The sequence below is a fragment of the Candidatus Cloacimonadota bacterium genome (assembly GCA_020532355.1).
Lineage (GTDB): Bacteria > Cloacimonadota > Cloacimonadia > Cloacimonadales > Cloacimonadaceae > UBA5456.
Map to the genome: position 1 here is coordinate 1 of JAJBBD010000239.1, position 41,252 is coordinate 41,252.

Sequence of the window (41,252 nt, forward strand, 5' to 3'; positions counted from 1 at the left end):
GGGTGCTTCCTCTTTGCAGGCAAAAAAGTAGCTTTGGTGGGTGGTGCGATAGCTGCCGATCAAGCTTTAACCATAGCCCAGGCAGGAGCTGCTCACGTGGAAATGATTACATTGGAAACCTTTGCAGAGATGCCGCTAACAGAGCGAGAAAAAGAGATACTAGTAGAAAACGGTGTACTTTTTAGTCATCGGAGTCGCATTGCCGAGATTGTGAATGAAGGCGAACGTACAGTGGGGATTAAGCTACGCAGAGTGGTTTTACCACAAGGCGAAAGCTTCCACCCCTCTCGCATCAAAGATGAAGATGGTTCTACCGATCAATTCCGCAACTTCGACTTGGTAATTATCGCCGTAGGCAACCGTCCAGCATTCAAGATTGAAGGCGAAGGCATCTACAGTACAGGCGATATGGTGAATGGACCCAGCACAGTGGTGGAAGCAGTTGCTTCCGGCAAAAACACAGCTTTCAAGCTTGATGCCGATTTGCGTAAGATCAACACTTATCGCAAACCAGAAAAGACAACCAAGAGTACAAACAGAGTACCGGGTTGGAATAGACTGCCAGTATCTTTACACACAGACTTCTTCGGGCGTAAGCTGCGCTCGCCCTTCATCCTCTCTGCTGCGCCACCATCAGACGGTTACGAGCAGATGAAAACCGCTTATGAAGCAGGGTGGGCAGGGGGAATTATGAAGACCAGTTTCGACAATCTGGATATTCATATCCCCAGTGAATATATGTTTGTTTGGGGCGATAAGGGCAAAACCTTCGCCAATTGTGACAATGTGTCTGAACACCCTATCGACAGAGTTTGTGCAGAAGTAGCCCGCCTCATCAAAGAATACCCTGATCGCCTTACTATGGCATCCACCGGTGGTCCCGTCACGGGAGATGACACCAGTGACAAAGTGGGCTGGCAATCAAACACCAAAAAGCTGGAAGCAGCAGGTGCCATGGGTATCGAATATTCTCTTTCTTGCCCTCAGGGTGGAGATGGCACAAATGGCGACATCGTAGCACAAGATCCTGCCCTTACAGCCAAAATTATCGATTGGGTGATGCAGATTTCCGATCCTGAGATTCCTAAATTGTTCAAACTAACCGGAGCCGTAACTGCCATTTATCCAATTATCAGTGCCGTAAAAGAGGTTTTTGATCGCTATCCGAATAAAAAAGCAGGCGTGACTCTTGCCAATACATTCCCTACTTTGGGCTTTCGGCAAGCAGAGGGCAAATGGGATAAAGGCATCATTGTAGGCATGAGTGGTGAAGGCGTATTACCCATCAGCTATCTCAGCCTCGCTCGTGCCGGTAGTATGGGAGTATTCATTTCTGGAAATGGCGGTGCTATGAACCATCATGATGCAGCTAATTTCCTCGCCTTAGGAGCGGGAAACGTACAGTTTTGCACTCTGCCAGAACGTTATGGTTACGGCATAATTGATGAATTGGAGAGCGGATTGAGTCACTTGCTGCAAGAGCGCGGCATAAATAGCGTGAGCGAACTTATTGGAATTGCCCAGCCTCATCCGGTTACGGACTTTATGGATTTGAAGCCCAAACATAAACGCAGTTCCCTTATCAAAGATCTATGCGTAAAGTGTGGTAATTGTACCCGCTGTCCATATTTGGCAATAGAACTGGATAGTGAAGGATACCCAAGCATAGATGAGGATAAGTGCATGGGTTGTAGCCTGTGTGTTCAATTATGCTGGACAAACGCACTGGAAATGGTAGAAAGAAAATAAGGCAAAAAATATCGATAACTGAAAACCCCGCCCTTGCAGACGGGGTTTTTTAATACAGTTGTTCTAGAAGCTAACGGAGTTGTTCCGAATACTGTAGAGACGGTTTATCTCTATTGCTGAACAGCTATTTGAGGGTACAATCGCAGTATTCAGAGAAGCCGTATCGATCCCGCCAAAGCTCTGTGGTTTATGATGCTGGAGCTCTGCAATTAGTTCTTCTGCGAGGTTGTTCCAATATGGAATATCCGCCGTTGCAGGAGAAATGAGTCCCACGCTGTAAAACAGACGGGAGAGCTCGCCAAACAGGGTGGATTTTAGCGGATTATGAAAGCGGGAAAGCTTTCCATTATCCCCAATAGCATGAGCTTCCAATTCTAGATAGTTGGGTCCAGGAAGGATTAGTGGACAGTCACAATCCTCAGGGATATTTGTAGATACACAAACTCTAAATCTTGCTTTCGCAGAGGGTGCAACACCGAAACCGATGGCAAAATCACACTCTTCTTCATTAACCACTTCCGGATTTAGCGCCACAAAAGCGCTGTGATTCATATAATCCGTAGTATGCATTACATTTTCTGTTCCGGCAAGATTCCATAAGGCTCCGGCAAGCTTCTCAGAAATTCGGTTCTGATTGTAGATATACAGACGGCCATCTTTGGCTTGCATATTGCTAAGATCGGGATAGCTTTCATCGGCAAAGCGTGTGTAGGCTTCGTCTTCGGGCATCGCTACCAAGATCAGCTTTTTGCCTTTCATCTGCTCAAGACGAATTATGCTAAGCAAAGTGCGGTTAAGCACTCCCACTATCACATATTCATTAAATTCTGTAAGGCGCAGGAAGGGGTTTTCCTTTGGACTGATATCCAGATACTGGTCACTAAAAGCCCTATAACCGGAAGCAGCACTTAGCTCACAATTTAGTGACTTTGCGATTCTATCAGCTACCAGCATTTCTTCAAGGCTGATGTGCGGGCTGATCTCGACACTTTTACTTTGGGCTGATTTCAGTGCAGTACTAAACACATTCAACGCCTCGCTCCAGCTAATTTGCAGATATTCACCATTCTTAAGCATCAGAGGCTTTTGCTGCTTGTGGTTATAGCTTTGCCATCCAAAGCGTCCCATAAAGCAAAGGTTTTTCCCATTGAAACCGGGCTTATCTTGAGGAGTGGTAATTTGTACCACTTCACTGGCTTGTACCCCCACTGAGATGTCGCAGCCAATGCCACATAAACCACAGTTTTGGCGGACACTGTCCTTTTGTGCGGGATTTAGCTTGTAACTCAGATTGCGTTCTACCAAGGCTCCTACCGGGCATACATCAATGCATTTGCCACAGCTCATGCAGCTCGTTTGAGTGAGAGATTCTCCAAACTCCGGTGCCATCACAGTAGCGAAACCCCTGTAAATAAAGCCCAATACGTTTGCTCCCTGAACCTCAGCACAAGTGCGGATGCAGCGTGCACAATTGATGCATTTATTGGCGTCGCGAACGATGAAAGGATGGCTGTAATCTATGGGATGGCGGGAGATATTGCCAACAAAGCGATCTACCTCAACCTCGTATTCCGAGCAGTAATTCCTCAGAGCGCAATTTGTGTTCACCTGACAACCACATTCTAGGCACCGTGATGCTTCGGCTCGAGCTTGTGCTTCGCTAAATCCTTTTTCTACCTCGGTGAAAGTGTTTCTCGCTTCTACTATAGATATCTCCGGCATAATTTCGCGTGGAATTTGCTTAAATACTTCGTATTCTTTGGCTGAGACTTCGCTTATTTTCTTTGCTTTCTTGGAATTGAATTCAAACTTGGCTTTGGGCAGTGTACCTTTTATCAGATATTCAGCGATAGCTTCGGCAGCTTTACGACCATCTGCGATAGCTTCGATTGCAGTAGCAGCGCCGCGCTGAAAATCGCCTCCGGCAAAGATATTGGCAATTCCGCTATACATGGTGTGTTCATCCACAATAGCGGTCTGCCAGCGCGAAATGGGAAGTTGTTTTCCTTGCACTTCGTTGTGCGGCATGGTAAAAGCGCTTACATCCGGTACTTGTGAGATGGCGGCAATAATGCTATCAAAGCTTTTCATAAAGAACTCTCCGGTTGGTTCCGGTCTTCTTCTGCCGCTTGTATCGGGCTCACCCAAGCGCATTCTTTCGATTTTTACTTCTTTAAGAGTGCCATTTTCGCCCAGATACTCCACCGGATTGCATAAGAAATAGAATTGTACGCCTTCGTGTTCGGCAGCTTCGATCTCGAAAGGCTCGGCGGGCATTTCATCCTTTGTGCGGCGGTAGATTACAGTAACATCGCATCCCAGTCGAATTGCAGTTCTAGCACAATCTATAGCTGTATTGCCACCGCCCACGACCGCGAGCTTTTTGCCTGTTTTGTAAGCTTTGCCTTTGGCATGGGCTTTCAGAAAATCCACGCCTAGATAGCACCCTTCTAGATTGCTGCCCGGTACAGGCATAGGTACGGCGTTTTGAGCGCCTAAAGCCAGATAAACTGCATCGTAGTCACGGCTAAGGCTTTGCAAATCAAGGTCTTTACCTAGAGTCCTACCATAATGAATCTTCATTCCTCCACTGGACATCAGGGCAATTTCTTCATCCAATACTTTCTTAGGCAGGCGATATTCCGGTATTCCATAGCGCAACCAGCCTCCGCAAGTTTCTTCTGCTTCGAAGAGATCCACATTGAAGCCTTCATAGCTAAGATAGTAACCGCAGGTGAGTCCACTGGGACCTCCGCCGATTATTGCCACGAGTTTCCCATTATCGGGTTTACGTTCTGGAGTATATTGCCAAAAGTCTTTTAAGTCTTCATCAGCAGCGAAGCGTTTTAGTTGACGGATGGCAATTGGTTCATCCACTATACTGCGACGACATTCAGTTTCGCAAAATGCTGGGCACACTCTGCCAATTGAGAGGGGCATAGGTAGCGTATCTTTTATTATTTTTACTGCTTCATGGTATTTGCCATTAGCGATAAGCGAAACGTAGGTTTGGATGTCCACATGGTTTGGACAGGCCATTTTACAGGGTGCCTCACAATCCGCATAGTGGTTGCTAATCAAGAGTTCCAATGCCATCTTGCGCGCAGCATGGATCTCTTTGCTATTGGTAGTAATCTGCATGCCGGGAGTAATTTTAGTTCCGCATGAAGTTACAAATCCCTTTCTACCTTCCACTTTTACGGCGCAAACCCAACATGAGCCGTAGGGTTTTAGTTCCTCATCATGACACAGGGTAGGGATGTGGATGCCTTCGCTTTTGGCGAGTTCCAAAATTGTTATTCCTTCAGGGGCTTCAATTGATTTTCCGTTCAATATTACTTGCATCTGTCTCATCCTTTCCTGATCGCATTAAATTTGCAGGCATTAAAACAAGCTCCGCAGTGGATACATTTGCTTTGATCGATAACATGTACTTGTTTTACTTTTCCAGAAATACAAGATACCGGGCATTTACGGGCGCAAGCGGTGCAACCTATACATTTATCGGGGATTATCTCGTAGCGCAGAAGTTCGGTACAAACTCCAGCAGGACAGCGTTTCTCTTCGATGTGTGCCAAGTATTCATCTTTAAAGTAGCGCAAAGTTGTCAGCACAGGATTTGGGGCGGTTTGTCCCAAACCACAGAGTGAACCCTTAATGATATTTGAAGAGAGTTCTTCCAAGCGCTGGATATCTTCAGGTTCGCCTTTGCCTTTGGTAATGCGGGTTAAAATCTCCAGCATGCGTTTGGTTCCGATGCGGCAGAAGGTGCATTTACCACAGGATTCATTTTGCGTAAAGTTCAAAAAGAAGCGTGCCACATCTACCATGCAAGTACCTTCATCCATAACCACCATACCGCCGGAGCCCATGATGGCACCAGTAGCGTTGATGGAGTCGTAATCCACAGTAGTGTCCAGCAGCGAAGCAGGTATGCAACCACCCGAAGGACCTCCCATCTGCACGGCTTTAAAAGGCTTCTCTGTTTTCATGCCCCCACCTACTTTGTAAATGATATCGTGCAGTGTGATCCCCATTGGTACTTCTATCAGGCCGCTTCCGGCAATCTTTCCGGCAAGGGCAAACACTTTAGTACCAGGAGTTTTTTGGGTACCAATCTTACGAAATTCTTCCGCTCCATGATTGATTATCCAAGTAATATTCGCCCAAGTTTCCACATTATTGATATTGGTAGGGCAGCCCCACAAGCCACTTTCTGCGGGGAAAGGAGGGCGAATAGTAGGCATACCGCGCTTACCTTCGATAGATTGCATCAAGGCGGTTTCTTCTCCACAAACAAATGCTCCAGCGCCTTCTTTAATATGCAAATCAAAGCTAAATCCGGTATCCATGATATTTCTACCCAAATAGCCTTTTTGTTCGGCGGCTTCAATGGCAATTTTTAGATGACGAATTGCCATGGGATACTCAGCGCGGCAATAGATATAACCTTCATCTGCTCCCATGGCAAAAGCACCTATAATCATGCCTTCGATCACATTATGCGGATCTCCTTCCAAAATGCTGCGATCCATAAATGCTCCTGGATCACCTTCATCAGCATTGCAAACCACGTATTTTTTGGCACCTTTAGCTTTGGCGGCAAAGCTCCATTTCAATCCGGTAGAAAATCCTGCACCACCTCGGCCGCGCAGCCCTGAATCTTTTACCAAATCAATTATCTGCAATGGTTGCATTTCTAATGCTTTTGTTAGGGCAGTATAGCCTCCGTGTTCGATATAATCGTCGATGGATGTGGGATCGATAACTCCACAATTGCGCAATACAATGCGCGTTTGCCCTTCCAGCAAGCCGTTTCGCGTCCCATCATGGTTGTCGGCAAGGATTATATTGGTTTGAGGCAATTCACCCTTTTGGTATGCCTCTAAGAATTCTATCACCTTGCTTGCATCAACCTTGCCCAAGCTAAGTGTGCCCTGCTTTCCTCCGCTTAGTTCCACGATGGGCTCTTCAAAACACATCCCAATGCAGGCTGTGCGTTTTAGTTCAAAATGTTTTCCAGCAGCTTTATATTGTTGCAATACATTATAAACTTCCATCGCACCCGCAGCTATGCCGCAGCTTGCCATGCCCACTTTTACGGTAATATTGCTCATTTTTCCTCCTCAAAAGCATATCGTTCGAGGATGGGAGGGATTGCCTCAGGGCTTAGTTTGCCATATGTAGTATCGTCTATCATTATCACTGGCGCCAGCGAGCAGCAACCCAAGCAGGCTACTTCCATTAAAGTGAAGTTCATATCTTTGGTTGTACTTTCGTCATCTTCAAGTTTTAGAGCTTGGACTAAAGCTTCTTTGATGCCATCTGCATCGGAAACGTGACACGCCGTGCCCTTGCATACGCGAATAATGTGTTTACCTTGCGGTTCTAGCTTAAACATCGAATAGAATGTAGCGACGCCATATATATCAGCAGCGGGGATGCCGGTTTCTTTGGCAATATATCGCATTGTGTCTTTGTTCAGATGTCCCAGCAAAGCTTGGATTTCCTGAAGAAGCGGAATTAGAATACCCGGTTTTCCCCGATACTTCCCGATGATTGAGTCTAACTGAGAAAAATCTTTATCCATCGCACTTCCTTTGATATTAGCTTTTGGTATAATATACACCCAGTCTTCGGATGATAAATATTACCAATGATGGCAATAAATCTTGAGCTATCCAATCTTGTCAAATAAAAAACGAGATATCCTGAGCTTAGTCTGCAGGTTTTGCTTTTTGCTGGATTTCATGTTGATAGAGTGGGTTATCTTGATTGCTATAGCTTAGAGGTTCTAGGGAGTTGAGAAGAATAGCACCTTGTACAGGGAATTCCGATTATCCGGAAGTATGCATATTGCAATATGAGGCAAATCCAAAATTGTGTTTCTAAAATTATACCGCATTATAAGCTTCATGCTTCAAGCAAGTATGCAGGAAGGTTAAAGCTAATATTATGCATAATTTGCGGGATAATCTCCGCTTAAAGCATAGTTATGTTATGCTTGAGGTACAGACTTGGTAATCATTATGAAGTATCCAATCTCAAAAGATAGAAAAGTGATATCTTAATAGCGTCACATTACCCTCTAACAGATTGTCGTTCTGGAGCTTGAAGATTGGATTAAGGGCTATTTTGTGGTGTTAGCACAAGTCTTATCTTTTTTATATCTATTGGTCGCAACCAGCCTATTTTTCTCATTTGAATATCTTGCCAAGCCAATCTGTAGATAGAAGTGACTATAAATAGCAACAATGCTGCAAAAAGGCAGCTTTTTTTATTGACACAATGTGTACGATACTTGTTATGGATTATATAGGTGGAAAAGTATAGACAATGGAAATCATCAAAACCAACTCTCTGATTAAAGATTACGATCTTGGCAAGGTTAAGGTACGTGCTTTGAATGGTATAGATATCAATATCAAAGCGGGTGAATTTGTGGCGATAATGGGTCCCTCAGGTTCTGGTAAAAGCACTTTGATGCATATAATCGGATGCTTAGACCGTCCCAGCGGGGGGGAATATTATCTGGATTCGGATTTGGTAAGCCAGTTGCCAAAATCTGCTCTGGCGGGAATTCGTAACCGCAAGATAGGATTTGTGTTTCAATCTTTCAATTTGTTACCACATCTAAGCATCGTAAAAAACGTTGAACTACCGTTGATGTATAGCGGGATGTCGGGACGCTTACGCCGGGAGAAAGCTAAGAGCATACTTGCCGGAGTTGGTCTCTCAGACCGCTTTAAGCACAAACCGAATGAGCTTTCAGGGGGGCAGAGGCAGCGAGTAGCCATAGCTCGTGCCATTGTGAACGATCCCTCAATACTTTTAGCAGATGAGCCCACGGGCAATTTGGATTCTCAATCTGGAGGGGATATTTTAGAGATTTTCAGCAAATTGCACGAAGCAGGGAATACGGTGATTATTGTAACTCACGATCCTGCAGTGGCAAGCAGGACAGATCGAATTATCAAGATAAAAGATGGAAAGGTGGATTATGGCGATCTCGCTTAGCGAATCTTTCCACATAGGGATATCCGATATCATGATGCGTAAAGTGCGCAGCCTTGTAACTATTTTGGGAATTGTTCTGGGCGTAATGTGCATCATGGTGGTTTTGGCGATCATCAGTGGAATGAACGAAACTACGCTAAGCTGGATGGAAGAACGCGGGGGAGTTGGAAAAATCGAGATATTTCGCAATTGGGATTATGATTTTAGCAAGGGTGGATATGCATCTTTGAGTATAACGGAGTTTAACCGACTGCGGGATTTGGTGCCCGAAGCAAAAGCGATTAATTCTACCGTACAGATGTGGGATTCTCGATTAAAACATGGAGGACTAACTTATACCGGTGTATGTATGGGCATTTTACCGGATTTCACGATAGCAGAAAACTGGAATGTGGATAGCGGCAGATTCATCAATCAAATAGATGTACGCGAAAACAGTAACGTAGTAGTATTGGGTTCTTCTGTGGCACGGGATCTCTTTAAGGGGGCAGATCCAATTGGGGAAAGTATAAGCATAGCTAATAACACGATGCAAGTGATTGGAGTAATGCAGGAAAAAAAGTGGGAAGGTGAAGGGGGAGGCATGTGGTCGGGCAATGCTTTGGAATATCTAAATCAGCAGAGCTTTATTCCTATTTCTACTTCAATAAGTAAATTCGGTTCGGAAAACATGATATCCAGCATCCAAGTACTGGCTCATACTCCAGAACAAGCTTTGCAATTACAGAAAAAACTCAAGTTGATTCTGCTTAATATAAAGCGTGGTAAGGAAGTTTTTAGGGTGCGCTCTGCTCAGGAAGAATTATTGCAGATGCAACAGAACTCTCGGATATTTAGCATGGTGTTTACGATGATTGCTTCAATTTCACTATTGGTAGGGGGCATTGTGATAATGAACATTATGCTGGCATCCATAAAAGAACGAACCCGAGAGATTGGCGTACGCATAGCCGTAGGAGCGCGCAGATTGGACATCTTTCTCCAGTTTTTGGTGCAAACCGTATTAATTACGGCGTTTGGCGGAGTATTGGGAGTTGTATTGGGTTTCACAATTTTAGACTTGGTGAGCGGATTTCTTGAGATGCCAATGAAAGCAGATCCGGGCATGATAATAACTGCGCTAATTGTATCTGTGGGAGTGGGTTTGGTATTTGGAATTGTCCCAGCTATTAAAGCCGGGAATCTGGATCCGGTAATAGCATTGAGGGAGGAATAAGATGGGAAAAAAGAAAGCCAATATGAGCAATACCTTTCATAAGCTGTTCAATCCGATTATTCAAGCCATAAGTATCAAGTTTTATAAAATCTGGTTAAACCTTTTAAGCCCCAAACGAAGAAATAAGCTGTTTATGAAAGCAAAAGATTTTGTGTCGCTTCTAGTAAATAGAATCATCAAAGAGCGCATTCCGCGGGAAGCGGGCAGTTTAGCGTATGTTACAATCCTAGGCTTTATCCCATTTATAACTTTTATCGTGATGATTGTACCAGATTTACCTTTCTTAAATCTGAAAGATAGAATTGCTGATGTGGTGGCAAAGAACTTTATTCCTGGCTCTGCGGATGCTGTAATGGACATGATAAACGAAATGATAACTCGGAGGATGGGTCTCAACATTATGGTGTTTGCTATTCTGTTGGTATCCTCGTATCTGCTGTTTAACAATATCCGCGTAACTTTCGATCGCATTCTAAGTACACACGCACCGGAAAATCCAGATATTCTAACTCAGTTTGTAAAGTTCTTTGGCACTCTGGTATTTGGATTCATCATCTTGGTGCTTCTCTTTTCCAGTTCTTCATTGCCCATTATATCGCGTTTAGTAAAGTTAAAAATCTTCACTTGGCTTACCTATATTCTTCCTTTTATAACACAGTTCTTTGCCCTCTTTTTTATGTATATGCTATTACCAACGGTACGCATCAAGCGGCGGAGCTTGTTTTTAGGAACATTTTGGACAACTGTGATTTGGATTTTGGTGAAGAGTGGATTTGACGTATATATCTACAATCTTACAAGTTATCAGGCTGTATATGGAGTTTTGGCAGCTTTGCCCATCTTCCTGTTCTGGATATACATCAACTGGCTTATTATTCTGGGAGGCATTGTGATGGTAAGCGTTATCGATAAAGATGTTCGCGAAGAAGTAATCCAGAAAACTCCTGAACAGGTGGTAAAGATTACCTTGGAGATGTTTAGCGATAGCAAACTGAACAATCGGTTGGAAAGCTTTGTGAATAAAAAAGATATTAAGGATTTTGTCGGCAATATCGACGAGGAAGGTAATAAATGAATAAGTACGCTCTAATTAGCGTTTCCGATAAAACTGGCATAGAAACTTTAGCAATGGAGCTGGAAAAACTCGGCTATAAGATTATTTCTACGGCAAGAACAGCTAAACATCTGAGACAGTTTTGCACATCTTTGATGGAAGTTAGCGATTATACCGGTTTTCCAGAAATCTTGGACGGTAGGGTTAAAACCTTGCATCCCAAGATTCACGGAGCTATTTTAGCAGATAGAAGCAAAGAAAGCCACTTGCGTAACCTAAAAGAACATTCAATTGGACAAATAGATGTTGTGGTTGTGAATCTATATCCCTTTGCCGATGTGCGTATGAAAGAGAATAGCACTCATGATGAAATTATCGAGAATATCGATATTGGTGGACCCAGCTTGATTCGGGCAGCGGCAAAAAACTATCGTAACGTTACCGTATTGTGCGATCCTCGAGATTACATCCCCACATTGGAACACCTTAAGCAAGATCAACAAATCCCGGAGTGCTGGAGTAGCTATTTGGCACAAAAAGCTTTCTTCCTAGTAAGTAATTACGATGCCATTATAGCCGATTACTTGGAAGATTTTCGAAGCGAATGTGAGCCGGATATACAAATGCCCCCCTTTATGGATGTAAGCGCCAATATGAATAGACCGCTTCGTTACGGAGAAAACCCCCATCAGAAGGGTGCTTTTTATACTAACCATCCGAATGGATGGCGGGTGCTGCATGGCAAAGAACTCTCGTTTAACAATATTTTGGATATAGATGCTTCATTAAGGGCTATACGTTTGTTCGCAGAGCCTAGCGTCATTATAGTTAAGCACTGTAATCCTTGTGGAATCGGTAGCGGAGACTGTCTATCCGAAGCGTATCGCAAAGCATTTGCTACAGATACCGTTGCACCTTATGGTGGAATAGTGGTGGTAAATCGCAAGCTGGATCTTGAAACCGCAGTAATGATCAATCGCATCTTTACCGAAATTATTATTGCTCCTGGGTATGAGGATGGAGTTTTGGACGTTCTAATGAAAAAGAAAAGCCGCAGACTCATCCACTTTGATCCCACTTTCCTAATTAAACCCAGCAATCACTATGAAGTAAAAACCATGCTTTGGGGATACTTGGCACAGGATTGGGATCTGGTGAATGAAGATATTGAAGAATGGAGAGTGGTAACCCGTAAACAGCCATCTAAAGATGAGTTTGATGCTATGCTCTATGGATGGAAAGCGGTTTCGCTGGTGAAGTCGAATGCCATAGCGCTGGCATACCCTCAACAAATTGTGGGTTTTGGCATTGGGCAAACAAGCCGCATCGACAGTACCTCAATTGCAATTTGGAAGGCAAAGAAGTTTAAGCACGATCTCAGTAGGGCTATTTGTGCATCAGATGGTTTTTTCCCTTATCGTGACAGCATCGATGAATTGTATCAAGCCGGTGTGAAGGCAGTTGTTCAACCAGGTGGTTCAAAAGGTGATGAAGAATGCATTCAAGCCTGTGATGAATTGGATATGACAATGATATTCACCGGATACCGCCACTTTAGGCATTAAAATGTTTGACAGAATGCCGCCACCGAAAAGATTGGCAATTGCGCTTGCGGAGATGTGTCCGAGTTGGCTGAAGGAGCACGATTGGAAATCGTGTAAACGTGTGAGCGTTTCTAGGGTTCGAATCCCTACATCTCCGCCACAATCTATACACGGGCTAAATTCTGTTTACACACACAATTTTTCGCAGTCTTACTTTGGGCTGCACCCAATTATACAAGTACATTTTTTTAGAAGGAGGCTCAAATGAGCACCAAAAAAGTCATTTTAATCGTGTTTATCGTCCTTGTTATCCTGATAGCGTTATCATTTTGGACCGGCAAGCAGATGAGCAAATTGTCTCTTAATGCTCCCGGCTCAACTCCAATTAGTTCGGGTAGCTGGCTTCATCTGGATCCGGGAGCATACATCCCGGAGTATAGTGAATTACTGCCTTTTAATCTGTTTGGCACAAAAGAATTGAGCAGCATGCAAAACTTAGTAGCAAAAATCCGCAGTGCCAAAGACGACAAGCGCATAGATGGCATATTTATTGAACCGATGGGTATGCAGATCTCTATGGCAAGTATGAATGAGCTGGGTTTAGCTATTCAGGATTTTAAAAGTAGCGGAAAGCCAGTGCTTGCTTTTGGCGATATGATGAGTCAGGCAGATTATCTTTTGGCCAGTTATGCCGATGAGATCTATATGGATCCATCTGCATCAGCAGGCTTGTTACTAACCGGAGCAGCAGCTAATATAACTTTTTTTAAAGAGTTATTCGATAAAATTGGCATAAAAATGCATGTGGTTCAATCCGGTGAATACAAAGGAGCCGGTGAACCCTATACTCAAACCTCTTTATCGGAGGGAACGCGTGCTAATATTGCCGAAGCCATTTCCGATAGATTTGATCTTATTATCGATGCCATCGCCCAAAGGCGTGAGCTAACTCGCGATGATGTATTGGCAGTATATCAGGGTAGGACAGATCTGTTTATCTCGGCGCAGCAGGCTTTGGAGCTTAAGCTTATTGAAGCGGCAGGCTCTCGTAAAGAACTCTGCCAGAAACACAACATCGATGAGGATAAGCTAGTAAGGGTATCTGCGTATTCGGCAAAAGAAAACACTCATAGCGGCGATATTGTTGCCGTAGTATATCTGGAAGGGCAAATCATGGGCGGAAACGCTTCGATGGGGCAGGCGCTTATTTCGCATAATAAAGTGCAGAAAGTAGTGGAAGATATTCAGAATGATTCTTCGGTAAAAGCTGCTGTTATTCGTGTAAACAGCCCCGGCGGAAGCGCTCTGGAAAGTGAATACATCTACCGTGAATTATCGCAGTTAAATGCAAAAATCCCTGTAGTAATATCGATGGGCGGTACAGCTGCATCTGGCGGGTACTATATTTCTTGTGCTGGAAGGTATGTAGTAGCAGATTCCAGTACTATAACCGGATCCATCGGAGTTGTTATGATGATACCGGAAGCCACCGGACTAAGCCGCAAAATTGGTGTACGCTCGCAAACGATTAGATATGGTAAGTATGCAGGAGTATTAAACCCCTTAGAACCTTACTCCGCCGAGCTTATAGCTTCTCTAAGACGCAATTCGGAGGATACTTACAACGAATTCAAGTCCAGAGTGATGACGGCACGGAACATTAGTCCCGATAAAATCAACAGTTTGGCAGAAGGCAGAATCTTTAGTGCCGAAGATGCGCTTGCTCTCAATTTGATAGATGAAGTGGGTACGTTGGACAATGCCATCGCAAAAGCCGCTGAGTTGGCAAGTATTACCAGCTACTCAGCCAAAAATTTCCCGCGCAAGAAGAGTGTGTTGGAGTTTCTTAGAGAACTGGATATCACCAATCTTCAGGCACTTTCTTTATTAAAAGGAAAGCAGTTCAACCTTCAGAAGCTTACAGAAACCATGCTAACCGATATTGAACCATACAAATGGCTATATCTGATGCCGGTAGGAATCGATTAATATGCGCAAAGACAGTGTTAATACAGAGATAATTGTAAACGTTCACCCCCTCGAAAAGAGGGTGGCGGTTTTGGAAGATAATCGCTTAGTAGAGCTGTTTGTAGAGCGCAAAGATCACCAAAACCCCGTGGGCAATATATACAAAGGCATCGTGAAAGATGTGCTTCCAGGAATGGGTGCGGCGTTCATTGAAATTGGCTTGGAGCGTACCGCCTTTCTGCATTACAGCGATATTGTGTTGGATTTCTTGGAGATTTATGAGGATGACAAACCGCACAAACGCCTTAATCCCGATGATAGTTCGCAGATTGGTAAGCTGTTAAAATCCGGTCAGGAAATAGTGGTGCAAGTTCACAAAGGTCCCATAGGCTCAAAAGGGGCGCGCTTAACCGGGCAGATTTCAATTCCGGGGAAGTATTTGGTGTTGTTTCCCAACAAGAATAAAATAGCCATTTCACGTAAAATATATTCGCAAGGAGAACGCAGTCGCATTCGCAATATTCTTTCTGAGATCAAAGACTCATCCTATGGCTTGATTGTCCGTACCGAAGCAGATGGCGCAGATGAAGAGGATATTCGCAATGAATATAAGGCATTAGCCAAAACTTGGCGGCTAATTGATAAGCAACTCAAATTTGCCAAAGCACCGGTATGTGTATTCGAAGAAAACGCTCTGGTGAACTACCTTATTCGCGATTTGTTTGGTGAGCATGTTGATCGGTTGGTTATAGATGATAAGAGCTTCTATAAAAGCATAATAAGTCAGTTGGAAGATATCTCGGCAGATCTCATCCCATCTGTAGAATTATTCAAAGAAGATAGCCCCATTTTCGATTCTTGGGCAATAGAAAAGAAGATAGAAACCATCTTTCATAGCCGCATCTATCTGCCCTCAGGGGGCAACATTAAGATAGAGCAAACCGAAGCATTGGTGGCAATTGATATTAATACCGGCAGTTTTACCGGTAAAAGCAATTACGATGAAACCGTGCGTAAAACAAATCTGGAAGCAGCGGCGGAAGCAGCCAGGCAAATACGCTTGCGTGATCTTTCGGGTGTTATAGTAATCGATTTCATCGATATGACCGATGAGAAGGCTAAAGCGGATGTCCTGGAAATTTTACGTAAAGGCCTCAAACGGGATCGAGCAAAGAACAAAGTATATCCATTTACTGAGCTTGGCATGGTTGAGATTACCCGTAAGCGCATGAGAGCTACAATTATGGCAAATTTTTCAGAGCCCTGTCCTTTCTGTAATGGAAGTGGGCGGATTATTAGTAAAGATGCCGTAACTATGCGGATTTACCGATGGTTAGTTCGCAGTGAGTACTTCATCCGTAATAAAAGATTGCGCATAGCGGTAAATCCCGAGCTTCTCAGTCATATTAAAGTGCACAACGAGGATTTTATCAGTTATCGAGATCAGATAGATTTTGCCGAAGATGGCACCATCCGAGTTGATCAATTTAAGGTTTACAGCTTGCCTGGCATGGAGGATGTAACCTCAAAGTACTCATGACATTATAAGCCCGAAGCAATTCGGGTTTTTTGGGGAGCTATACAATGAATTCTTCATTATATGATGAAATCTGCAGAAGTGCGGAACACAATCTGGCTGCAAAAGCAAATCCTGCAAATGTGATTCGCTATTCCCGCTATTTCAAGGATGGATACAATGCCTGGGGAGTGGATTCTCTTTATCTTAACGAACTATGCAACAGTGTCTTAGGCAAGTATCAGAATCTGAACCCCGAAGATGTCATCGAGTTGGGCAAAAGGCTTTTTGCTCACGGAAAATACGAAATGGCTAGTCTTGCCATAATGCTTTTACAAAAAAAGCTTAAGCAGAGCAATAAAACCATATTTCATGGGCTTAAGGAGTGGTTCGATAACGGTGTAGGAAACTGGGCTCATAGTGATTTTCTTTGCTCTAAGATATTGCCGTATTTCCTGCTAAAAGACATCGTTGAAATAGAAGACTTCAGCACTTGGTTGAAATCTACCTCCAAATGGACCAGAAGAGCAGTGCCGGTAAGCCTGATCGCTGTTAAGAAAATCCTTCCGGTAAATAAGCTGTTGAGCTTCACAGAAGAGTTGATGACCGATCCCGAACGAGTAGTGCATCAAGGTATGGGATGGTTTTTGAGGGAACTCTGGAAGTTGCATCCTACCGAAGTAGAGGATTTTTTGTATAAGCATCGCAACGATGCTGCCCGCTTGATAATTCAATATGCTACAGAAAAAATCAGCAAAGAGGAGCGATTACGTTTCCGGAAGGATAAGCCAAAATAATAGCTTAAGGTACAGTATCATACCAACAGTCTGCTTAATATTTGCTTTTTGAGACAGTTGAATAATCTGGGCATGGGGCTTTATTCTTATTCCTTCTCTGTTTCATTAGCTTGCCATTACCTATGTTTCAAGCAGGGGTCATCGGGCACAGACATGAGTATCTCTCTGTAAACCATGGGTAAGTCTTGCTTAATATATCTACCGTAGAATATGGAAAAGTGACCAGAGTTTTAAGGAATACTGGGGTTAAAAACGTTTGCAACGTAGTGGTCAAATATGCCTAGCTCCGCAGCAAAAGATGCCCCACTAAAGCTTATGATATCCGAATAAGTGATTGTGTTTAAGTAGTCATCCAAAAAGATATCAGATAGCGGGAGGTAGCTCCAATGCCAGGGCTCAAAATTGTGACCTCCATTTCTGGATTGAGTATAGGTAAGAGCAAAACCATAATTCTCAGCGTTATCTTTTAGCCACCGATAAGTACGCTTGCCTTTTGCACTTTGCCAAAATGCCAAACTAACCGAACAAAAATCTACATCCGTACCCCAGTGATGACGAGACGTGGAAGGCATTGCAGAATAAGTAAGAATATTTTGAACAATTTCTCTTTGCTGAGCATTTGTCAGCCAGTCAAATCTACCTTTGCTGTACTTATTAATCTTCCGCTCCCAAATCAGTTTTTGCGTGTTGAAAGTGCGAGTTGCTGAAAGAATTCTAAGCGTTATGCCATCTTTTGCCGCCGCTTCTACTAAAGAATCAAGCGCACATTTGGCTTGAGTGTGTAAATACATATTTGCATACATATTATAATTACTGATGCGCTCAAAATCTGGATGCTCAGCAGGATCAAACTTGCCTAAAAGTAAGTCTTTGGGAGTGGATATGCGTTGGCAAGATTGAGAAAAGGAGGGATTAATCATGTCTGCATCGTACTCTGCAAATCTACCTATACCAAGCAATAAGAACATCAACAGCAAACAGATGATCTTGGGATTATTTGGGTAAATGCGCTTAGGCATCGTCTTCCTCCGTTCCCATAAAAATCTCTGTTATGCCGGGAAGGGCAGCAGTGGGAAGTTCTTCTACCTTGCGCAATTTCTTCTCTATTTGTCGACTTCGGTGACTGGCATGGCCAATTTCTTTACCGGCATCCTCGATTTTCTTTTGGGTTTTATCTAAAACATCTCCAAATAGTCCAAATTGTTTTTTAACTTCTGCCAGCACCTTCCAAACTTCACTGCTTTTTTTCTGGATGGCAAGGGTTTTGAACCCTACTTGCAGGCTGTTTAAGAGTGCAGAGATGGTTGTGGGTCCGCAAAGGATAACATTGTATTCACGCATTATCTGTTCAAATAATCCGGGTATGCGTAAAACCTCAGCATAGAGGCTTTCGAAGGGCAGAAAGAGGAGGGCAAAATCTGTTGTAATAGGCGGGTTTAAGTATTTATCGCGGATATCTTTAGCACAAGATTTTATCTTGGCGACCACAGCTTTTTGGCTGTTTCTAATTGCTGCAGGGTCTCCAATTTCATAGGCATCTACCAGCTTGTGATAGTCTTCAATAGGAAACTTAGCATCAATTGGTAAAAATACTCTGCCGTTATCGTCGTCTTTTCCAGGAAGTGCGATGGCAAATTCTACCACAGCATCGCTGCGTGGGTTGGGTTTAAAATTCTTTTCGTACTGATCTAAAGTGAGGATTTCTTCCAAAATGTTTTCGAGTTGCAATTCGCCTAATACCCCCCTAGTCTTTACCCCAATAAGTGCTTTTTTGAGGTCACCCACACCGGTAGCCAGGCTGCGCATCTCACCTAAGCCTTTATGTACTTCTTCCAAGCGCTTACTTACTTGGTCAAAAGATTCTCCCAAGCGTTTTTCCAAAGTTGCATGAAGTTTTTCATCTACGGTTTTACGCATCTCTTCCAGCTTATTTTCATTACCACTGCGGATTTTTTCCATGCTTGTTTCGATACCTGTTTTCAGTTTTTCAGATTGTTCGGACGTGACATTGGAAAGCTCAGCTAGTTTGCGAGATAGTGTATCCGAAAGATTATTCAAGGATTTACTAAGTTCTTCTCTGTTTTTTGTGGCATCCTCGTTCATCTGTTTGGTAAGTGAAAGCATTGTATTGCTAAGCTCCATGCGCGAGTCGCCAGCGACTTTAAGCTGACTGTCACTAAAGTTTTTTATCTGCGATGACAGTTCTATGCGATTATCGGAATTTAGCTTTAAAAGGTCTTGGCGCAAGCATTGAACGTCCTCTTTTATGGTGCGGGAGAGCATTTCAACTTCATTCTTGAGGTTGTTTATCTCATCGCGCGTGCTAAGTGGCTTGCGCTTGAGCAAGATTAGCAATAAAGCAATACATATTAGTAGCAAGCCCAATAAGACATTTTCCATATCAGTTCCTCGTTAAATAATCTGGGCTATGAACAGTTTTTGCTAAGGTATTAAACATAAGAAATCATAGGGGGCTCAGATAATTTTGGGAGCCCCCAATTATCTCTGGAATTAGGATTGCAGCTCGGGATACAGAGGGAACTTGGCGGTAAGGTTTCTTACCTCTGTTTTAATTTTTGCAAGCTCATCCTCATTTTGGTAATTATCTCGCACTTTAGCAATGAGAGAGGCAATAATCTTCATTTCGGCAATGCCCATTCCTCTGGTTGTGACTGAAGGGGTACCTAAACGGATTCCTGAGGCTACGAAAGGACTGCGTGTGTCGAAAGGAACCGTGTTTTTGTTGGCGGTAATGCCAGCTATATCCAAGGCTTCTTCCATCTTTTTCCCGCTGGGTCCTCCCTTTTCTTCTGGGCCCAGATCTATTAGCATCAAGTGAGTGTCTGTTCCTCCCGATACGAGATCAAATCCCTCAGCGATTAACGCATCAGCAAGAGCGTGAGCGTTATCTACCACTTTTTTCATGTAGGTTTTAAACTCTGGCTGTAAGGCTTCACCAAAAGCTACTGCTTTAGCTGCAATGGCGTGCATCAATGGTCCACCTTGAATACCGGGGAATACTTTGCCATCTATCTCTTTGGCATATTCCTCTTTGCACAGAATTAATCCCCCGCGTGGACCACGTAAGGTTTTATGCGTGGTGGAGGTAACAACATCAGCGTAGGGAACTGGGTTTTCGTGCAGTCCAACCGCAACTAATCCGGCAATGTGTGCCATATCTACCATGAACTTTGCGCCGACTATATCGGCAATTCTCCGAAATTGAGCAAAATCAATCTTACGCGGGTAAGCAGATGCGCCCGTGAGAATCATTTGCGGCTTGTGTTCTTTTGCCAAACGCTCGATTTCGGCATAATCGAATTGTTGAGTATCTTTGCCAACCATGTAATGTATTACATTATAAAGCTGCCCGCTAAACGAAAGAGGGTGTCCGTGCGTGAGGTGTCCACCATGGGCAAGCTCAAGGGCAAGAACGGTATCCCCCGGCTTAACTAGGGCAAAATAAGCAGCCATATTGGCTTGAGATCCACTATGGGGTTGCACATTTGCGTGTTCTGCTCCAAAGAGTTTTTTAGCGCGCTCGATGGCAAGTTGCTCTGCCTGATCTATGAATTCGCATCCGCCATAATAGCGTCCGTAAAGATTGTAGTTTACTTTGCCTGTTTTCTTACTCCAGCGGTAGGGGTAACCTTCGGCATATTTATTGGTGAGGACGCTGCCCTGAGCTTCCATCACTGCCAAAGAAGTAAAGTTCTCACTTGCAATAAGCTCCAGGTTGTCCTGTTGCCTGCTTAGCTCTTGTGAGATTGCAGCAAAAACTTCGGGGTCTTGTTTTTGGATGTTTTTCACTTCCGTTCTCCTTGATGTATTTTATTGATTCTATTCAAATGTCTGCCCCCATCGAAGGGAGTTTCCAACCATGTTTTTACAATATCCACAGCATAATGAGTAGCAGTGAATCTGCCAGCTAATACCAGAACATTGGCATTATTATGCATGCGTGAAAGCCTTGCTACATCTGTAATGTTACAAAGGGCAGCCCTGATTCCTGGAACTTTGTTGGCAGTAATACTCATTCCAATTCCACTTCCGCAGATAAGTATGCCAAATTCGCATTCACCTTCCGCTACTGCTTGGGCAGCAGGAAATCCAGTATCGGGGTAGTCAATACTTTCTTCGTTATTGGTGCCAAAATCCAAAAACTCATGTTCCGGGAAAGAGCGGATAATGAATTCTTTTAATGTATATCCAGCATGATCGCTTGCTATGGCTAGCCTCATCTTACCTCCGCCATCAGACAACTGAGGGCAATACAATAATACTTGGAGTTTTCGCTTTCGCTACGGCTCATTACCACAACGGGTTTCACCGTTCCCTGAATCAATCCGGCGAGCTCACCTCCAGCGAAGAGCATTAAGCCCTTGTAAAAGGCATTTGCTGTTTCCAAATTGGGAAGAATTAAGATGTCCGCATTTCCAGCAATAGGGCTTTGCACTCCTTTTATATCTCCAGCTATAGGGTCGCAAGCCAAAAAAATATCCAAAGGGCCGTCTATCAGACAATCCTTAATCTGTCCACGCTCTGCCATTTTACTGATTAATGCATAATCTATCGTGTTTGGCATAGCTTCCGATACTTTCTCTGTGGCAGAAATGAGGGCTACCTTAGGCTTGGCTATGCCCAAATTGTGCGCCATTTTAACACTATAGTTGATCATAGCGATTTTTTGGTTTAGATCTGGGGCTGGAAGCACGGCGGTATCCGATATCAGCAGGAGTTTATGATACTTGGGCAACTCAAGGGCGCAAGTATAGCTCATTATGGCTTTTGGGGGCAGTAATCCGCGTTCTTTGGAAAGTACTTCTCGAAGAAATTTATCGGTACCCACCAATCCTTTCATCAATACATCTGCCTCATTGTTTTTTACCATTCGCACTGCTTCACGGGTGGCTTCTTCATGGTTTGATACATCTATTACGTCAAAGCTCTCATCATTCAGCGAGAAATCCTTTAATAGTTCCATAATACGTGCTTTCGAGCCAATCATAATGGGATGCACAAAGCCTTCGTTTGTAGAGCGGCTAATTGCTCCTATTGTATTAGCGTCTTCGGCAACTGCTATGGCGATGCGGACTTTTTTATTTAGGGACTTTACTTTTAGTGCTATTTCGTTTAGAGTTTTCATGATTTATGCCATCAGAGCCGCTAGGGCAATTGAATATAATTTTGAGCGTTCACTATCGCCTCGGGAAGTAAGTACGCATGGTACTCTGGCACCAATCACAACTGCACAAAGATCACTTTTTAGTAGTTTCACTATGGTTTTGTAAAACACATTGCCAGATTCGATATTAGGGAAAAGAATGCAATCGGCATCGCCACATACTTCACTTTGCATGCCCTTGATTGTAGCGCTTTCTTTATCTACAATCAAATCCATTGCCAATGGACCTTCCACTACTCCTCCTTTGATCTGACCACGTTGAGCCATCTTATGAATCAAAGCTGCATCGGCACAGGAAGGAATTTTGGGTAGAGTTTGTTCGCTGGCAGCTAAAAGTCCCACTTTAGGGCAGTCAATACCTAAAAAATGCGCAGTTCTAATCAGATAATTAGTTATCGCAATCTTTTGTTTGAGGTCTGGTAAGGGTATGATTGCCACATCTCCAAAGATGAGGAGTTTATGATAATTCTTAGGTTCTGCAACCGTAACGTGAGATAAAATAGCACCGGGATCCATTAAACCCTTATCTTTGTTGAGAATAGCTCTCATATAGCGATCGGTGGAGAGTAACCCTTTCATCAAAAAATCACCCTCCCCTCTGTTAATCAGATCTACTGCCAAGGATGCAGCGACAAGATCACTTGTGCAATTAATTATTCTGAATATGGATGAGCTGATATTATGCTCTTGGCAAACTGCTTTGATTTTTGTTTCATCTCCTACTAAAATACCTTCAATAATGCCCATTTGAACAGCTTCGGCTACAGCCATAATAGTATGAGTGTCTATTGCCCATGCCGCTACAAGACGTTTCTTGGTTCGGGACCCTAATACTTCAAACATCTGGTCCAATTTGCGAATTTCCATCATTACTCCATTGTATTGTTTATTTATCTATTCAAAATACCAAGTACAGATTAGATTAGGTTTGTTGGTCCCTACCTGAAGGTTGTGTTGTTCACTATGAATAAGTCTTCCCTTGGGGGAAAAATATTCCATGCGGATGCTTTGATCGCCTGTTGATACCGGAATCTCGGCGATTAAAGCTTCTGAGGGGAAGAACTGCGATATTCTTAGATCTGCATTTTCACTAAGAAAAACTGCGGCATCTGCAACCAGACTTAGAAGAGTCGCTCCCAGATCTGAGCTACTTTTGCGAGCTTGCTCTTTTGCTTTTTCGGCAGCAAGACCTTTCAGCACGGTTCTGCTAACGCTTTTAAAGATGATCATTGGCTCTTTAAGTTCATAGCTTCTGCGGGCTATCAAGCTCATATCTTCAAGTTTCTTCAGTGTATAACGTTTGCCGTCAGCAGTAACGAGATCAACTCTACCAATTTTTCGCTCCCGGTCTTCCAAGTATGGTATGGCAAACTTAAAATAGTATCCCTCGTCGATTCCTTCCCAAGGTATGGTGTCTATATCGATATCATTGTTTGCCGTTCCGATAATCAGAAGATCTTTGGAAGTATGGACGTGCATCTCTAATGGGCGTTTATACGGACCCCGGTTTACAAAACTGAGTACTCTTAAAACATGTCCCTTAGTATCTAATTTGGGCTCAATAATCTTTGGGGCAGAAAAGGGATACAGTTCTGGTTGGCTGGCAAAGGCATACTGCACATTATTGAAATCTATGCGAGCGTCGTCATGATAATTGTTGGTTTGGTATAGAACCATACTTAAATAACGGGCTAAAGCTGAAGAATGAAATCTGCCGCGAGAACTCTTGAACTTTATTTTTGCCTCAGAATCCAAATCCATCTCTTTGGCAATACGTGCATATTTCTGCTCTAACAGGCTCAGTTTTTCGTCAACCCGCCTCACTTCTACCATTGCGGATTCCAGATTTCCCATTTCCAAAAAGTTGAGAGCTTTAAACACATTGATATAAACGTCTTCATAGTCTTCCCCAGAGTATTCAAGCGAATTGTCGTTCAATAAAATCGAGGCAGCGGAGCGAGAAACACTTTTGGTATAGAGTTCTTGGATGGCGTCTTCTGCAAGTTGTAACAATTCATTGCTTTGCTGCCAATTGCCCTGAAAGTGATGCAACATGCCAGCATCCAAATAGTAGAGTAATTGTTCCTTCTTGCGATACATTCCCGGTTTTTCAACAATTGACAGTGCCTTTGTAATATCCTGCCCCGCCATTGCTTTATCCAATTCTTTTCGGGTGCGTGATGAGGTTATATTTTGCGCACATGCTCCCAGTAATAAGACAATAAAAACCCACAGAACCAGTACTGAAGCTCTGGAGTGGATGTGGCTGTACTCTCTTAAGGGGTTCATGGATGGGGATTATTTAAAGCGACTGCGTTCCACTATCTTCATAATCTCTTTATTGCCTATCCATACTGTTTCTGTTGTTTCCACGTCTATAAGCTCCATATCTATCTGGTAATACTTTGCCGAGGTGCGGTCAATCTGATCGTTGATAGTTTTAACTGCACCCTTAAGCATAAAATCTGCACCCAACTCTTGGGCCATTTGCTTTGCTGTTTCCTCCGAGGCAAAGTATTGCTGTTCTGCACGTTCGTCACGGACTTCATCACGAATATCTCTTGCAGCTACGAACCTAACCGCTCCACTGTTAATGAGCTCGCGGGAGATATCGGCAATAAAGGTTTCCATCTCTATGTGCTCGCTGGAGAGATTGCGCATTGTGCCCACTATTACAACCGGAGTGCGCCCTTTTTCTTGTAAAAAGCTGCTAAGCCAAGGACGGGATACAACATCCCGAATCATTTCTTCTGCAACCAGACGGCTGTCTGTATTGTTCCATTTGCCGCTAAGGTCTGCGACAGTATCGGTGGAAACACGTTGGACTTTAACGCTGGGTCCACAAGCGGCAACCAGCAGGGCTAAGCCAAGTATCATCGGGATCAGTAATTTCTGCATTGTTCCTCCATTTGTATGGAATGTATTGTGTTTCAATGTTTAGCTGAGTTTATTCAACAAATTATCTATTAAAAAGAAAAACACTGCAAAGGCAGGTTTTTGTCAAGCCAAAATTCCTTATATCAATAACACGCTATAAAATCCTATCTAATTATCTGAAACTATAAATATATACAATAATTAAGGATTCTTACTGCATAATTTATATAAAAGCTTATCCAATAAGCATAAAAACCTTGCCATAGATTCGTCTCTTTAGCTCTCAGATTTGATGTTTTGCCGCTTTCTCTTCCATTGCTTTGAGCATAACTTAAGTATGGATTAATCGGAGATTATCCTATGCCAACAAGATGATGTCTGCTTGAAGCTTTGCTAATGCTTACTTGATGCCGGATGGGGAGAAGTACGGGGGCTGGCTTAATATAGAGCAAAACAAATGATGCAAAGCAGTTTATGCGAGGGCAAGATATCCATAGAAACAAACTTTTTTATATAGCTTAAGTATTGGTTAACGGAGTTCTTTCTTTAGCGTTTGTACGATAAAATCTATAAGGCTTGAGCTGTCCAAGCTTTTCTCTACAGCATGTAGAACCTTTAGTTTCTTAAGCTCATCCATGTATTCATCCTTTATCATATCTGCAATAGCAATTACCGGTAAGTCATAGCCATGTTCGCGAGTGTTTTGAAGTGTTAGAATAACTTCCGAAGGGTTTTCACTTAGATCTGCCACAATTACGTGGAAGTTATTTTTTCGCAATTGGTCGATAGCTTCTTGGGAAGAGCACACAAATTTACAATCTAATTTTCGCTTGCGGCAAGATCGTTGCATAAGTTGTTGCATATTATTGTCTGAAGCCAGAATTAGCAGATGGTATTCAAACTCGTTCAATTTTAGAATATCTCGAATTACAGGAGCAATCTGGCTGGCAGTGAAGGGTTTAGCTATGAATGGATAATTTTGTTTACCGCCACCCTGTTGGATTATTATATCGTCCGTAAAACCAGACATCAGTAGTACTTTTTGATCAGCTTGCACTTTTCTAACTTCTTCCACCAATTGCATACCGTTCATATTGGGCATAACTACATCAGTTAAAAGCAGGTCTGGCACGATTCCTTCTTTAATCTGAGCTAATGCCTCAGAGGCTTTTGTGGTAGCTATAACCTGATAGCCCATATTCGTAAGCATCTTTTTAATGAGTAGACAAAGTGTTTCTTCATCTTCAACTACAAGGATCTGCTCATTCTTTCCATGGTCGGGCTTCACTAAGTGAAAAGATGCAGAATCTTTCATGCCTTCGCTCACCGGCAGGAAGATGTTGATCTCAGTGCCTTTATCAGGTTTGCTGTCCAGAAATATCGCCCCTCCCATTTGTTGAACAATGCCCCACACCGTAGAAAGTCCCAAGCCTCTGGCTTCAGATTTGGTAGAGAAAAAGGGTTCGAAGATCTTATCTTGAATTTCAAAATCAATTCCGCATCCGGTATCTTTGAGATTAAGCAACACATATTCACCGGCAGGGAGCTCAAGTTTGCGATAAGGGCTGTTCAACTTGATGGTTTCGTTTTGGGTTCTAATGCGGAACACTCCACCAGTAGGCATTGCTTCTTTTGCATTTATCACCAGATTAACAATTACTTGCTCCATTTGTGTGGGATCGGCTTTAACGGTTTTAAGATCTTCGGCTAAAACGAAGCTAAGCGCAACTTCTTCTCCCAACATCCTCGTAATAATGCCTTTAAGATTATTTATCAGGCTATTCAAATCTAAATCCCGATTGGCGATAATTTGTTTTTTACTAAAGGCGAGCAGCTCTCTGGTTAATCTTGCCGCACGCATACCTGCTTTGAGGATTTCATCAGCCAATTCTCGTAGGGGACTATGTTTGGGAAGCTCTTCCAGAAGGTCTTCAGAATAACCTAAAATGATGGTAAGAAGGTTATTAAAATCGTGGGCAACTCCCCCGGCTAATTTACCAATTGCCTCCATTTTTTGGCTGCCTAAAAGCTGATCTTGCAATATCCTGAGCTCGGTAATGTCAATGTTTGCCCCTTCAATTACCGAAATTCCATCGTTATTGGTAGAAATTCTTGCCGAAAGTAAGGTTAGCAATCTGCTGCCATCTTTGCGTTTTAACTCCACTTCATAGTTTTCCACAATTCCATTCTGCAGAAGCAATTCTTTAAGCTTTATTCTATCTTCCGGGTGTACGTAGAGATCTTTGATATCTTTCACGCTTTGCACCATTTCGGTGGGAGAAGAATAGCCAAACATCTGGGCGAAATGTCGGTTAACGCTTATGTACTGATCATCTAGGGTAGATTGAAATACCCCAGCCATAGAGTTTTCAAACAGATCTCGATATTTCTCCTCGCTTCGAGCAAGTGAATCCAATGCTTTTTTACTCTCGGTGATGTCGGTCATAATACCCACAGATCCAATAACAGTTCCAAATTCATCTTGTACCGGAGCCCCGCTTATTCTCAACCAGATGAGACTCCCATTTTTCTTCTTTCCTCTAAGGATATATTCATCTACTTTGCCTGATTGACGCTCCAAGTTTTTCTTGCGGATAATATGCTGGTCATCAGCTATTACTACAAGCTCAAACCCAGTCTTACCTAATGCTTCTTCGCTGCTATAACCAAATAATTCACACCAACTGGGATTCACATATTTTATGTAATCGTCGTTATCCACCATTATCACTGCTTCTCTCATCGTGTTAAGCAGCAATCTATATAACTTTTCCCGCTCCTGAAGTTTGAGCTCTGCAGTTTTACGTGCGTGGATGCTATGAGCAACTGCTATCACCGATTTTACTCTATTCTCTTCATCAAACAAGGGAGAAAGATTGGCTGTGTGCCAGCGATATTCGCCGTGGCTATTCTTAATGCGATACTCAAATCCGGTTTGTGTTTTCTTAGAGCGGAATGCTTCCTTTAAATACTTCTTTGCTTTTTGAGCATCTTCCGGATGGAATAGTGTGTCGAATATAACCTTGCCTATCATTTGATCTGATTGATGACCTAATTGCCTAATCCAGTTTGGGGTGCTATAGAGGATTTTGCCCTTCTCATCCATTTCCACAATAGTGTCGCTGGCATTTTCTAATATAGAGCGATACATATCTCGTTCTGTTGCAGCTTGCTCAAGTTGAACCAGTTTTCCACTTAAATCTTGAATTAACTTGGGTCGAAGAGTGTCGTCTGCACAAACGAGGTTGCTATAAAAATCCTCAATATACTTTTTCCAATCCATTTGGTCTCCAGATCAGCTATTTATAGTCAAAAGCCTCAAGTTTTCTTATCTGTCAATGCCAAACTTAACGAGCTTGTGCATAACCAAGAGATTTGTGGATAATATTCCACTTTACTATCAAAGGTTTAACAGGAGTAAGCTTAATACTAGAAGCACCCATAATACGTATTCTTTGGGTTCCGGTTTATGTTTCCAAAGAAATATATCGCTGCCAATGCTCATGAGCACAATCCCCACTGCTACAAAAGGATATGCTATTGCGGCAGGAACGGACTCCAGTCCTTCTAAAAAGAAAACCGTCGAATAGCGATTGGGAAGCCCTAAAATAAAGCCATAGAATACTAAAACGAGAGGAAATTTCTGTTTGCCAAAGATAATAGCGATCAAAGTATAGAAGAAAGCAGAGCCAAAGATGAGAAACACAAAAAAGCTTTCATTTCCTCCCCCCAGTTCTTTAAACACTTTCATGCTGGCGTCGCTTGCTCCGGAGATAACAAAAAGAAGGGCTATCCATAAGAAATTGCGTAAGGATTTTGGCTCTGCTTTCAAAGTAAATGCCGAAATGCCCAACAAGATTCCCAGCATATTCCATAGCTTTAGACTTTCATTAAAGAATATAAGTGACAATAGGATGGGAATAATCATTGCTATGCGCATAGATCCCACTGAAAGAGAGAGTCCATTGGCAACAATGCATTTCTGATAAACCCAGAAATTAGTCAAAAAGAAAGCACCGGTTAAAATGCCAAAAACTACATCAAAGTTACTCACGTAGCTGGGATTAAGACTAAGAGCGCTAAATACCGTGGCTATGAAATAATTACCCAAGAATACAGGCATCATACTAAGTGGCTTTTGCCGTCCCAAATGCATGAGAAAGTTGGCAATTAAAACCGAGCAGAGGATGCTTAAAAATAGATATAGCAAGTGTTTTACCGCACTATTTCTTCAATATCTTCTCCCGGTTTGAGATAACGCCATTCATCTGGCATCAATTGATACAAGATGAAGCTTTCATCGGCTATATCTTGCCAATAGTCATAGATGAATTTTGCCGCATCCGCCACTTCTTTCTTGAGCATGATATCTCGTATTTCCAATGCCTTTCCGGATATACGCAAATATCCATTTCCAGAGCTATCGGCAAGAGGCAGCAAGCATTCCATATAAGGGTTTTTACTCAATTGTCTAACTTTGGGGTCGGTTTTACCTGTAGCCAGAAACAGTCTTTGTTTCAGGGTAATGAGGGTCATGGGACGCACTTTTGGTCGGGAGTCATCCACAGTTGCCACACTTACTGCTTGAGTGAGTTGCAAAAGATCCCAATACTTCATTTATACTCCTTAAGGGGCAGATTGTATTTATCGAAGCGTTTACTCAGATAAAACCTTATTCCCAAATAATCTGTAAGGCACACTCCACTGAATATAGCAGTCATTATCATCATCTGATATTTTATAGCAACCAGGGGAGAAGAACCTCCCAGAATTTGTCCTGTCATCATTCCCGGCAGGCTCACCACGCCCATTGAAGCGATATTCAGCAATTGAGGCAACAGTGAAGCATGCATGGCTTTTCTAAATGTGGGCAATGCTGCTTCCCAAAGATTTGCTCCCAAGCCCAAACGCGTGTAATAGGCGCGCCAATTATCTGAAAGCCCGCTTTCAAATCGTTCCAATGCCAAAGCAAGGCTGTTCATGCTGTTTCCCAACACCATTCCATATATCGGGATGGCATATTCGGGGGAGAAGAATGGCTCGGGACGAATCACCATAAATAGAATCCAGGGCATTATTATGATGCTGGTACTCCCCAAAGCAGTGGCAAGGATAGGTAATAGAATGCGGCGTTGAAACTTGAGTCTTCCTCTTAAGGTGAATACTGCGTTAGAAATCATAATCAGCATCCAAAACAGGGTAAGCCAAGATATTTTCTGAGTGAACAGAAATTCCAGCCAGATTCCCATTAAACTCAACTGGATAATCATTCTTCCAAATGAAGTAAAGAGTTGACCAATCAGCTTGAGTTTTAGATGCAGAAAGATCAATATGGGAAATATAAGCAACAACAGGGCGAAAGCTAAACCAAGATAATTAATATCCATTTCTTAGAGCTCCTTACTGTCAATAATCTTGCCATTTTCAAGTTTCCAACTTCGTTGCCAGCGTTCTTGCCATAGAGGATCGTGGGAAATGGCAATTACGGCTCCGGGATAGTTTTTGAAAATGCAATCTGAGATTATGCCGGATGTTTTCTGGTCTAAGGCCGAACTGATTTCGTCCAAAAGCAAGATCTTGGGTTTTAACAGCAAAATACGTATCAAAGCGATGCGCTGCTTTTCTCCTCCGGACAGCAATTCGGTATTTTTATCTAAATAACTTGCAGAAAGCTTGAAATTCTCAAATAGTTCCAAGGTTTGCTGTTCCCGCTTGGGGTTCTGGTTGTGTTTATTGGCCGAGAAGTGAAATGGCTCTTGCAATATATCACGAACGGTTCCCTCGCCCAAAAAGGGTTCTTGCATTACCATACAAATCTGACTTCGCAACTCATAGGGAGCATATTCTCGCAAGTCCTTACCTTCAAAGAGGATTTTGCCATCATAATTCTGATTCATCAGGTTCAAAGTGTTTAACAGCGAGCTTTTTCCTTGTCCTGTTTGTCCCACTATTAGAATGCGTTCTGCAGGTTTCACTGCCAAATCCACATTGCTCAGCAGATCCTTATCTTCATAAAACAGACGTTTGATCATTATCTTTAACATTAATTGCGGCTCCTTAAGAGTAATGCTTGTTATCTTTCTTCAATTAATGGCAGAATTATTATATTAACTTATGTGTCAACAAGTTTCACTCAAAATAAGAGCGAATACAACGCGAAAATCTTGGCGGCTTGGTTACATTTATTTATCCGGTATGGTAAAGCGAGCATTAGCAAATGTTCAAGCTACCATAATCCCTTACTTGCGGGAGAATCTCTGCCTAAACCCTCGCTAAGGATAGCTGTAGGCAACAAGACTAAAGCATGCCATGTTAGTAGTTTAGAAGAGTTTTGGAGAACTCAAAAAAAACCGGTGATAAGATAACACCGGTTAATATAGACCTAAGTATTTAGATTAAAACAGGTTATAGCTAAAGCCAAGACCCAGCATTTGCTTCCACTGCATTTCGTGCACTTGCTCTTTATCGTAACGGAGTTCAAACAAGAGATTTGCACTAACCATACCGAAAAGCTTGGTAGTAAGAGTATTTTCCCAAACCAAATCGGGAGATTTCCAGTCATCAGTAGAGATATCGTCATCCTCGGAATTGAATAGTGCTTGATACACCTGTAATCTGCTGCGGAAAGTAGATTGCAGAGGAGCGTTGATCTGTTTTTTAAGTTCAGAAACAAATTCCAGACCACCGTCCATTGTAGTATCAGTTTCTTTATTTCCGTTAACGATCTCGTCGCGGTTCACATTCTGTCTTAATGCTGCGCCAAGACGGGAATTTAGCAACATCGATTCATTTTCGATAAAGGTTCTCATAATACCTGCGGTTTCAGTAAAGAGCATTGGGTTTACAAATCTGGTATTATCTTCAGCTTCTTGGGAGAGATCCAGGAATTGAGATTCCAAGCGGCCAGCCAAGAAAGGATCTACCCAGCTTTGCAGAGTAAAACGCCATAAACTTTCTAAGTCGATCTTATCAGTAGTTTTTTCAGGGTTTTCCCAGTATTTGCCGTCCGCACCGGTTTTCTGCAGATGAGTTTGACCAAAAGCGAGTTTCATAGTATTGCGATTGTGCAGCCAATCCTTCATTTGTTTTTCCATAGAACCATTCATATTCGCCAACCAGGTAATGTTGCTGAGTTCAGTGCCCACCCAGTTATCGCTGAAGGCACTCTGAGAAAGGGTTAGACTAATATCGGCATCAGTTTTCCAACCTTCTGCACTTAGGGCGAGTACCAGAATTGTAAGGCTTAATAAGATCAGTGTCCTTTTCATAATGTATTCTCCTAATTTATGCCCAAATGCCTTTAGCATTCAAGGCAAGCTTGATTTTTTCGGTTAAACTGGCGTGTACTTTTCCATAATCCTTGTTATTCACATGAGCAAAAACTCCAAAGACAATAGCTGCGGCATTGGCATCGGTCATAATAATGGCAGGAGCGGGGTCTTTTAGAATATCGCTTTCACTGTCTATTGCGGCGCGCAACAGATCCCGAACAGCATTGATATCAGAAGTTCCGGGAACATTGATGCTAAGCTCAATGCGGCGTGTAGGCAGGGTGGTAAAATTTGTGATGGTATCGTTTGAAAGCTTTCCATTTGGTATAATAACTTTGCGTCCATCTCCGGGAAAAACAGTGGTTGCAAAGATGCCAATATCGCTTACAATGCCGTTTATTCCTCCGGCTATAACGCTATCTCCAACTTTAAAGGGACGGAAAATAAGTAACATTACTCCCGAAGCGAAATTTCCCAAAGTTCCTTGTAGAGCCATCCCAACTGCCAAAGTGGCGGCACCGAAAACAGCGATTAAAGAAGTGGTTTGAACTCCCAGTTTTGCGATGGCTGCAATTATTACAAAAGCGAGGATAATACCATAGGCAAGGTTTCCTAAGAATTGTACTACATTGCCATCCATTTTTCCTTTGCCCAAAAGCTTCTTTAGAAGTCCGGCAATACCCTTAGCAATCCATCTGCCAATAAAGAAAATTAATAGAGCTATCAGTAGTTTGCCAGCAAAACTGATAGTCAGTTCTGGCAATCGTTCCATAAAAAGCGCTAATTTGTCTGTCATAAGACATCTCCTTTTCCTAAACGTGTAAATAGGTGGTTGAATATATTCTTTGATAAGGCTTAGAGTGGGTCAAGCTTTTATCATTCTTGATAATATAGTTACTAAGATAATCCAAAATTCTTATCTGTCAAGTAAACTTGAGATTTAGAGCAGCTTAAGTACGAGTTAAGATTTGAAGTTGACAAATCTGCGCCCGTTGTAGATAATGTAGCTAAGTAATATTACAAGCGAGGTCGGCGATGCAAAATGATGTAATAAGCTATTTTATGCATCTTATCAGTATTGACAGCGAATCCAAAAATGAGCGTGCAATGATAGATGCCTTAAAGAAAGACTTACAGCAATTGGGAGCTGAAGTTGATGAAGACGATTGTGGTAATTCTACCGGTGGCAACGCCGGGAACCTATATGGATATATTCCCGGCAATATCCAGAAAAAACCAATTCTGTTTTGTGCTCATGTAGATACCGTAAAACCCGGAAATGGCATCAAAGCAAGAATAGAAAACGATACTATATACAGTGATGGCACAACTATTTTGGGTAGTGACGATAAATCTGGCATAGCAGAAATAGTTATGGGTATCAAGCAAATTAAACAGAGCGGCAAAGACCATGCTCCTATCGAGATACTTTTTACCGTAAGCGAAGAGATTGGGCTTTTGGGTGCGAAACATTTCGATAAATCGCGGTTGAAATCTGCGTTTGGCTATGCTTTGGATTCTCATAATGTGGGCGAACTAATCATTGGAGCTCCATCGCAAAACTCGTTTGTAGCAACCTTTTATGGTAAAGAAGCCCATGCGGGCGTTGAGCCGGAAAAGGGTCTTAGCGCCATTCGCATCGCTTCGGAAGCAATATCGGCGACACCTTTGGGCAGAATAGATTTTGAAACAACATGCAATATCGGAAAGATTTACGGCGGAGAAGCTACGAACGTTGTGCCGAACAAGGTAGTTGTTCACGGAGAAGCACGCAGTCATAACCACTCAAAACTCGAACGGATCTGTGACGATATCAAGCATGCATTCCAAAGTACAGTTGAACGTTATGCCGAACAAGGTGGGCGATTGGAAATATCGTGTGATACCGAGTATGAAGCATTTAAAGTAGATGAGTATTCTGCTGTAGTTCAAGTGGCGGCAAAAGCTCTGAAAAACTTGGATATTCCAGCTGTCATCAAAACCGGTGGCGGAGGCAGCGATGCCAACATCATCTCTGCTGGGGGATTACCAATTATAATTACTGGAACCGGAATGAATAAAGTGCATACTGTGGATGAGAACATTAAAACGGATCAGTTGCTCAAGGGAACAGCCTTTGTAAACGAACTGATCAGGATTTATAGTGCCGAGTAGAAGATGATAAAACTATGCCTAGTCGGCTATGGGAAAATGGGGAAAATGCTCCATCGTTATGCCCCTCAAAAGGGTTTTGAGGTTGTTGGTATTATAGATCCAAATTGTCCGGATGCAGCTAAGGATATTACTCAAGAGAGCCTTAATAATGCAGAAATCGTGATTGAATTCAGCAACCCCAAAGTGGTGTTGGAAAACCTGCACAAGCTTATTGCACTGAAACAAAACATAGTTGTGGGAACCACTGGTTGGCATAATAACTTAGCTCAAATAGAAAAACTTGCCCAAGTAGCCAACATCGGCATGGTTTATGGAGCAAACTTTTCTTTGGGAATGAATCTGTTTTCTAAAGTGGTAGCTGCTGCGGTACAAGTGTTTGATCACTTTGAAGACTACGATCTTTTGGCATGGGAAAAGCATCACGCTCAAAAGGTGGATAGTCCCTCTGGCACCGCTGTAGAGCTTGCAAAACTCATTCTTGAAAATAGCTCTCAAAAGAATAAAGTTGTGTGGGATAGACTGCAGCGAAAACCAGAACCAGATGAACTGCACTTTGCCAGTATTAGGGGCGGAAGCATTCCCGGAACTCATGTTATTGCTTTTGATGGTGAGGCAGATACAATCGAACTAAGTCATGTGGTACGCTCTCGAGCAACATTTGCTTTGGGTGCCCTGCAAGCGGCTAAATGGTTACATGGCAAATCTGGAGTTTTCAACATTACTCAAGTAATAGAGGACGTTCTATGCTAATACCCTTTATCAAAATGCAAGCTCAGGGAAATGACTTTGTAATATTGGATACATTCGAACAGCAAATTGATGCAATCGATTATGCTTCATTGGCTGTAGCTGTGTGTGATCGTCACTTCGGAGTGGGGGCAGACGGTTTGGTGATTGTAGGTGCTTCAATGCAAGCAGATGCCCGCATGACAATATATAACAACGATGGATCTTTAGCCGAGATGTGTGGAAGCGCCTTGCGCTGCGTAGCTCAACTGCTGATGGATAAGCTTAAGAAATCATCTGTCATGGTGCAAACAGACTCGGGAATAAAGGAGGCATGGCGTGAAGCAAAAACTATCCACGTAAATCTGGGTGTTGCCCAAATGATCCAAAGCTCAATGCTTGTGGAGAGTTTTTGCGGAGATCTTGTGGATATCGGCAATCCTCACTTTGTTGTGTTTACAGATACGATTCAAGATAATCCTCATCTTCAGTATGGTGCTATTTTAGAACACCATCAAGCTTTCCCCAAACCAGTTAATGTCCATTTTGTAAAGATACATGATCGCAGCAATCTTGAGATGAAGATCTGGGAGCATGCTTGTGGGGCAACACTTGCCTGTGGCACTGGTGCGGCAAGTAGCGTGTTTGCTGGGATAATGCATGATTTGCTGGAAAGGAAAGTAAGTGTAAAAGTGCCTGGGGGTAAGTTGACCATAGAAATGTGCACAGATGATTCTTTGCTTTTGGCGGGGAGTGTAGAAGAGAGTTTTAGGGGTATTTATTTGTGGAAAACCTCGGTGAATATCTAAGCAACTTACGCCAGGAGAAAGGCATAGATTATGCCCAAATCTGGGAAGATATTCGCATTCCCAAAGAGCAGATATGTGCCTTGGAAGAAAACAGACTCTTCGATCTTAAGAACTATGGTTTTGCCAAAGCCTTAGTGTATAATTACGCACGCTATTTGGGGGCAGACATACCAGAAGTTTTAAACGAGTTCTACGTAATGATGCCGGAAAACACCAAGAAGGAATACACCCCTTGTAGAGTTGTAAAAGAGAGAAAGATTATGCTCTCTACAAACTTTCTGTGGACAATTAGCATTATCGTATTTGTAGGCATTTTAGGCTCAATTCTCTTCCATAGCTACCGTCAGGGATGGTTAAATGCACCAGATTTCTTCAATAGGGAAAGAAAGGTTTCAGCGGATGAATCGTCCCCAAGAGAAGAGAATGTGAAACCAGATAGTTTGCGTATCAGAATGCGCTTGCTGAGTGAAAGCATTCCTCAAAACAATACGGTTCAGCTCTCAAAGGAGAAACACCAACCGTTAGCGGATACCACAGATTATATTGGCAATATCCTTGAAGAAAGCCCTGTAAATATTAGAATAAATTAGTATTCATAAGATTGCTAATTTGCAGCATGTTTTATGATAGGGAGCAAGCAGGAGCCATGTTTTCTTGTAGCATAGCTTTGTTTTGGGGCTTTATGAAGCAGTCTTTTACGAAAGAAAAGTCTTGACTTTGGCAGGTAAAAAGACTAATCTTGTCATATATCGCTAATAATATGCTTGAGAAAAAGATAGGAGTATTGATGGGACCAATAACCGAACATCATCTGATGCTATTTTTAATTCAGTTTGCCCTGCTTTTGGGCTTTTGTAAGTTGTTTGGTTACATATTTGAGAAGCTCAAGCAATCCAGTGTAACCGCTGAGTTATTGGTGGGAATTGTATTGGGACCGGCAATACTGGGCAAAATAGCACCGGGTGTACAGGCATATCTTTTTCCCGATGATGTGGTGCAAAGATCAATGTTGGAGGCTTTAGCGTGGTTTGGCAATTTCTTTCTTTTAATGGAGACGGGGCTTGAAATAAACTTTTCTAAGGTATGGCAACAGCGTGGGGATGCGGTTAGGCTTTCGGCGGCGGATCTTGTTCTACCCATTTTGTTATGTTTTATCCCTATCTATTTTTTGCCGGATCGATATGTAGCGGATCCTTCTCAGAAAGTGCTGTTCGCCTTGTTTATTGCGGCAATTATGACCATTAGTGCTTTACCGGTAGCCATTAGGGGCTTACGAGATCTTAACATATTAAAAACTGACGTTGGTTTTCTCATTATTTCGGCCTTAACGATAAATGATATTGCCGGATGGGTGATATTTACCATTATTTTAGGGATTTTTGATCACGGTTCTTTGGAATTGGGATTTGTAGCCAAATTGGTGGTTCTTACTCTGGCATTTACGATTATCAGCCTTACTTTATTGAGGCGCATAGTAGACAAAGCAATGACCTATATCCACCACAAGACAGGTGAATCTTCAGGCTTAAAAATCACTTTTATTATGGTGGTTGGGGCGATTTTTGGTGCTGTTACTTTGCAGATTGGTATTCACTCATTGTTCGGCTTTTTCATAGCTGGTACTATTTTGGGAGAAGCCAAGCATATCAGTGAAAAAGACCGGTTTGTGGTTAATCGTTTAGTGTATTCAATATTTGTTCCCATCTTTTTTGCCAATATTGGTTTACATCTGGATTTCATAGCCAATTTCGATTGGTTCTTGGTGCTGATTATTAGCGCCATAGGCATTGCAGCCCGCTATGTGGCAGCATATATTGGTTCCCGATGGTCGGGACAGGACAAATCCAATTTAGCGGTAATTGCCATTTCACACACTCCCGGCGGGCAGATGCACATTGTAGTTGGCATGCTTGCCTATTCAGCTGGACTGATTACAGAAAAGGTATTAGTAAGCATTATTGCTGCAGCGATTATCTCTACGATAGTTTTTGGTCCTTGGCTATCTCAAGCGGTTCGCAAGCTAAAGAAAAGCATATTTGACATCTTATTTGCCGAAGATGATGTATTTATAGATACTGAAGGACGCACTCAAGATGAGATTTTGCACTATATGAGTGGCGTGGTTGCCCGCAAAACAAAGATCAGCCGTGATAATATTTACCAAGAAATAAAGTTGCGAGAAGACCAGATGAGCACAGCCATGGGGCGAAGTATTGCCATACCTCATGCGCGCCTGGAAGGACTGGATAAATCTTACATTTTCGCTTTTCATACCAGGCAAGGCTTAGAATGGGATAGCCCAGACGGCAATTTGGTAAGACTAATAGTTTTAGTAATTACCCCTAAAGAGTCGCCCAATGCGCAATTACAGATTTTGCAAAGCCTGGCAAATGCCTTGCACGACAACCAGAAAGCCAGAAACATGGTAACCAGTAGAGATAGACGCTTCATTTGGGCAACCATCCGCAGCGAACTTAATGCCTGTCAGCAATGCAATTTAGAGGCGTGAACCATAAGATATCATATTATTCTTATTCGGGCTGACTTCTCAACCGGTATGAAAACGGTTACCAAGGAGAACTGATGGGACCCATTACCGAACATCATTTATTGTTGTTTCTCATTCAGTTTGGGTTGGTATTGGGTCTATGTAAATTTCTGGGTTATTTTTTGGCGAAGATGCGACAATCCAGCATCACCGGCGACATCTTGGTAGGCATTATGTTAGGTCCCGCAATTTTGGGCAAATTCTTCCCAGATCTACATGCCACCATCTTTCCCGATAATGCCATACAGCGTACCATGCTGGAGACCATTGCCTGGTTTGGGAACCTTTTTTTGCTAATGGAAGCAGGATTAGAGATTAATTTCTCACGAATATGGCAACAGCGAGCAGATGCCATAAAATTATCTTTAGCAGATCTCACTTTGCCCATAATAATCAGTTTTATCCCGATATATTTACTTCCATCGCACTATTTGATTGATCCTTCCAGCAGAATTCTTTTTTCGCTGTTTTTAGCTGCGGTGATGACCATAAGCGCACTGCCAGTGGCAATACGGGGGATGAGAGACCTGAACATTCTCAAGACAGATGTTGGCTTTTTGATTCTCTCCGCACTTACGATGAACGACATCGCTGGCTGGGTATTGTTCACCATTATTTTGGGCATGTTTACACAAGGTTCTTTGGAGCTGGGATTTGTGGGGGGATTGATCGCTAAAACCCTTATCTTTACCGTTATCAGCCTAACTTTGCTACGCCGGTTAATTGATAAAGTAGTTACCTTTATACATAATAAAACAGGGGAAGCATCGGGACTAAAAATCACTTTTATCATGCTCATAGGGGCTTTGTTTGGTGCCATCACCCTCAGAATTGGCATCCATTCACTGTTTGGATTCTTTATTGCTGGCACCATTTTGGGCGAAGCAAAACACATCAGCGAGCGTGATCGTTTTGTGGTGAACCGTTTGGTTTATTCTGTTTTTGTACCCATATTCTTTGCCAATATTGGTTTACATCTTGATTTTATTGCAAATTTCGACATTGCCCTGGTGTTGATTATGCTTAGTGTGGGCATTGCGGCGCGCTATGTGGCTGCATATCTTGGAGCTCGATGGTCCGGACAGCATAAAAGCAATCTTTCCGTTATTTCCATCGCACACACTCCCGGAGGCGAAATGCATATTGTTGTAGGTATGTTGGCATTTACTGGTGGCCTTATAAGCGATAAAATCTTGGTGAGCATAATATCTTCATCGCTTATCTCTACAATCATCTTTGGTCCGTGGCTTTCCTTTGCGGTTAAAAAATTGCGTAAGGATTTGTTTGATGTTCTGTTTCGCGAAGAAGACGTATTTATTGGTGCAGAAGGTAATTCCCAAGAGGAGATTATTCAATATATGAGCAGGGTTGTAGCTAAACGCAGCAAGCTCAATTCATCGCTTGTGTATCAGGAGATAAAACTACGTGAGGATCAGATGAGTACCGCAATGGGGCGCGGTATTGCCATACCTCATGCTCGACTCGAACATCTCAAACATTCTCATGTATTCGTTTTTCACAGCCAACAAGGTATCGAATGGGATAGCCCGGATGGAAGCTTGGTGAGGTTTATCATTTTGGTAATAACCCCCAAAGAATCTCCAAATGCTCAACTACAAATTTTGCAAGGATTAGCCAATACTCTGCGCGATAGACAAAAGGCTCAAAGCTTAGTAAATAGCAGAGATAGCCGTTATATCTGGGCTGCATTGAAATTGGAATTGGATGAATGTCGAGATTGTAACCTAAGACATTAATTTACATAAGAACATCAATAGGAAAATCGCAAATAAAAAATGGCATCCCGTAGGGGAATCGAACCCCTGTTGCGTGACTGAGAATCACGAGTCCTAGGCCACTAGACGAACGGGACGCAAGAAAAAAGGCGCCTGCGCACCTCAATACTTAATATTTGGCGACCCCTAGGGGAATCGAACCCCTCTTGCAAGAATGAAAATCTTGAGTCCTAACCGATAGACGAAGGGGTCGCAAATATTTGGTGATCCAGGATGGGATCGAACCATCGACTCTCTGCTTAAAAGGCAGATACTCTACCGCTGAGTTACTGGACCGAAATTTCAATATGTTTTTTCAAATTTTAGAGAGCTTGGTTTTTGTCAAGCATAATTAACTATATTAAGCAATTTATGTCGCCTATCTTACTGCGTATTAATTATATAGATATACCTAAAAAGTATCCAGTTCGGCGAGATTATCTAAGCGGATCTTCTCTTAAGTATAATCTTACATAACGAATTCTAAATACTTTATCGCAATATTACCGATGCTTTAGGCAGATATAGTGCTTTAGACAAAGGAGTATAGCAGGAGGAACCTTTGTTATGTTATGCTTAAAACTACAAGGCCAGAAGAAGTATTATAAACTTTTTGCGCTCCGCAAAATACTCAAATATGGTGCAAGCATTGTGGCTTATCCTCAAGTCGCAGAGATCACTAATATCATGATCGAAAACCGCTACAAAGATAAGCAGAATTACTTTTTGACTGGTTTTGCGGTAAAAACCGGAATTGCAAACAGGCAGTTCGTGCAATAAAGTGTCAGCATTAAGACACACATTTGCGCACATATTGAACAAAAAAAGACAGTGTGTTGGTTGCAATGGCGGCTTAGAAATGTATAAACATAAATATTTTTTCAAGTGTAAGTACATGGTATACAGCGCAATGTGAATGTAAAAGATAAAAAAAATGCCCAGTTTTTGGAATTGGCACAGCTCTTGCTCTAAAGATATCTGTGCTACGGCACATATTATAATGTGAACACAATAAGTGAAACACTAAATTAAAAAACTTAACCCCA

At 42.5% G+C, this 41,252-nt stretch carries 33 protein-coding genes and 4 tRNA genes; 16 read left to right on the top strand and 21 right to left on the bottom strand.

The features are described 5' to 3' along the window. A partial coding sequence (locus LHW48_08225; protein ID MCB5260439.1) for a 4Fe-4S binding protein occupies positions 1–1,749 on the top strand: 1,749 nt, incomplete at its 5' end. Between the two features lie 63 nt (positions 1,750–1,812). Here LHW48_08225 and LHW48_08230 read toward each other — a convergent pair. From LHW48_08230 to nuoE, 3 genes are read right to left on the bottom strand one after another with little or no spacing between them, the layout of a single operon-like run. Further along, entirely contained in the window at positions 1,813–5,094 is a 3,282-nt protein-coding gene (locus LHW48_08230; protein ID MCB5260440.1) for an FAD-dependent oxidoreductase, read from the bottom strand. A gap of 5 nt (positions 5,095–5,099) precedes the next feature. Further along, positions 5,100–6,866, bottom strand: a complete 1,767-nt coding sequence (gene nuoF / locus LHW48_08235) for an NADH-quinone oxidoreductase subunit NuoF (protein MCB5260441.1) — start codon at positions 6,864–6,866, stop codon at positions 5,100–5,102. Beyond that, positions 6,863–7,339: an NADH-quinone oxidoreductase subunit NuoE gene (gene nuoE, locus LHW48_08240; GenBank protein ID MCB5260442.1), complete on the bottom strand. Its 477-nt coding sequence runs from the start codon at positions 7,337–7,339 to the stop codon at positions 6,863–6,865. Before nuoE ends, nuoF begins: the two co-directional genes overlap by 4 nt. Positions 7,340–8,091: 752 nt before the next feature. Here nuoE and LHW48_08245 point away from each other — a divergent pair. The 8 genes from LHW48_08245 to LHW48_08280 all read left to right on the top strand — a co-directional run bounded on the left by LHW48_08245 (position 8,092) and on the right by LHW48_08280 (position 16,861). Then, the gene (locus LHW48_08245; protein ID MCB5260443.1) at positions 8,092–8,766 is read left to right on the top strand and encodes an ABC transporter ATP-binding protein; all 675 of its coding nucleotides are present in this window, start codon (positions 8,092–8,094) and stop codon (positions 8,764–8,766) included. Then, positions 8,735–9,982 carry an ABC transporter permease gene (locus LHW48_08250; protein ID MCB5260444.1) on the top strand — a complete coding sequence of 416 codons (1,248 nt, stop codon included), beginning with the start codon at positions 8,735–8,737 and terminating at the stop codon, positions 9,980–9,982. Before LHW48_08245 ends, LHW48_08250 begins: the two co-directional genes overlap by 32 nt. Position 9,983: 1 nt before the next feature. After that, a complete protein-coding gene (locus LHW48_08255) occupies positions 9,984–11,057 on the top strand; it encodes a YihY family inner membrane protein (GenBank protein MCB5260445.1) in 1,074 nt (357 codons plus the stop codon). Continuing rightward, on the top strand, positions 11,054–12,601 hold the full coding sequence (gene purH, locus LHW48_08260) for a bifunctional phosphoribosylaminoimidazolecarboxamide formyltransferase/IMP cyclohydrolase (GenBank protein MCB5260446.1): 1,548 nt from the start codon (positions 11,054–11,056) through the stop codon (positions 12,599–12,601). Before LHW48_08255 ends, purH begins: the two co-directional genes overlap by 4 nt. Positions 12,602–12,649: 48 nt before the next feature. Beyond that, positions 12,650–12,740 (top strand) — tRNA-Ser (locus tag LHW48_08265). A 104-nt stretch (positions 12,741–12,844) separates the two neighbouring features. Continuing rightward, the gene (gene sppA, locus LHW48_08270; GenBank protein ID MCB5260447.1) at positions 12,845–14,569 is read left to right on the top strand and encodes a signal peptide peptidase SppA; all 1,725 of its coding nucleotides are present in this window, start codon (positions 12,845–12,847) and stop codon (positions 14,567–14,569) included. Position 14,570: 1 nt separating this feature from the next. Continuing rightward, the gene (locus LHW48_08275; GenBank protein ID MCB5260448.1) at positions 14,571–16,088 is read left to right on the top strand and encodes an Rne/Rng family ribonuclease; all 1,518 of its coding nucleotides are present in this window, start codon (positions 14,571–14,573) and stop codon (positions 16,086–16,088) included. Between the two features lie 44 nt (positions 16,089–16,132). Further along, positions 16,133–16,861: a DNA alkylation repair protein gene (locus LHW48_08280; GenBank protein ID MCB5260449.1), complete on the top strand. Its 729-nt coding sequence runs from the start codon at positions 16,133–16,135 to the stop codon at positions 16,859–16,861. A 230-nt stretch (positions 16,862–17,091) separates the two neighbouring features. On the opposite strand, the gene LHW48_08285 is transcribed toward LHW48_08280, so the two are convergent. From LHW48_08285 to LHW48_08355, 15 genes are all read right to left on the bottom strand, one after another. Next, entirely contained in the window at positions 17,092–17,880 is a 789-nt protein-coding gene (locus tag LHW48_08285; GenBank protein ID MCB5260450.1) for a M15 family metallopeptidase, read from the bottom strand. Further along, positions 17,873–19,261 (bottom strand): DNA recombination protein RmuC, encoded by a 1,389-nt coding sequence (rmuC, locus tag LHW48_08290; protein MCB5260451.1) that lies wholly within the window; start codon positions 19,259–19,261, stop codon positions 17,873–17,875. The genes LHW48_08285 and rmuC overlap by 8 nt, the downstream gene beginning before the upstream one ends. 111 nt (positions 19,262–19,372) lie before the next feature. Further along, complete coding sequence (locus tag LHW48_08295) at positions 19,373–20,671, bottom strand: serine hydroxymethyltransferase (GenBank protein MCB5260452.1); 1,299 nt, start codon at positions 20,669–20,671, stop codon at positions 19,373–19,375. Next, on the bottom strand, positions 20,668–21,102 hold the full coding sequence (gene rpiB, locus LHW48_08300) for a ribose 5-phosphate isomerase B (protein ID MCB5260453.1): 435 nt from the start codon (positions 21,100–21,102) through the stop codon (positions 20,668–20,670). The genes LHW48_08295 and rpiB overlap by 4 nt, the downstream gene beginning before the upstream one ends. After that, a complete protein-coding gene (locus tag LHW48_08305; protein ID MCB5260454.1) occupies positions 21,099–22,007 on the bottom strand; it encodes a phosphate acetyltransferase in 909 nt (302 codons plus the stop codon). The genes rpiB and LHW48_08305 overlap by 4 nt, the downstream gene beginning before the upstream one ends. A gap of 3 nt (positions 22,008–22,010) precedes the next feature. Beyond that, complete coding sequence (locus LHW48_08310) at positions 22,011–22,913, bottom strand: phosphate butyryltransferase (GenBank protein ID MCB5260455.1); 903 nt, start codon at positions 22,911–22,913, stop codon at positions 22,011–22,013. A 27-nt stretch (positions 22,914–22,940) separates the two neighbouring features. Next, on the bottom strand, positions 22,941–24,197 hold the full coding sequence (locus LHW48_08315; GenBank protein ID MCB5260456.1) for a hypothetical protein: 1,257 nt from the start codon (positions 24,195–24,197) through the stop codon (positions 22,941–22,943). A gap of 147 nt (positions 24,198–24,344) precedes the next feature. Next, on the bottom strand, positions 24,345–24,944 hold the full coding sequence (locus LHW48_08320; GenBank protein MCB5260457.1) for a penicillin-binding protein activator LpoB: 600 nt from the start codon (positions 24,942–24,944) through the stop codon (positions 24,345–24,347). Between the two features lie 508 nt (positions 24,945–25,452). Further along, the gene (locus LHW48_08325) at positions 25,453–28,206 is read right to left on the bottom strand and encodes a PAS domain S-box protein (protein ID MCB5260458.1); all 2,754 of its coding nucleotides are present in this window, start codon (positions 28,204–28,206) and stop codon (positions 25,453–25,455) included. Between the two features lie 117 nt (positions 28,207–28,323). Next, complete coding sequence (locus tag LHW48_08330) at positions 28,324–29,049, bottom strand: hypothetical protein (GenBank protein ID MCB5260459.1); 726 nt, start codon at positions 29,047–29,049, stop codon at positions 28,324–28,326. A gap of 89 nt (positions 29,050–29,138) precedes the next feature. Continuing rightward, positions 29,139–29,540, bottom strand: coding sequence for a pyridoxamine 5'-phosphate oxidase family protein (locus LHW48_08335; GenBank protein MCB5260460.1), 402 nt, complete (start codon positions 29,538–29,540; stop codon positions 29,139–29,141). After that, entirely contained in the window at positions 29,537–30,310 is a 774-nt protein-coding gene (locus tag LHW48_08340; protein ID MCB5260461.1) for an ABC transporter permease, read from the bottom strand. The genes LHW48_08335 and LHW48_08340 overlap by 4 nt, the downstream gene beginning before the upstream one ends. Positions 30,311–30,313: 3 nt before the next feature. Next, positions 30,314–30,967, bottom strand: a complete 654-nt coding sequence (locus LHW48_08345; GenBank protein MCB5260462.1) for an ATP-binding cassette domain-containing protein — start codon at positions 30,965–30,967, stop codon at positions 30,314–30,316. A 351-nt stretch (positions 30,968–31,318) separates the two neighbouring features. Continuing rightward, positions 31,319–32,191 (bottom strand): DUF3078 domain-containing protein, encoded by an 873-nt coding sequence (locus LHW48_08350; GenBank protein ID MCB5260463.1) that lies wholly within the window; start codon positions 32,189–32,191, stop codon positions 31,319–31,321. Between the two features lie 16 nt (positions 32,192–32,207). After that, positions 32,208–32,990 carry a mechanosensitive ion channel gene (locus LHW48_08355; protein MCB5260464.1) on the bottom strand — a complete coding sequence of 261 codons (783 nt, stop codon included), beginning with the start codon at positions 32,988–32,990 and terminating at the stop codon, positions 32,208–32,210. A gap of 239 nt (positions 32,991–33,229) precedes the next feature. Here LHW48_08355 and LHW48_08360 point away from each other — a divergent pair, with 239 nt between their 5' ends. The 6 genes from LHW48_08360 to LHW48_08385 all read left to right on the top strand — a co-directional run bounded on the left by LHW48_08360 (position 33,230) and on the right by LHW48_08385 (position 40,188). Beyond that, a complete protein-coding gene (locus LHW48_08360; protein ID MCB5260465.1) occupies positions 33,230–34,348 on the top strand; it encodes a M20/M25/M40 family metallo-hydrolase in 1,119 nt (372 codons plus the stop codon). A gap of 3 nt (positions 34,349–34,351) precedes the next feature. Beyond that, entirely contained in the window at positions 34,352–35,098 is a 747-nt protein-coding gene (dapB, locus tag LHW48_08365) for a 4-hydroxy-tetrahydrodipicolinate reductase (GenBank protein MCB5260466.1), read from the top strand. Continuing rightward, the gene (dapF, locus tag LHW48_08370) at positions 35,092–35,883 is read left to right on the top strand and encodes a diaminopimelate epimerase (protein MCB5260467.1); all 792 of its coding nucleotides are present in this window, start codon (positions 35,092–35,094) and stop codon (positions 35,881–35,883) included. Before dapB ends, dapF begins: the two co-directional genes overlap by 7 nt. After that, entirely contained in the window at positions 35,859–36,473 is a 615-nt protein-coding gene (locus LHW48_08375) for a helix-turn-helix domain-containing protein (protein ID MCB5260468.1), read from the top strand. The genes dapF and LHW48_08375 overlap by 25 nt, the downstream gene beginning before the upstream one ends. Before the next feature lie 197 nt (positions 36,474–36,670). Continuing rightward, a complete protein-coding gene (locus LHW48_08380; GenBank protein ID MCB5260469.1) occupies positions 36,671–38,392 on the top strand; it encodes a cation:proton antiporter in 1,722 nt (573 codons plus the stop codon). Between the two features lie 74 nt (positions 38,393–38,466). After that, positions 38,467–40,188 (top strand): cation:proton antiporter, encoded by a 1,722-nt coding sequence (locus LHW48_08385; protein ID MCB5260470.1) that lies wholly within the window; start codon positions 38,467–38,469, stop codon positions 40,186–40,188. A gap of 40 nt (positions 40,189–40,228) precedes the next feature. Here the strand turns inward: LHW48_08385 and LHW48_08390 are convergent. From LHW48_08390 to LHW48_08400, 3 genes are all read right to left on the bottom strand, one after another. Then, positions 40,229–40,304, bottom strand: a tRNA-Glu gene (locus tag LHW48_08390). A 40-nt stretch (positions 40,305–40,344) separates the two neighbouring features. Next, positions 40,345–40,419: transfer RNA gene (locus LHW48_08395), tRNA-Glu, on the bottom strand. Between the two features lie 9 nt (positions 40,420–40,428). Next, positions 40,429–40,503, bottom strand: a tRNA-Lys gene (locus tag LHW48_08400). Positions 40,504–40,773: 270 nt separating this feature from the next. On the opposite strand from LHW48_08400, the gene LHW48_08405 reads away from it, so the two are divergent. After that, positions 40,774–40,986, top strand: coding sequence for a hypothetical protein (locus LHW48_08405; protein MCB5260471.1), 213 nt, complete (start codon positions 40,774–40,776; stop codon positions 40,984–40,986). Positions 40,987–41,252 lie beyond the last annotated feature (266 nt).

Bases quoted from the DNA above. Each gene is read 5' to 3' on its own strand.
- LHW48_08330 (MCB5260459.1), bottom strand. From the start codon at position 29,049: ATGATGCCTGTATTCTTGGGTAATTATTTCATAGCCACGGTATTTAGC.
- nuoE (MCB5260442.1), bottom strand. From the start codon at position 7,339: ATGGATAAAGATTTTTCTCAGTTAGACTCAATCATCGGGAAGTATCGG.
- rpiB (MCB5260453.1), bottom strand. From the start codon at position 21,102: ATGAGGCTAGCCATAGCAAGCGATCATGCTGGATATACATTAAAAGAA.
- LHW48_08310 (MCB5260455.1), bottom strand. From the start codon at position 22,913: ATGGAAATTCGCAAATTGGACCAGATGTTTGAAGTATTAGGGTCCCGA.
- sppA (MCB5260447.1), top strand. From the start codon at position 12,845: ATGAGCACCAAAAAAGTCATTTTAATCGTGTTTATCGTCCTTGTTATC.
- rmuC (MCB5260451.1), bottom strand. From the start codon at position 19,261: ATGGAAAATGTCTTATTGGGCTTGCTACTAATATGTATTGCTTTATTG.
- LHW48_08335 (MCB5260460.1), bottom strand. From the start codon at position 29,540: ATGAAGTATTGGGATCTTTTGCAACTCACTCAAGCAGTAAGTGTGGCA.
- purH (MCB5260446.1), top strand. From the start codon at position 11,054: ATGAATAAGTACGCTCTAATTAGCGTTTCCGATAAAACTGGCATAGAA.
- LHW48_08305 (MCB5260454.1), bottom strand. From the start codon at position 22,007: ATGAAAACTCTAAACGAAATAGCACTAAAAGTAAAGTCCCTAAATAAA.
- LHW48_08355 (MCB5260464.1), bottom strand. From the start codon at position 32,990: ATGACAGACAAATTAGCGCTTTTTATGGAACGATTGCCAGAACTGACT.
- LHW48_08230 (MCB5260440.1), bottom strand. From the start codon at position 5,094: ATGCAAGTAATATTGAACGGAAAATCAATTGAAGCCCCTGAAGGAATA.
- LHW48_08325 (MCB5260458.1), bottom strand. From the start codon at position 28,206: ATGGATTGGAAAAAGTATATTGAGGATTTTTATAGCAACCTCGTTTGT.
- nuoF (MCB5260441.1), bottom strand. From the start codon at position 6,866: ATGAGCAATATTACCGTAAAAGTGGGCATGGCAAGCTGCGGCATAGCT.
- LHW48_08350 (MCB5260463.1), bottom strand. From the start codon at position 32,191: ATGAAAAGGACACTGATCTTATTAAGCCTTACAATTCTGGTACTCGCC.
- LHW48_08315 (MCB5260456.1), bottom strand. From the start codon at position 24,197: ATGGCGGGGCAGGATATTACAAAGGCACTGTCAATTGTTGAAAAACCG.
- LHW48_08320 (MCB5260457.1), bottom strand. From the start codon at position 24,944: ATGCAGAAATTACTGATCCCGATGATACTTGGCTTAGCCCTGCTGGTT.
- LHW48_08405 (MCB5260471.1), top strand. From the start codon at position 40,774: ATGTTATGCTTAAAACTACAAGGCCAGAAGAAGTATTATAAACTTTTT.
- LHW48_08345 (MCB5260462.1), bottom strand. From the start codon at position 30,967: ATGTTAAAGATAATGATCAAACGTCTGTTTTATGAAGATAAGGATCTG.
- LHW48_08385 (MCB5260470.1), top strand. From the start codon at position 38,467: ATGGGACCCATTACCGAACATCATTTATTGTTGTTTCTCATTCAGTTT.
- LHW48_08285 (MCB5260450.1), bottom strand. From the start codon at position 17,880: ATGCCTAAGCGCATTTACCCAAATAATCCCAAGATCATCTGTTTGCTG.
- dapB (MCB5260466.1), top strand. From the start codon at position 34,352: ATGATAAAACTATGCCTAGTCGGCTATGGGAAAATGGGGAAAATGCTC.
- LHW48_08275 (MCB5260448.1), top strand. From the start codon at position 14,571: ATGCGCAAAGACAGTGTTAATACAGAGATAATTGTAAACGTTCACCCC.
- LHW48_08380 (MCB5260469.1), top strand. From the start codon at position 36,671: ATGGGACCAATAACCGAACATCATCTGATGCTATTTTTAATTCAGTTT.
- LHW48_08280 (MCB5260449.1), top strand. From the start codon at position 16,133: ATGAATTCTTCATTATATGATGAAATCTGCAGAAGTGCGGAACACAAT.
- dapF (MCB5260467.1), top strand. From the start codon at position 35,092: ATGCTAATACCCTTTATCAAAATGCAAGCTCAGGGAAATGACTTTGTA.
- LHW48_08360 (MCB5260465.1), top strand. From the start codon at position 33,230: ATGCAAAATGATGTAATAAGCTATTTTATGCATCTTATCAGTATTGAC.
- LHW48_08340 (MCB5260461.1), bottom strand. From the start codon at position 30,310: ATGGATATTAATTATCTTGGTTTAGCTTTCGCCCTGTTGTTGCTTATA.
- LHW48_08255 (MCB5260445.1), top strand. From the start codon at position 9,984: ATGGGAAAAAAGAAAGCCAATATGAGCAATACCTTTCATAAGCTGTTC.
- LHW48_08250 (MCB5260444.1), top strand. From the start codon at position 8,735: ATGGAAAGGTGGATTATGGCGATCTCGCTTAGCGAATCTTTCCACATA.